General features: G+C 61.6%; 48 protein-coding genes, 1 pseudogene and 1 riboswitch (1 of these 50 running past the window's edge). Of the genes and pseudogenes, 20 read left to right on the forward strand and 29 right to left on the reverse strand.

Going from position 1 to position 57,671, the window contains the following annotated elements:
• The 4 genes from RWK44_RS02650 to RWK44_RS02665 form a co-directional block, all read left to right on the forward strand.
• A partial coding sequence (locus RWK44_RS02650; RefSeq protein WP_316028427.1) for a hypothetical protein occupies nucleotides 1-207 on the forward strand: 207 nt, incomplete at its 5' end.
• 221 nt (nucleotides 208-428) lie between these two features.
• On the forward strand, nucleotides 429-686 hold the full coding sequence (locus RWK44_RS02655) for a YMGG-like glycine zipper-containing protein (RefSeq protein WP_065281468.1): 258 nt from the start codon (nucleotides 429-431) through the stop codon (nucleotides 684-686).
• Between the two features lie 169 nt (nucleotides 687-855).
• Nucleotides 856-2,784 (forward strand): autotransporter assembly complex protein TamA, encoded by a 1,929-nt coding sequence (locus RWK44_RS02660; protein ID WP_183594563.1) that lies wholly within the window; start codon nucleotides 856-858, stop codon nucleotides 2,782-2,784.
• Nucleotides 2,785-2,851: 67 nt separating this feature from the next.
• The gene (locus RWK44_RS02665) at nucleotides 2,852-9,274 is read left to right on the forward strand and encodes a translocation/assembly module TamB domain-containing protein (RefSeq protein WP_316028333.1); all 6,423 of its coding nucleotides are present in this window, start codon (nucleotides 2,852-2,854) and stop codon (nucleotides 9,272-9,274) included.
• A 60-nt stretch (nucleotides 9,275-9,334) separates the two neighbouring features.
• On the opposite strand, the gene RWK44_RS02670 is transcribed toward RWK44_RS02665, so the two are convergent.
• The gene (locus RWK44_RS02670) at nucleotides 9,335-9,772 is read right to left on the reverse strand and encodes an Lrp/AsnC family transcriptional regulator (RefSeq protein WP_011653765.1); all 438 of its coding nucleotides are present in this window, start codon (nucleotides 9,770-9,772) and stop codon (nucleotides 9,335-9,337) included.
• 124 nt (nucleotides 9,773-9,896) lie between these two features.
• On the opposite strand from RWK44_RS02670, the gene rocF reads away from it, so the two are divergent.
• The 3 genes from rocF to RWK44_RS02685 all read left to right on the forward strand — a co-directional run bounded on the left by rocF (nucleotide 9,897) and on the right by RWK44_RS02685 (nucleotide 12,845).
• Nucleotides 9,897-10,832 carry an arginase gene (gene rocF, locus RWK44_RS02675; protein ID WP_316028334.1) on the forward strand — a complete coding sequence of 312 codons (936 nt, stop codon included), beginning with the start codon at nucleotides 9,897-9,899 and terminating at the stop codon, nucleotides 10,830-10,832.
• 40 nt (nucleotides 10,833-10,872) lie between these two features.
• Nucleotides 10,873-12,072 (forward strand): ornithine--oxo-acid transaminase, encoded by a 1,200-nt coding sequence (gene rocD, locus RWK44_RS02680; protein ID WP_316028335.1) that lies wholly within the window; start codon nucleotides 10,873-10,875, stop codon nucleotides 12,070-12,072.
• A gap of 296 nt (nucleotides 12,073-12,368) precedes the next feature.
• On the forward strand, nucleotides 12,369-12,845 hold the full coding sequence (locus RWK44_RS02685) for a chemotaxis protein CheW (RefSeq protein WP_003543427.1): 477 nt from the start codon (nucleotides 12,369-12,371) through the stop codon (nucleotides 12,843-12,845).
• A gap of 150 nt (nucleotides 12,846-12,995) precedes the next feature.
• On the opposite strand, the gene RWK44_RS02690 is transcribed toward RWK44_RS02685, so the two are convergent.
• From RWK44_RS02690 to soxR, 10 genes and pseudogenes are all read right to left on the reverse strand, one after another.
• Nucleotides 12,996-14,654 carry an OFA family MFS transporter gene (locus RWK44_RS02690; protein ID WP_168283391.1) on the reverse strand — a complete coding sequence of 553 codons (1,659 nt, stop codon included), beginning with the start codon at nucleotides 14,652-14,654 and terminating at the stop codon, nucleotides 12,996-12,998.
• 105 nt (nucleotides 14,655-14,759) lie between these two features.
• On the reverse strand, nucleotides 14,760-15,005 hold the full coding sequence (locus RWK44_RS02695) for a formate dehydrogenase subunit delta (RefSeq protein WP_012759231.1): 246 nt from the start codon (nucleotides 15,003-15,005) through the stop codon (nucleotides 14,760-14,762).
• Nucleotides 14,995-15,822, reverse strand: coding sequence for a formate dehydrogenase accessory sulfurtransferase FdhD (gene fdhD / locus RWK44_RS02700; protein ID WP_168258482.1), 828 nt, complete (start codon nucleotides 15,820-15,822; stop codon nucleotides 14,995-14,997). The genes RWK44_RS02695 and fdhD overlap by 11 nt, the downstream gene beginning before the upstream one ends.
• A 271-nt stretch (nucleotides 15,823-16,093) precedes the next feature.
• On the reverse strand, nucleotides 16,094-18,973 hold the full coding sequence (gene fdhF, locus RWK44_RS02705; RefSeq protein WP_132611270.1) for a formate dehydrogenase subunit alpha: 2,880 nt from the start codon (nucleotides 18,971-18,973) through the stop codon (nucleotides 16,094-16,096).
• Between the two features lie 57 nt (nucleotides 18,974-19,030).
• Nucleotides 19,031-20,587 (reverse strand): formate dehydrogenase beta subunit, encoded by a 1,557-nt coding sequence (locus tag RWK44_RS02710; RefSeq protein WP_168283390.1) that lies wholly within the window; start codon nucleotides 20,585-20,587, stop codon nucleotides 19,031-19,033.
• Nucleotides 20,584-21,063 (reverse strand): formate dehydrogenase subunit gamma, encoded by a 480-nt coding sequence (locus tag RWK44_RS02715; protein WP_168283389.1) that lies wholly within the window; start codon nucleotides 21,061-21,063, stop codon nucleotides 20,584-20,586. Before RWK44_RS02715 ends, RWK44_RS02710 begins: the two co-directional genes overlap by 4 nt.
• 135 nt (nucleotides 21,064-21,198) lie before the next feature.
• Nucleotides 21,199-22,092 carry a LysR family transcriptional regulator gene (locus tag RWK44_RS02720; RefSeq protein WP_020051954.1) on the reverse strand — a complete coding sequence of 298 codons (894 nt, stop codon included), beginning with the start codon at nucleotides 22,090-22,092 and terminating at the stop codon, nucleotides 21,199-21,201.
• A 191-nt stretch (nucleotides 22,093-22,283) separates the two neighbouring features.
• A pseudogene (locus RWK44_RS02725) lies at nucleotides 22,284-22,448 on the reverse strand (ArsR/SmtB family transcription factor); the annotation flags it as partial.
• Nucleotides 22,449-22,474: 26 nt separating this feature from the next.
• Nucleotides 22,475-23,245 carry an SDR family NAD(P)-dependent oxidoreductase gene (locus RWK44_RS02730; protein WP_168283388.1) on the reverse strand — a complete coding sequence of 257 codons (771 nt, stop codon included), beginning with the start codon at nucleotides 23,243-23,245 and terminating at the stop codon, nucleotides 22,475-22,477.
• A gap of 111 nt (nucleotides 23,246-23,356) precedes the next feature.
• Nucleotides 23,357-23,821 (reverse strand): redox-sensitive transcriptional activator SoxR, encoded by a 465-nt coding sequence (gene soxR / locus RWK44_RS02735; RefSeq protein WP_168283387.1) that lies wholly within the window; start codon nucleotides 23,819-23,821, stop codon nucleotides 23,357-23,359.
• An 82-nt stretch (nucleotides 23,822-23,903) separates the two neighbouring features.
• Between soxR and RWK44_RS02740 the strand changes: the two genes are divergently transcribed.
• The 7 genes from RWK44_RS02740 (at nucleotide 23,904) to RWK44_RS02770 (ending at nucleotide 30,330) form a co-directional block, all read left to right on the forward strand.
• Nucleotides 23,904-24,503 (forward strand): NADPH-dependent FMN reductase, encoded by a 600-nt coding sequence (locus tag RWK44_RS02740; RefSeq protein ID WP_077977810.1) that lies wholly within the window; start codon nucleotides 23,904-23,906, stop codon nucleotides 24,501-24,503.
• Nucleotides 24,504-24,665: 162 nt separating this feature from the next.
• A riboswitch (TPP riboswitch) is annotated at nucleotides 24,666-24,779 on the forward strand.
• On the forward strand, nucleotides 24,770-25,378 hold the full coding sequence (locus RWK44_RS02745; RefSeq protein WP_221946035.1) for a YkoF family thiamine/hydroxymethylpyrimidine-binding protein: 609 nt from the start codon (nucleotides 24,770-24,772) through the stop codon (nucleotides 25,376-25,378). It overlaps the preceding riboswitch by 10 nt.
• Nucleotides 25,379-25,389: 11 nt before the next feature.
• Entirely contained in the window at nucleotides 25,390-26,196 is an 807-nt protein-coding gene (locus RWK44_RS02750; protein WP_168283385.1) for an ABC transporter permease, read from the forward strand.
• Nucleotides 26,193-26,996: an ABC transporter ATP-binding protein gene (locus RWK44_RS02755; RefSeq protein ID WP_168283384.1), complete on the forward strand. Its 804-nt coding sequence runs from the start codon at nucleotides 26,193-26,195 to the stop codon at nucleotides 26,994-26,996. Before RWK44_RS02750 ends, RWK44_RS02755 begins: the two co-directional genes overlap by 4 nt.
• A gap of 76 nt (nucleotides 26,997-27,072) precedes the next feature.
• A complete protein-coding gene (locus RWK44_RS02760; RefSeq protein ID WP_168283383.1) occupies nucleotides 27,073-28,083 on the forward strand; it encodes an ABC transporter substrate-binding protein in 1,011 nt (336 codons plus the stop codon).
• A gap of 121 nt (nucleotides 28,084-28,204) precedes the next feature.
• Nucleotides 28,205-29,425: an acyltransferase family protein gene (locus RWK44_RS02765; protein ID WP_168283382.1), complete on the forward strand. Its 1,221-nt coding sequence runs from the start codon at nucleotides 28,205-28,207 to the stop codon at nucleotides 29,423-29,425.
• Nucleotides 29,426-29,592: 167 nt separating this feature from the next.
• The gene (locus RWK44_RS02770) at nucleotides 29,593-30,330 is read left to right on the forward strand and encodes a sugar transferase (protein WP_131663231.1); all 738 of its coding nucleotides are present in this window, start codon (nucleotides 29,593-29,595) and stop codon (nucleotides 30,328-30,330) included.
• A 154-nt stretch (nucleotides 30,331-30,484) separates the two neighbouring features.
• Here the strand turns inward: RWK44_RS02770 and RWK44_RS02775 are convergent, their stop codons facing one another.
• The 13 genes from RWK44_RS02775 to RWK44_RS02835 all read right to left on the reverse strand — a co-directional run bounded on the left by RWK44_RS02775 (nucleotide 30,485) and on the right by RWK44_RS02835 (nucleotide 44,411).
• Entirely contained in the window at nucleotides 30,485-30,892 is a 408-nt protein-coding gene (locus RWK44_RS02775) for a F0F1 ATP synthase subunit epsilon (protein WP_131663230.1), read from the reverse strand.
• The gene (locus RWK44_RS02780; protein WP_003543462.1) at nucleotides 30,892-31,131 is read right to left on the reverse strand and encodes a hypothetical protein; all 240 of its coding nucleotides are present in this window, start codon (nucleotides 31,129-31,131) and stop codon (nucleotides 30,892-30,894) included. Before RWK44_RS02780 ends, RWK44_RS02775 begins: the two co-directional genes overlap by 1 nt.
• Complete coding sequence (gene atpD, locus RWK44_RS02785) at nucleotides 31,131-32,567, reverse strand: F0F1 ATP synthase subunit beta (RefSeq protein WP_003543464.1); 1,437 nt, start codon at nucleotides 32,565-32,567, stop codon at nucleotides 31,131-31,133. The genes RWK44_RS02780 and atpD overlap by 1 nt, the downstream gene beginning before the upstream one ends.
• Nucleotides 32,568-32,590: 23 nt before the next feature.
• Nucleotides 32,591-33,475: a F0F1 ATP synthase subunit gamma gene (locus RWK44_RS02790; protein WP_131663229.1), complete on the reverse strand. Its 885-nt coding sequence runs from the start codon at nucleotides 33,473-33,475 to the stop codon at nucleotides 32,591-32,593.
• Between the two features lie 28 nt (nucleotides 33,476-33,503).
• Complete coding sequence (atpA, locus tag RWK44_RS02795) at nucleotides 33,504-35,033, reverse strand: F0F1 ATP synthase subunit alpha (protein WP_168265461.1); 1,530 nt, start codon at nucleotides 35,031-35,033, stop codon at nucleotides 33,504-33,506.
• Nucleotides 35,033-35,599, reverse strand: coding sequence for a F0F1 ATP synthase subunit delta (locus RWK44_RS02800; RefSeq protein ID WP_222061779.1), 567 nt, complete (start codon nucleotides 35,597-35,599; stop codon nucleotides 35,033-35,035). Before RWK44_RS02800 ends, atpA begins: the two co-directional genes overlap by 1 nt.
• A 255-nt stretch (nucleotides 35,600-35,854) precedes the next feature.
• Complete coding sequence (locus RWK44_RS02805; protein WP_168283381.1) at nucleotides 35,855-36,244, reverse strand: AGROH133_08824 family phage infection protein; 390 nt, start codon at nucleotides 36,242-36,244, stop codon at nucleotides 35,855-35,857.
• A gap of 80 nt (nucleotides 36,245-36,324) precedes the next feature.
• Nucleotides 36,325-38,541, reverse strand: a complete 2,217-nt coding sequence (locus tag RWK44_RS02810) for a primosomal protein N' (protein ID WP_168283380.1) — start codon at nucleotides 38,539-38,541, stop codon at nucleotides 36,325-36,327.
• A gap of 106 nt (nucleotides 38,542-38,647) precedes the next feature.
• Entirely contained in the window at nucleotides 38,648-39,538 is an 891-nt protein-coding gene (locus tag RWK44_RS02815) for an ABC transporter ATP-binding protein (RefSeq protein WP_221946039.1), read from the reverse strand.
• Nucleotides 39,535-40,557 carry an ABC transporter ATP-binding protein gene (locus tag RWK44_RS02820; protein WP_410056125.1) on the reverse strand — a complete coding sequence of 341 codons (1,023 nt, stop codon included), beginning with the start codon at nucleotides 40,555-40,557 and terminating at the stop codon, nucleotides 39,535-39,537. The genes RWK44_RS02815 and RWK44_RS02820 overlap by 4 nt, the downstream gene beginning before the upstream one ends.
• A 16-nt stretch (nucleotides 40,558-40,573) precedes the next feature.
• On the reverse strand, nucleotides 40,574-41,431 hold the full coding sequence (locus RWK44_RS02825) for an ABC transporter permease (protein ID WP_168268754.1): 858 nt from the start codon (nucleotides 41,429-41,431) through the stop codon (nucleotides 40,574-40,576).
• 6 nt (nucleotides 41,432-41,437) lie between these two features.
• The gene (locus RWK44_RS02830) at nucleotides 41,438-42,442 is read right to left on the reverse strand and encodes an ABC transporter permease (protein WP_003543481.1); all 1,005 of its coding nucleotides are present in this window, start codon (nucleotides 42,440-42,442) and stop codon (nucleotides 41,438-41,440) included.
• A 67-nt stretch (nucleotides 42,443-42,509) separates the two neighbouring features.
• Nucleotides 42,510-44,411, reverse strand: coding sequence for an ABC transporter substrate-binding protein (locus RWK44_RS02835; RefSeq protein ID WP_168283377.1), 1,902 nt, complete (start codon nucleotides 44,409-44,411; stop codon nucleotides 42,510-42,512).
• Nucleotides 44,412-44,760: 349 nt separating this feature from the next.
• Here RWK44_RS02835 and RWK44_RS02840 point away from each other — a divergent pair, with 349 nt between their 5' ends.
• Nucleotides 44,761-46,389 carry a GH39 family glycosyl hydrolase gene (locus tag RWK44_RS02840; protein ID WP_168283376.1) on the forward strand — a complete coding sequence of 543 codons (1,629 nt, stop codon included), beginning with the start codon at nucleotides 44,761-44,763 and terminating at the stop codon, nucleotides 46,387-46,389.
• 56 nt (nucleotides 46,390-46,445) lie between these two features.
• On the opposite strand, the gene RWK44_RS02845 is transcribed toward RWK44_RS02840, so the two are convergent.
• Together RWK44_RS02845 and RWK44_RS02850 are read right to left on the reverse strand one after the other, a co-directional pair.
• Nucleotides 46,446-47,117, reverse strand: coding sequence for a GntR family transcriptional regulator (locus RWK44_RS02845; RefSeq protein WP_168310283.1), 672 nt, complete (start codon nucleotides 47,115-47,117; stop codon nucleotides 46,446-46,448).
• A 132-nt stretch (nucleotides 47,118-47,249) separates the two neighbouring features.
• Complete coding sequence (locus RWK44_RS02850) at nucleotides 47,250-48,275, reverse strand: Gfo/Idh/MocA family protein (RefSeq protein ID WP_316028336.1); 1,026 nt, start codon at nucleotides 48,273-48,275, stop codon at nucleotides 47,250-47,252.
• A 239-nt stretch (nucleotides 48,276-48,514) separates the two neighbouring features.
• Between RWK44_RS02850 and RWK44_RS02855 the strand changes: the two genes are divergently transcribed.
• The 3 genes from RWK44_RS02855 to RWK44_RS02865 are packed head-to-tail and all read left to right on the forward strand — an operon-like array spanning nucleotide 48,515 to nucleotide 52,043.
• The gene (locus RWK44_RS02855; RefSeq protein ID WP_316028337.1) at nucleotides 48,515-50,227 is read left to right on the forward strand and encodes an IlvD/Edd family dehydratase; all 1,713 of its coding nucleotides are present in this window, start codon (nucleotides 48,515-48,517) and stop codon (nucleotides 50,225-50,227) included.
• The gene (locus RWK44_RS02860; RefSeq protein ID WP_316028338.1) at nucleotides 50,224-51,096 is read left to right on the forward strand and encodes an amidohydrolase family protein; all 873 of its coding nucleotides are present in this window, start codon (nucleotides 50,224-50,226) and stop codon (nucleotides 51,094-51,096) included. Before RWK44_RS02855 ends, RWK44_RS02860 begins: the two co-directional genes overlap by 4 nt.
• A gap of 14 nt (nucleotides 51,097-51,110) precedes the next feature.
• Complete coding sequence (locus RWK44_RS02865) at nucleotides 51,111-52,043, forward strand: dihydrodipicolinate synthase family protein (RefSeq protein ID WP_316028339.1); 933 nt, start codon at nucleotides 51,111-51,113, stop codon at nucleotides 52,041-52,043.
• A 69-nt stretch (nucleotides 52,044-52,112) separates the two neighbouring features.
• Here the strand turns inward: RWK44_RS02865 and RWK44_RS02870 are convergent, their stop codons facing one another.
• Nucleotides 52,113-53,063 carry a GNAT family N-acetyltransferase gene (locus tag RWK44_RS02870; protein ID WP_316028340.1) on the reverse strand — a complete coding sequence of 317 codons (951 nt, stop codon included), beginning with the start codon at nucleotides 53,061-53,063 and terminating at the stop codon, nucleotides 52,113-52,115.
• A 138-nt stretch (nucleotides 53,064-53,201) separates the two neighbouring features.
• Between RWK44_RS02870 and RWK44_RS02875 the strand changes: the two genes are divergently transcribed.
• Nucleotides 53,202-54,137 carry a tyrosine recombinase XerC gene (locus RWK44_RS02875; protein WP_131663216.1) on the forward strand — a complete coding sequence of 312 codons (936 nt, stop codon included), beginning with the start codon at nucleotides 53,202-53,204 and terminating at the stop codon, nucleotides 54,135-54,137.
• Between the two features lie 184 nt (nucleotides 54,138-54,321).
• Nucleotides 54,322-55,398: a TraB/GumN family protein gene (locus tag RWK44_RS02880; RefSeq protein ID WP_222061659.1), complete on the forward strand. Its 1,077-nt coding sequence runs from the start codon at nucleotides 54,322-54,324 to the stop codon at nucleotides 55,396-55,398.
• 129 nt (nucleotides 55,399-55,527) lie between these two features.
• Here RWK44_RS02880 and lpdA read toward each other — a convergent pair whose 3' ends face one another.
• Both lpdA and RWK44_RS02890 read right to left on the reverse strand, forming a co-directional pair.
• Entirely contained in the window at nucleotides 55,528-56,934 is a 1,407-nt protein-coding gene (gene lpdA, locus RWK44_RS02885) for a dihydrolipoyl dehydrogenase (protein WP_168283369.1), read from the reverse strand.
• A gap of 96 nt (nucleotides 56,935-57,030) precedes the next feature.
• Nucleotides 57,031-57,671: the 3' portion of an SDR family oxidoreductase gene (locus tag RWK44_RS02890; protein WP_168329272.1), read on the reverse strand. Its footprint extends 112 nt past the window's final position; 641 of the gene's 753 nt are visible here — the last part of the coding sequence; its start codon lies beyond the right edge, outside the window; the stop codon is at nucleotides 57,031-57,033.

Genomic DNA, 57,671 nt, shown 5'->3' on the forward strand with positions numbered 1-57,671 from the left:
GGGAAAATTGCCGCGGTGACGCTCGAGATCGGCAAAAACGCGGTAACGGCCCTCGGTATGAAGCCCGTCCAGCTCGTTTTTGAAAAACGCTTCGAAATCCATCATATGCTCCAGTATCGCGCGGATGTTCTTGATGACCGGACGTCCGCGCGTCAACCCTTGCACTTTGCTTTAACATCAACTGCGGCAAAATGCGCAGAGTTTTGAATGATTCCAGATAAAGAATATGCGAGCCGCGATCAACGAAATTGATGTGGCAAGCATAATGGAAATTCGCGAAACCGCGAAGCTGGCGACAACATCCTGTATCGAAAAAAATCAGCGCAGCGGTGGACAACCCTTTCTTCCGACATAGTTTTCGGTCTAGCCTGACAAAAAACAAAAAGGGACGGCCTTTGCCCGTTGGGCAACAACCTCGGAGAGAAAAAATGAAGAAAGTTGTCATACTCGCATTGATCGGCCTGTCGATCGCAAGCTGCACACCGACGCAGCAGGGCGCCGGCATCGGCGCTGCATCAGGTGCCGTCATCGGCGGCGCAGTCACCGGCAACGTCCGTGGCGCGGCAGTCGGCGCCGCTATCGGCGGCGTGTCCGGCGCCCTCATCGGCAGCGTCGCCGAACAGCCCGGCCAGTGCTACTATCGCGATCGTTACGGCCGCCGCTACATCGATACCTGCCCGCGCTGAGAACGTTCAGGAACCGGCAGATTCAGGAAATCCCGGACACAGTTCCGGGATTTTTTGTGCTAAATTAGTGCGTTGGCAATTTAAAATGGTACACCCCGCGCGATTTTGTCGCTAAGCTGTTCACGGCTGGGCAACGAAGCTTCATAGTAGGCGTAACCAAAAGCGGCGGATGCGGATTAGAGGGACAGGTCCGAAAACAGGTACTGCGTATCGGCGAACAGGCACCATGATGGTGGTCGCAGCGGCAGCTGCGTTCTCACCGGTCCTGATCGGCGACGCTTACGCCTTCAAGCTTTTCGGCATCACCATTTTCGGCAAAGAGGAAGACGAAGGCGAACAGGTGCCCGATCCGGTGCGCTATCAGGTCGACCTCAAAGCCGATACCGCCGATCCCGACCTCAAAGAAGCGCTGGAAAACAGTTCCCGTCTCGTCAGCGACCAGAAGCTGCCGGTTTCCGGCGATCTCGGCATCGTCGTCAAGGCGCGCGACGACCGTGAGCGGCTGATCGCCACTCTGTATGAAAAGGCCCGTTATGGCGGCCTGGTGACGATCACCATCGACGGCAAGAATATCGACGACCTGCCACCCAATCCGACATTCGACCGGTCAGGGCCGATCCCCGTCACCGTCGACATTGCTCCCGGCCCTGTTTTCAAGGTCAGGGAGGTCCAGTTCGGCGGCGATGCCGCAAACCATAATCCCGCCGATTACGATCTCGCCCCGGGCGCTGAGGCCGGCTCGCTCGCCATCATCAAGGCCGGCGACAGAATAGTCGAACAATTGAAGAGCGAGGGCCGGCCCTTCGCGAAGTTGACCGAACGCAAGGTCGTTGCCGATCACAACAGCGATACCGTCGATATCGTCCTTGCTGCCGAGGGCGGTCCCGTCGCCCCGATCGGCGATGTCGGCGTCACCGGCGAAAAGACCGTCAAGCCGGCTTTCATCCAGCGTTATTCCCGGCTGAACAAGGGCGAGGCCTATTCCCCGGAAACGCTGAAGAAGGCCGGCGAGCGCCTTCGCGCCCTCGGCGTCTTTTCGAGTGTCACCATCCACGAAGGCGATGCGCTGGCATCCGATGGCACGCTGCCGATGACGATCGAGGTTTCCGAAGGCAAGAGGCGCTACTTCGGCGTCGGCGCGCAATATTCCACCACCGACGGCTTCGGTGTCCAGGGCTATTGGGGCCACCGCAATCTTTTTGGCGAAGCCGAAACGCTGAGGATCGAGGGAGCGGTCTCCAGGCTTGGCGAAACGACGGATGTCGGCAGCCTCGACTATTCCGCCGGCATTCTCTTCACCAAGCCCGGCGCCTTCTTCCCCGCCGCCACCCTGAAGGCCGGCATCGTCGCCAAGACCGAAAATCCGGATGCCTATAACGCGACGCTCGTCACCGCCTCGCTCGGCCTTTCCTACGAACTGACCGATCAGGACACCGTCTCAGCGAGCGGCGAGGTCAGCTGGGAGCGCGATGACGACGCCTTCGGCACGAACGACTATCTGACTTTCACGTTGCCGATCCAATATGATCGCGACGCACGCGACGACAAGTTCAATCCGACGGAGGGCTACCGCGCGACGCTCTCGGCAAAGCCTGGCTACGAAATTTTCAACGCCACGCCCTATGCGGCATTCGAGGGCTCGATCTCCGGCTACCTGCCGTTCGGCCAGGAAGACGGTGTGGTGCTTGCCGGCAAGGTTGCAGCCGGCGTCCTGATCGGCGGCGATAGCATTGGGGATATCCCCGCCACCCAGCGCTTCTTTGCCGGCGGCGGCGGCTCCGTGCGCGGATATAGCTATCAGGAAATCTCGCCCTATAACGACAACGGAGACCCCACCGGCGGCCGCTCCTATGTGACCGGTTCGCTGGAGGCCCGCATCAAGATCACCGATACGATCGGCATCGTGCCCTTCATCGATGTCGGCACCGTATCGGACAGCACCTTTCCGGGTTTTTCCGATATCCGCGCCGGCGCCGGCGCCGGAATACGATATGCAACGCCTTTCGGCCCGCTGCGGCTTGATTTTGCCATGCCGCTGAACAAGTACGAAGATGGCACAGATTATGGAATCTACGCCGGCATCGGCCAATCCTTCTAGGATTGCCGATTCTGCTCGTGTTTTCCGATCTGTGAGCCGTCATGAAAACGGGGTAGTGTCCGCGCCGATGCAAACGCTGACAAAAATCGTCAACTGGATCGTACGGCTCACCGGCTATGTCGTCGGCGCCACGTTGATTCTCGCGGTCGTAGCACTGGCGATCTTCGGCTTCACCAGTTTTGGCGCCCGCATCGTCACCGAAAGGATAGCCTCCACGCTGTCCAATCGCGACATGACGATCGAGGTTCGCGAACCGCAAGGCCTTTTGACCGGCGGGCTTCGCGCCGCCCAGATCTCCATCTCCGACACCAGGGGCGTCTTTGCGGAAATTCATGGCGTCGCGATCGACTGGAATCCGCTTGCGCTGCTGACCGGAACCTTCCATGCCAAACGCTTCGAGATCGAAGCGATCAACGTGCTGCGCAAGCCGGTACGCACCCTGCCCTCGCGGCCCCAAGCTGAAAATTCCGGCGGATTCAGCCTTCCGATCAAAGTCGATGTAGACCGCATCGCGCTGCCCGATATCAAACTTGCCGCACCGCTTGCCGGTCGCGCCTTTGCGCTCGCCGCCGAAGGCAGCCTTTCGGCGAACGGCGATGGCGGCGAGGCCGTCGTCAATGTCAGCCGTCACGCGGTTCCGGATGCGCGGCTTGCCGCCGACATCGCTTTTGCGCCAGCCGAAAACCGGCTGCGGCTGAAGGCACAGCTTTCCGAGCCGAAGGGCGGACTGCTGGCGGGCTTTCTCGGCCTCCCGGACAGCCCGGCCGTCAACATCGATCTCGATGGCCAGGGGCCGATATCCGATTGGAAAGGCAAATTGCAGGCTGCCCTCGACGGGCAGCCGCGCGCCGCAATCGAAGCCCGGCATCAGATTACGGAAGACGGGCTGCACCACCTCGATCTCAAAGGCGGCGGTGACCTGAGCTCGCTGCTTCCATCGGCATTCCGGCCGCTTTTTGCCGGCCAGACCAATATCGATCTTGCCACCACCTTCGACAATCACGGCAAGATCGATATCCAGACCGGCAATATCGCCACCGGCAGCGTGGTGATCGCCGCCTCGGGCACCCTCGATCCGGCCGGCAACAACAGCCTGAACGCCAATCTGCTCGGCACGTCGGGGCCTGTCGATTTCCGCTGGCCACTCGCCGAAGGCGAAGCGCGCTTCCTTATATCAGGCCTCAACCTGGCGCTCACAGGCGATGCGCAAGCCGCCCGACTGAACGTCAGCGGCTCGCTCGACACCGCAACCCTGCCGCAGACCAATATCGGCAATATCAAGCTGACCGCAAAGAGCGACGCCTTCAATCTCGCCGCCCGTTCCGGCAGCGTCCAGCTGCGCCTCGTTGCCGGCGACGCGACCTTCTCCGACCCGAACCTCAATCGCGCAGTCCAAGGCCCGGTCACGATCGCTTCGCCCTTGCAGATCTCGCCCTCCGGCATCGGCTTCAACGGCACCACCGTCGAAAGCGCCAATATCAACGGCGGCCTCAACGGCTCCTATCGGCTGACAGACCAAGCGCTGACCGGCAACCTCAAGCTCACCATCAACCCGGCAGCCCTGCCGGCTGCGGCAACAGACAGGTTCGACGCGCCGATCTCGCTCGAGAGCCAGGTGGTCGGCACCATCCCGTCGAAATTCGCGCTGTCCAACCTCGTCCTGAAGTCCGGCACGCTCGAAGCCGCCGGCAACGTCGCACTCGACGGCGGGATCTTGAACGCAGATCTCTCCGGCCGGTTGCCTGACATCGGCAAGCTCATCCCCGGGGCCAGCGGCGGGGCGGGTTATGCGTTGAGAGTGGGAGGTGAGCTCCCGGCAATCTCCGTCACGGCCAATCTCAAGGCGCCCAGCCTTGAAATGGCCGATCGCGTGCTCGGCAACCTCAATATCGACCTGTCGGGTCTCGCCGATCCCAAGGCCCCGCAGGGCAGGATCGCCGCCACCGGCACGATCGACGGCCAGCCGATCGGCATCAACGGCGACATCCGCTCGCAGGACGGCAAGACGAGCATTCCGGCGCTGACCGCCGACATCGGTGGCAACCGGCTGACCGGCAATGTGGAATTCTCGTCCTCCCTTGAGCCGACAGGCGCGCTGACCTTCGATTTCCCCAATATCGGCCTGCTCGCCGCACTCGGCGGACAGAAGGCCGAAGGCGATCTCAAAGGGTCGCTCGGCGTCAGCAGCGATGGCGGCAGGATTGCGCTCAAGCTGCTTGCGACCGGCGCCTCGATCCGCCGTGATACGCTTGTTATCGTTAAGCCGGATATCGATGTCACGGTCAGCGATCTCAAAGCCCTTGCGGCAAACGGCACGGTCAAGGCCGAGGAGGTGAGTGCCGGAACGAACAGGCTCGCTGGCCTTTCGCTCGATTTTACCAAGCAGCAAGACCATACCGATTTCGATCTCGATGCTGCCTATGACGGCAATCCCGTGCTGGCCGCCGGCAATATCGAAGCGGCCGGCGGCACGATGCACCTGAACCTTGATCGCTTCTCGGCAAGCCCCCGCAATATCCCGATCGAGCTTGCCGCACCGACGCAGGTCGCCATCGGCGGCGGTGCCGCCAGCATGAACGGACTGACGCTGAAGACCGGCACCGGTTCGGTGACCGTCACCGGTTCCGCCGGCGAAACGCTGAAGATCGATGCAGACATCCGCGAGCTGCCGGCAGCGCTTGCCAACGGTTTCGTGCCGAACCTGTCAGCCGGCGGCACGATCTCCGGAACCATTGCCGTGACCGGAACGCCGGCAGCACCCGTCGCCGACTTCAAGCTCGACTGGAAAGATGCGACGACGGGCCAGACGAAGGGGGCGGGTCTGGCACCGCTCGGCATCACCGCCGGCGGCAAATTCGCCGACAACAAGCTCGATTTCGACACGACGGTCGGCAGCAATGACGGTCTGTCGCTGAAAGCCGCCGGCAATGTCGCGCTCGCCGACCCGAAGGCGCCGGTGCTTGATGTCCACGCCGATATCCTCAATCTGCCTGCCCGCATCGCCAACGGTTTCGTTCCCGATCTTGCCGCCGAAGGCACGATTACGGGAAAACTGGCGGCCTCCGGCTCCCTCGCCAATCCCACCGCAAATTTCGATCTCGACTGGAAAAGTGCGGCGACGAGCCAGACGAAGCGTGCCGGCCTTGCGGATCTTGGCCTCAAGGCATCCGGCAAATTCGCCGACAACAAGCTCGATTTCGACACGGTGATCGGCGGCGCCAACAACCTCTCGCTGATAGCAAACGGCAATGTCGCCATCACGGGCACGACGCTCGGCAACGTCACGGTCGACGCCGCACTGGCGAATGTTCCGGCAAATATCGCAAACAGCTTCGTCGCCGATCTCGCCGCCGAAGGCGCGATCTCCGGAAAGATCTCGGCCGCCGGGTCGCTTTCCGCACCCACTGCCGATTTCGATCTCAATTGGAAAGATGCTGCGACGAGCCACACGAAACGTGCCGGCCTTGCCGCGCTCGGCGTGACTGCATCAGGAAAACTTGCGGATAACAAGCTCGATTTCGACACGGGGATCGTCGGCGCCAACAGCCTCTCGCTGACAGCAAACGGCAATGTCGCCATCACGGGCACGACAATCGGCAACGTCAAGGTCGATGCGACGCTGGCAAACATCCCGGCAAACATTGCAAACAGCTTCGTCGCCGATCTCGCCGCCGAAGGCGCGATCTCCGGAAAGATCTCGGCCGCCGGGTCGCTTTCCGCCCCCGCCGCCGATTTCGATCTCAATTGGAAAGATGCTGCGACGAGCCACACGAAACGTGCCGGCCTTACCGCGCTCGGCGTGACCGCGTCGGGTAAATTTGCCGAAAACAAGCTTGATTTCAACGCGGTAGTCAACGGCGACAAAGACCTCTCGCTGAAGGCCATTGGCAATGTCGCATTGGCCGGTACGGCAATCGATAGCATCAAGGTCGATGCCGAGATCGCCAAGCTTCCAGCAAGTCTCGCAAATGCCTTCGTTCCCGATCTGGCCGCCGGCGGCACGATATCCGGCACTGTGTCCGCCGCCGGAACACCCGCCGCACCGAAAGCCGACTTCAAGCTCGACTGGACGGATGCTGCGACCAGCCAGACCAGAAGCGCTCATCTCTCGGGCCTGGCGCTTGCCGCATCCGGACGCTTTGCCGACAACCGGCTCGATTTCGATGCCAATCTCGGCGGCCAGGGCGGTCTCTCGCTGAAGGCCGCCGGCAACGTTGCGATTTCAGGCACGTCGGTTCGAAACCTTGACGTCAAGGCCGATCTTGCCAACCTGCCTGCAGGCCTCGCCAACAGCTTCGTCCCGGGTCTTGCCGCCGAAGGCACCGTCTCGGGAACGGCATCCGCTTCTGGCTCGCTTCCGAAGCCGGCGGTCGATTTCAAGCTCGACTGGAAGAACGCCGCGACCGCCCAGACCAAGAGCAGCGGCCTTTCTGGCCTGAGTGCTGCGGCTTCCGGCAAGTTTGTCAATGACAGGGTCGATTTCGACGCCAATCTCGCCGGCAAGGACGGCGTGTTGGCCAAGGCGACGGGTGGCGTGACGATCGCGAGAACGACCATCCGGGACCTTTCGATCAATGCCGATATTCCGGCGCTGCCGGCAAATATCGCAAATGCTTTCGTTCCTGGTCTCGGCGCCGAAGGCACGCTTTCGGCAAACGCCGTGACGTCGGGAACCCCGGCAAATCCGATCGTCGATTTCAAGCTCGACTGGAAGGATGCCGCGACCAGCCACACCAAGGCTGCCGGCCTGGCCCGCCTCACGCTGGCGGCGACCGGGAAATACGCCGGTGACAGGCTGGATTTCGATGCCGACCTCAGCGGCAGCGGCGGCATTTCGCTGAAAGCCGCCGGTAATCTTTCCATCGCAGGCACAACGATCCGATCGATCGACGTCACGGCGAACGCCGCCAATGTTCCGGCTGCCATCGCCAACGGCTTTGTTCCGGGTATCGGAGCCGACGGCACGATCTCCGCGACGGCCAAAGCGACTGGCGCGCTGTCCTCACCCGTCGTCGACTTCAAGGTCGACTGGAGGAACGCCGCGACGAGCCAGACGAAAGGCGCCGGTCTTTCGCCACTCAGCATCGGAGCATCGGGCAAGCTTGCCGGCAACAGGCTGACGGTCGACACCAGCCTTGCCGGTGACGCCGGCATGTCGCTGAAGGGCGGCGGTAGCGTGGTGATATCAGGTAACCGCGCCATCGACATGCGCTTCAATGGCAATGTTCCCTTCGCCGTGCTTGGCGCCCCGCTCGCACAGCAAGGCTTCGTCGCCGATGGCGTCGCCAACGTCAATCTTGAGATTGGCGGAACGGCCGCGGCACCCGTCATCAATGGCACTGTCTCGACCAATGGCGCAAAGCTGGTCGATGTCCGGCGCAATCTGGCCGTCAATAATCTGACGGCGACCGTGACCTTCAATGGCAACCAGGCCGTGATATCGCGCCTCAGCGGCAGCCTTGGCGGCGGCGGTACGATTTCCGTGAGCGGCACCATCGGCATTCAGCCGGCCGGAGGCTTTCCCGCCGACATTTCGATCAAACTCGACAGGGCGGTCTATGTCGATGGAACCCTTGTCGTCTCCACCGTCAACGGCACACTCGGCCTGCGCGGTCCGATCACCAATGCAACGCTGAGCGGCAAGCTGCGGCTGGACAAGACCTCGATCACAGTCCCGGAAAAACTGCCGACCTCGCTGAGAGAAATCGACATCCGCCATAAGAATGCGCCGCGCGCTGTGCTTGCGCAGTTGCGCGATGACGGCGAGCGTAAACCCGGCGAGAAATCCTCGGTGATCACGCTGGATCTCGAAATCGACGCGCCCTCGCATATCTTCGTGCGCGGCCGTGGCATCGATGCCGAGCTTGGCGGCCTTGTAACGATCCGCGGTACGGCGGCAGCGCCCATCGTCACCGGCGGGTTCACCATGCGCCGCGGCCGCCTGACCATTCTGAACCGCCGCCTCGATTTCTCCGACAAGAGCAGGATAACCTTTGTCGGCGATTTGACGCCAGCGCTTGATATGGAAGCGACCTCGTCCTCCGGCACGACGACGCTGACCGTCGACGTCGCGGGCCTCGCCACCGATCCCGCGATTACTTTCTCTTCCTCGCCCGAACTGCCTCAAGACGAGGTGCTGGCGCAGCTGATCTTCGGCCAGTCGATGTCGAAGCTCTCGCCGGTGCAGATCGCCCAGCTCGCCGACGCCGTCAGTCAGCTGGCCGGCAACCGCTCGACATCGCTTTTCGAAGGCCTGCGCAACCAGCTTGGCGTCGACGATTTCGACGTCAGCACCGATTCCAAGGGCCAGACGAGCGTCAGCGTCGGCCGCTATCTCAACGACCGCACCTATTTCGAATTGCAGCAGGGTGGTTCGGCCGGCGCCAAGGCGGTGATCAACCTCGATGTCGGCCGCGGCGTCAAGCTGCGCGGAGGGGCCGGTGGCAACGGTGAGGGCGAAGCCGGCATTGTCTACGAACGGGAATACTGACGCATTTCGCCCGAAGCTGTGCAGCAGTTTGCGGACAACATGCACATGCTTTAAGCCGGTTTAGAAACCGGTTTTGCTGGTCTTGAGAAGGATGTTGGTCTCGGTCGAATTGATGCCGTTGATCAGCCGGATGCGGCGTAGCGTCTCATCGAAGGCGGCAAGGTCGCGGTCCTCGAGTTCGGCGACGAAATCCCATTTGCCGTTGGTGCTGTGAAGCGCGCGGACCTGCGGCAGGCCCCTCAACTGATCGGCCACCCTGTCTGCGAGCTTGCCGAGCACCTCGATCATCACGATGGCGCGCACGCCGGCGGAGCGCGTCTCATGGCCGGTGCGGATAGTGAAGCCGACGATGGTGCCGCTGGCCACCAGCCGGTCGATACGGGTGGCAACTGTTGCCCGCGATGCGCCGGTCATCGCTGCAAGCGAGGAGACGGAAATCCGGGCGTTATGGCGAAGTGCACTCAAAAGTTCGGTGTCGAGATCGTCCACGCTGATCACTTTGTCAAAAGTGGTTTATCAATCTGCGCAATCATAGTCTATTTCTGACACTTTTCCATCTTTTTGCCGCCAGCCCTTTATCCCACTATCGGTCGAAACAGGCCTCAACACGGAGCCCTCCAAAATGAATGCGCAATCGCGATCTGTCACCCTCATCGGCGCGCCGCTGGAAGAAGGCTCCGGCCGCAGGGGGGCTGCCATGGGCCCTGCGGCCCTGCGCATTGCCGGCGTCGACCAGACGCTGATCGAGCTTGGCCATGACGTCGCCGATATCGGCGATCTCAGGATCGTGCCGGCGATGGACCTGCCGAACCACCCGAAGGCCCACAATCTGAGGATCGTCGGCGCCTTCACGCGCGCCCTCGAAAGCAGCGTCCACGACGTCGCCGCCTCCGGCCGTTTCCCGCTGATTCTCGGCGGTGACCACAGCCTTTCCATGGGCAGCGTCTCCGGCATGGCGCGGTATGCCGCCAGCAAAGATCGCCCGCTCTTCGTGCTCTGGCTCGATGCCCATGCCGATTTCAACTCTCCGGGCACGTCGCCCTCCGGCAACATCCACGGCATGCCGGTCGCCTTCTTCTGCGGCGAGGCTGAGTTCGCCGAGATCCTGCCGAAGGACCGTCCGTTCGTCGATCCGAAGAATGTCTTCCAGGTCGGCATCCGTTCTGTCGATGCGCGCGAGCGTGAGGAAATCCACGAACACGGCGTCAACGTCTTCGACATGCGCGCGATCGACGAGCAGGGCATCGGCGCCATCATGCGTGAGATCCTCGATGTCGTCACCAAGGCGAACGGCCTGCTGCATGTCAGCCTCGACCTCGATTTCCTCGATCCCGAGATTGCCCCCGGCGTCGGCACGACGGTGCCTGGCGGTGCGACCTTTCGCGAGGCGCATCTGGTCATGGAAATGCTTTCGGACAGCGGCCTCGTCTCGTCGCTCGATCTCGTCGAGCTCAATCCGTTTCTAGACGATCGCGGCAAGAGCGCCCGCATCCTGGTGGAGCTGACGGCAAGCCTGTTCGGTCGCCGCATCTTCGATCGTCCAACACGCGCCGCATAGAGGGCACGCGCCGCATAAAACGCACAGAGGGAGAACGACCATGAACACTTCGGAAAAACTGATCGCCACGGAACAACGGCTCGGCGCCCATAACTACAAGCCGCTCGACGTGGTGCTGACGCGCGGCGAAGGTGTTTATGTCTGGGATACCGACGGCAACCGATATCTCGATTGCCTCTCGGCCTATTCCGCCGTCAACCAGGGCCACTGCCATCCGAAAATCCTCGCCGCCATGGTCGAACAGGCAGGCAGGCTGACGCTCACCTCCCGCGCCTTCCGCAACGATCAGCTCGCCTATCTCTACGAAGAGCTCGCGGCTCTCACCGGCTCGCATAAGATCCTGCCGATGAATTCCGGCGCCGAAGCGGTGGAGACCGCCATCAAGGCGGTGCGCAAATGGGGTTACGAGGTCAAGGGCGTGCCGGAGGGCAAGGCGGAGATCATCGTCTGCGCCGATAATTTCCATGGCCGGACGCTGAGCATCATCAGCTTCTCGACAGATCCCGATGCCCGCAGCGGCTTCGGCCCCTACACGTCAGGTTTCCGTATCATTCCCTTCGGCGATGCCGAGGCTTTCGCCGCTGCAATCAATGCCAATACCGTGGCCGCCCTGATCGAACCGATCCAGGGGGAAGCCGGTGTCGTCATCCCGCCGGCAGGTTATTTCACCCGCATCCGCGAGCTTTGCACGGCAAACAACGTCACCCTCATCCTCGACGAAATCCAGACCGGCCTCGGCCGTACCGGCAAACTGCTGGCCGAGGAGCATGAAGGCATCGAGGCCGACGTGACGCTGATCGGCAAGGCGCTGTCCGGCGGCTTCTATCCCGTGTCGGCCGTGCTTTCGAATTCCGAAGTTCTGGGCGTGCTGAAGCCCGGCCAGCACGGCTCGACCTTCGGCGGCAATCCACTCGCCTGCGCGGTGGCGCGCGCAGCGCTCAAGGTGCTGACGGAAGAGGGCATGATCGAGAACGCCGCTGTTATGGGCGACTACTTCATCGAAGGCCTCAAGTCGATCCGCTCGAACATCGTCAGGGACGTGCGCGGCCGTGGCCTGATGATGGCCATCGAGCTGGAACCCGAAGCCGGCGGCGCACGGCAATATTGCCATGCGCTGAAGGAGCGCGGCCTTCTCGCCAAGGACACCCACGAGCACACGATTCGCCTTGCTCCACCACTGGTCATCACCAAGGAGCAGGTGGATTGGGCGGTTTCGCAGATTGAAAAGACGATAGGCTGAGTAAATCGGCGCAATTCTTCTTCACGATCTCGAAGAAGCCTGGAAGATCCTGAATGCCAGCGATCGGCTGAAAGAGCTCGACAGCAAAACCGCCTGGTTTTCATCAGAGATTAAAAACCTTGGCGATCTCGTCGCCCAATTTAGATTTGGGCAACACTCTTTCGCTAAAGTCATCGATAACCGTAACGATGCTTCGCCGAGCGCAAAGCCATCGCGTGGTATGAAGGCAAAGCTTGTCCGCGCCAATGGTGGCGCATCCGCTTCTGCCCTGGCTTCGACAGTTGGGAAGAATTCTAATGGCCACGATCAATTCGACTAACTTCAGCGGCGATACGCTCGAAATTATTGCCTTCCGCCTGCATGATCAGGAATTCTGCGTCAAGACCACGACCATCCGCGAAATCCGCGGCTGGGCGCCGTCGACGCCGATCCCGCATGCACCGGCCGATGTCATCGGTGTCATGAACCTGCGCGGCTCGGTGATCCCGATCATCGATCTTGCTTTCAAGCTCGGCATGAAGAGCACGGTCGCCAACGAGCGCAGCGCCATTGTCGTCGCCGAAGTTCACAGCATGGTCATTGGCATGCTGGTCGACCGTGTCTCGGATATCCTCACCATCTCCTCCAGCCAGGTCCAGCCGGTGCCTGAAGTGACCGCCTCCTTCGACCGCGCCTATTGCGAAGGCATCATCGCCTCGGAAAATGGCATGATCTGCTTCCTGAACCTCGCCAAGATGTTCAAGGAAAACGAAACGGACGAACTGGCCGCCTGATCCGGCCAATATGATCTGGACACTTGCACAATTCGGATATTCGAAAACCGCCCAGCAACGGGCGGTTTTTTATTGCGGAACAAGCAGCAGGCTGCAGGGAAACGGCAACCTCACTGGATTGGTTGTGCCGCCGCAAGGCGGCACTTTTGCTTATCCGAACAGCGCGAAGGTCGCCCTCAGCGTCACCCAGACACCCCACAGCAGCGGAATGCCGACGACGGCCCAGGCAAGCATCGCCTTGGCGTCCAGCCCGCCTGTACCGATGCCGAAGGAACCGGTCGGCCCGGCATTGACAGCGGCCGACTTCGCCTGCAGCGCAGCGACCTCGTCATCCGACATGAACCATTTGTCCGAAAGCGGCCTGATCAGCGCATTGGCGATGAGCCCCAGCGCCAGCATGCCGGCGAGGATATACATGGTGCCGGTATAGAGGGTTGGCCCGGGCGCAACGCCGGCGGCGATCTGCGCTTCGCGGATATAGTTGACGACGACGGGACCGACGATGCCCGCCGTTGCCCAGGCCGTCAGCAGCCGGCCGTGGATGGCGCCGACGAACTGCGTACCGAAAATATCGGCAAGATAGGCCGGGATCGTCGCGAAGCCGCCGCCGTACATCGACAGGATGATGCCGAAGGAGAGAACGAACAGCGCCTTGTTGCCCATGCCTGCGAAAGTGGGCGCCAGCGCATAGAGCACGATGCCGAGGACGAAGAAGCAATAATAGGTATTCTTGCGGCCGATCTTGTCGGACAGCGACGCCCAGAAGAACCGTCCACCGATGTTGAAGAGCGACAGCAAGCCGGCGAAACCGGCGGCGATCGTGGCGATCGATGCCTTCTGCCCGGCGTCGAGCTGGGCGAAGCCGACATCCGGCAGGCCGATCAGCGAGCCGGCGAAGATCTCCTGCAGCATCGGCGAGGCCATGCCGAGAACGCCGATACCGGCCGACACGTTGAGGCAAAGCACCGCCCAGATCAGCCAGAACTGTTTTGTCCTGTGGGCATTGCGCAGGTGCACATGTTTGGTGGTGATCATCGTGCTCTTGGCTGCAGGCGGCGTCCAACCCTCGGGACGCCAGCCGGCCGGCGGAATGCGATAGCCGAAGGCGCCGCCCATCATGAAGACGAAATAGATCACCGCCATGACGATGAAGGTCTGCCAGACGCCGACCGAACTGTCGGTCTTGAAGGTATTCATCAACAGGTTGGCCAATGGGGCGCCGATCATCGCACCGCCGCCGAAGCCCATGATCGCCATCCCGGTCGCCATGCCGCGCCGGTCGGGGAACCATTTGATCAGTGTCGAGACCGGCGAGATGTAACCGAGGCCGAGACCGATGCCGCCGATGACGCCGGCGCCGAGCCACATCATCCAGAGCTGATGCGTGATGACGCCGATCGCGGCAAGAATGATGCCGCCGCACCAGCAGCAGGCGGAAACGACGCCCGCCTTGCGCGGACCGGCCCGCTCGAGCCAGCCGCCCCAGATGGCGGCGGACGAACCAAGCAGAACGAAGAACAGCGTATAGATCCAGCCGAGGTCGGCAACGCGCCAGTCGCAAGTCGTGGTGAACAGCGCCGAGGCGAGTGTCAGGTCGGGGCAAGCCGTCGAGGCCGTGATCCCGAGCGACTTGGAAAGCGGTAGCCAGAAGACGCTGAAACCATAGGCCATGCCGATGCAGAGATGAATGGCGAGCGCTGCCGGCGGCACCAGCCACCGATTGAACCCCGGCCTTGCGACGATCCTTTCACGATCGAGCAGGCCGCCCCCCGCCAACGCCCCGTCTGTACGTGTTCCCGCTGCTGTCATGAACAACTCCTCCCTGATTCAGACCTGGCTTAATTCAGACTTAGTGTGACCGGCATACGCAGGCAGCTTGCTCCTGCCTCCCCTCCCGCATGGGCCCAATGCTGGCTATGGGACCTGGTGTGTCACCGGCTCCGGTTTTCGGATCAGAGGAACGGCCTGAAGCACGAGTGCATCCAGGCCATTCTCCTCATTCTCCAGAATTTCGAACAATTGCCGCCGCATGCGCGGGTCCCAGAATTTATTGATATGGGTGGCGACCCCCTGCGCGGCCTCGCTTTGCGGCTGGCTCTTGAAGAAGGTGGCGATCTGGTTTGCCATATAGACGAGCTTGGTCTTGGTATCATGCGACATCGGCTATGCTTCCGGGCGAGATGCGGTGCGGGTGGGTGAAAATCTCGAAATCCTCGCCACGCACCAGCGCGACGAGCGTCATGCCGGCTTCTTCGGCCGTGCGGATGGCGAGAGCCGTCGGCGCCGATATGGCGATGAGCACAGGGCTGCCGAGGATCGCCGCCTTCTGCACCATCTCGACGGAGAGCCTACTGGTGACGACGACGGCGCCGTCCCCGCCTCTTTCACTGGCGCCGATGACGGCGCCACAGAGCTTGTCCAGCGCATTGTGCCGGCCGACATCTTCGCGCACGGCAATCAGCCCCCTGCCGGGAAGATAGAACCCGGCGCCATGCACCGCCCGCGTCTCACGATGCAGCGGCTGTGCCTCGTTCAGAAGCGAAATGGCCCGCACGATATCCGCATGCGACAGCGCCAACGGCGATGTCGAAACGTCAGGCACCGGCCGTACCGCCTGTTCGATCGATTCGATGCCGCAGAGCCCGCAACCGACCGGTCCCGCCATGCTGCGGCGTCGTGCCCGCAGCCGATCGGCGACGTCGTCGACCAGGCTCACCTGCACATCGATCCCTTGCTCGCCCTCAACCACCTCGATGCCTGATATCTCCGCCGGCCCGGCAATGATCCCTTCGGTCAGGCTGAAGCCGACGGCAAAATCCTCGAGATCCGCAGGCGTGGCCATCATCACCGCATGCGAACTGCCGCCATAGGAAAAGGCGATCGGCACCTCTTCCGGCACGATGCGCGAACCGGTCTGGAGGATGCCGTTGCGGCGGGTGGTCTCGGGAGCGTGCGCGGTGATCGTGAATTTTACCATGCGGCAATAGGATGAGAGGCATCCTCCTCCGCAGCTCGGCCTATCGGGAAGAGAACGTCAGCCGCTTGCGCCCTCTTCTCCCCAGCGGGGAGAAGTGCCGAGCAAAGCGAGGCGATGAGGGGGGCGAGCGACGGCAGGAGCGAGCGCACCGAGCGCAAACGAGGGGCAGCACCATATGCCGAACCGCCCTCCTCATCCGCCCTACGGGCACCTTCTCCCCGCTGGGGAGAAGAGGGAGCCTCGCCGACAATGCCAGACTGCCTCTCCACCATCACTCCGCAGCCTCGAGCTTGCCGGCGATGCGGCGCGATTGCCGCGCCTGCTCGTCATATTCCAGCTGCCATTCGCTCGGCCCGTTGGAGGGCGAGATCTGCACCGCCGTCACCTTGTATTCCGGGCAGTTCGTCGCCCAGTCGGAGAAATCGGTGGTAATGACGTTCGCCTGCGTCGTGGGATGATGGAAGGTCGTATAGACGACACCCGGCGCGACGCGATCGGTGATCAGCGCCCTGAGCGTGGTGTCGCCGGAACGGCTGCCGAGCTTCACCCAGTCGCCGTCGCGAACGCCGCGCTGCTCGGCATCATGCGGATGGATTTCCAGCCGATCTTCCGCATGCCAGACGACATTCTCGGTCCGCCGCGTCTGCGCCCCGACATTGTACTGGCTGAGGATGCGGCCGGTGGTTAGAAGCAGCGGGAAGCGCGGGCCGGTGCGCTCGTCGGTCGCCACATATTCGGTGCGGATGAACTTGCCCTTGCCGCGCACGAAGCCGTTGACATGCATGATCGGCGAGCCGAGCGGGTTCTTCTCGTTGCAGGGCCACTGCACCGAGCCCATTTTGTCGAGATAGTCGTAGGAGACCATCGCGAAACTCGGCGTCGTTGCGGCGATCTCGTCCATGATCTCCGACGGATGGGTGTAATTCCAGTCGAGCCCCATCGCCTGGGCAAGCTTCTGCGTCACTTCCCAGTCGCCATAGCCGTTGCGCGGCGACATCACCTTGCGCACGCGATTGATGCGGCGCTCCGCATTGGTGAAGGTGCCGTCCTTCTCGAGGAAGGTCGAGCCCGGCAGGAAGACATGAGCGTAATTGGCAGTCTCGTTGAGGAACAGGTCCTGCACGACGACGCATTCCATCGCCGCAAGCCCGGCCGCGACATGTTTGGTATCGGGATCGGACTGCAGGATGTCTTCACCCTGGATGTAAATGCCTTTGAAGGAGCCGTCGACTGCTGCATCCAGCATGTTCGGAATACGCAGGCCCGGCTCGTTGTTGAGCTTCACGCCCCAGAGCTTTTCGAAGATATCGCGCGTCGCATCGTCGGAAATGTGCCGGTAGCCCGGCAATTCGTGCGGGAACGAGCCCATGTCGCAGGAGCCCTGCACATTGTTCTGGCCGCGCAACGGGTTCACGCCGACGCCGGGACGGCCGATATTGCCGGTCGCCATCGCCAAATTGGCGATCGCGATGACCGTGGTCGAGCCCTGGCTGTGTTCGGTGACGCCGAGGCCATAATAGATCGCGCCATTGCCGCCCTTGGCATAGAGCCTTGCCGCGCCGCGCAGATCCGCCGCCGGCACGCCGGTGAAGATCTCGGTCTCTTCGGGACTGTGCTGCGGTTCGGCGACGAAGGCCGCCCAGTCCTCGAACTCCGACCAGTCGCAGCGCTCGCGGATGAACGCCTCGTCAAAGAGCCCTTCGGTGACGATCACATGCGCCAGCGCCGTCATGACCGCGACATTGGTACCGGGCTTCAACGGCAGGTGATAGGAGGCCTCGATATGCGGCGAGCGGACGATATCGGTGCGGCGCGGGTCGATGACGATGAGCTTGGCGCCCTGGCGCAGCCGCTTCTTCAGCCGCGAGCCGAACACCGGATGCCCATCGGTCGGATTGGCGCCGATGACGATGACGACGTCGGAATGCTCGACGCTGTCGAAATCCTGCGTGCCCGCCGACGTGCCGAAGGTCTGGCCGAGGCCGTAACCCGTCGGCGAATGGCAGACGCGGGCGCAGGTGTCGACATTGTTGTTGCCGAAGCCGGCGCGGATCAGCTTCTGCACCAGATACGTTTCCTCATTGGTGCAGCGCGACGAAGTGATGCCGCCAATCGCCTCGCGGCCGTATTGATACTGGATGCGGCGGAACTCCAGCGCCACATGCGCGAAAGCCTCGTCCCAGCTCACTTCCCGCCAGGGATCGCTGACCTTTTCGCGGATCATCGGATTGAGGATGCGGTCCTTGTGGGTGGAATAGCCATAGGCGAAACGGCCCTTGACGCAGGAATGGCCGCGATTGGCCTGACCGTCCTTCCACGGCACCATGCGCACCAGTTCCTCGCCCCGCATCTCCGCCTTGAAGGAACAGCCGACGCCGCAATAGGCGCAGGTGGTGACAGCCGAATGCTCGGGCTGGCCGATCTGGATCACCGACTTCTCCGTCAGCGTCGCGGTCGGGCAGGCCTGGACGCAGGCACCGCAGGAGACGCATTCGGAATCGATGAAATGCTCGTGCATGCCGGGCGAAACGCGCGAGCCGAAACCACGGCCCTCGATCGTCAGCGCGAAGGTTCCCTGCACTTCCTCGCAGGCGCGCACGCAGCGCGAACAGACGATACATTTCGAGGGATCATAGGTGAAATAGGGATTGGACTCGTCCTTCGGCATCCATTTCAGATTGATGTCGCCATTGCTGCGCGCCTTGACGTGGTTGTCGCCCTCATAGCCGTAACGTACATCGCGCAGGCCGACGGCGCCCGCCATGTCCTGCAATTCGCAATCGCCGTTGGCCGCGCAGGTGAGACAGTCGAGCGGATGGTCGGAGATATAGAGTTCCATCACGCCGCGGCGGATATCCTTCAATCGCCCCGTCTGCGTGTGCACCACCATGTTTGCCGCCACCGGCGTCGTGCAGGAGGAGGGCGTGCCGTTGCGGCCTTCGATCTCGACGAGGCAAAGCCGGCAGGAGCCGAAAGCGTCGACCATATCTGTGGCACAGAGCTTCGGCACCTTGATGCCGGCCTCCATCGAGGCGCGCATGATCGAGGTGCCCTCCGGCACGCTGATCTGCTGACCGTCGATGGTAAGCGTCACCATGGCCTCTGACTTCGAAGCGGGGGTGCCGTAGTCGATTTCATGGATGAGAGACATGATTGGTCTCCTTGCTTGAGATGGTGAGGTCAGCGCAGGCGTTCCATGAAAAACGCGTCATTCCGCCGCCTCCACCAGAGGTGCCGGCGAAAAATCCTCCGGGAAATGCGTCATGGCGCTCATCACAGGATAGGGCGTGAAACCACCCAGCGCACAGAGCGAGCCGAACTTCATCGTGTTGCAGAGATCGGCAAGCAGCGCCCGGTTCTTCTCCGGCTCGATGCCCTGAGCGATCTTGTCGGCCGTCTCCACGCCGCGCGTCGAGCCGATGCGGCAGGGCGTGCACTTGCCGCAGCTTTCGACGGCGCAGAATTCCATGGCGAAACGCGCCTGCTTCAGCATATCGGCCGTGTCGTCGAAGACAACGATGCCGGCATGACCGATCAGCCCGTCCCTGGCGGCGAAGGATTCGTAATCGAACGGCGTGTCGAACAGCGCCCGCGGGAAATAGGCGCCGAGCGGTCCGCCGACCTGCACGGCCTTGACCGGCCGTCCCGTCGCCGTCCCCCCACCGATCCTGTCGACGATATCTCCGAGCGAAAGACCGAAGGCCGTCTCAAAGAGGCCGCCATATCTGACATTGCCGGCAATCTGCAGCGGGATGGTGCCGCGTGAGCGGCCCATGCCGAAATCGCGATAGAAGGCCGCGCCCTTTTCCATGATGACGGGTACCGACGCCAGCGAGATCACATTGTTGATGACGGTCGGACAGTTAAACAGCCCTTTATGCGCCGGCAGCGGCGGCTTGGCACGCACGATGCCGCGCTTGCCTTCGAGGCTGTTGAGCAGCGCCGTCTCCTCGCCGCAGACATAGGCGCCAGCGCCGGTGCGCACTTCGATATCGAAGGCGCGGCCAGAGCCGAGCACCGATGGTCCGAGAATGCCGGCCTGGCGCGCGATGCCGACGGCCTCGGTCATGACAGAGATCGCATGCGGATATTCCGAACGCGTATAGACGAAACCCTTGGTCGCGCCGGTCGCGAGCCCTGATATCGCCATGCCCTCGATCAACACGAAGGGATCGCCCTCCATGATCATCCGGTCGGCAAAGGTGCCGCTGTCGCCCTCATCGGCATTGCAGACGATATATTTACGTTCACCAGCGGCATCGAGAACGGTCTTCCACTTGATGCCGGTGGGAAAGCCGGCGCCGCCGCGTCCGCGCAAGCCGGAATCGGTGATTTCCTTGACGATATCGACTGGTGTCATCAAGATGGCGCGGCGAAGGCCGGCAAGACCGCCATGCGCCTCGTAATCGCCAAGCGAAAGCGGATCGATGACGCCGCAGCGGGCGAAGCTCAGGCGGGTCTGTTCCTTGAGGAACGGGAGGTCTTCAACCTCCCCGAGACAGAGCCGATGCTCGCCTCCATCAATCATCCCGGCATCGAACAGACCAGGCACATCCTTCGCCTTCACCGACCCGTAGCCGATGCGTTTGCCGGCAACCTCGACCTCGACCAACGGCTCCAGCCAGAACATTCCGCGCGAGCCGTTGCGCACGATCTCGGCATCGAAGCCGCGGGCGGCGATCTCCTGGGCAATCGCCTTTGCCACCTTTTCGGCCCCGAGCGCCAGCGCTGCGGCATCGCGCGGAACATATACCCTGACCGTCATCGGCGTGCCTCCGCGACGAGTTCCGCCGCCGTCTGATCGTCGACCCGGCCATAGACCTCGCCGTCGAGCATCGCCGCCGGCGCACAGGCGCAGAGCCCGAGACAGTAGACCGGCTTCAGCGTCACGCCGCCATCGAGCGTCGTCTGATGAAAATCGATGCCGAGCAGCGCCTTGACGCGTTCGGCCAGCGCATCGCCGCCCATCGACTGACAGGCTTCGGCGCGACAGAGCTTCAGCACATGCCGGCCGGCGGGATGGTCGCGATAATCGTGATAGAAGGTCACCACGCCATGCACCTCGGCGCGGGAGAGGTTCAATTCCTCCGCGATAACGGGCATGGCTTCCTGCGGCACATAGCCGAATTCCTGCTGAACCTCGTGTAGAATGGGAAGCAGCGGGCCTTCGAGAAAGCGAAGATCGGCGACGATGGCTCGGGTGCGCACTGCAATATCGCCTTCGGCGATATGAATGGTCATAAGGCAGCCCTCCCAGCGGCTTGCTCGTTGCGAAATAGCGGGCCTCCCCCAGCCGAGTGCTATTCCGTAACCACCATTTCAGGGAAGCAGCCGGCGATCAATAAAGCTATCTCGTTGCTTGATAGGTTTTCTCTATCAAAGTTCTTCATCTTGTACGAGCACTCTCGCTTCATGCAGCAAGGCCGAGACAAGCGGCGTGAAGGGCTCGCGGTAAGGCGCAACAAGGCCGACCAGATGATGCGCCTCCGGCTCAACGATTGGGATCATGCGGATTTCCACCGGAAATCCGAAGGACTTGGCGACGTTGCGCGGCATGATGCTCGCCCAGCGTCCGGTCCTGACATGCGAGAACAGCACGATCATCGAGTTGGATTCGAGTGTCGGATGCGCTGTGGCGCCTGCTTCCGTCAAGTGGCGGTTGATGATCCGGCGGTTCTGCATGTCGGCAGTCAATAGACAAAGCCGAAGGTCGCCGATCTCCCGCCAGGTCACGTTGTCGCGATCGGATAGCGGGCTGCCGGCAGCCGTGATCAGATTATAGCGCTCGGCATAGAGGGGAACGGTCGTAACGCGGCCGAGCGGCTCGTTTTCGAGGTAGGTGACGCCTGCATCGATTTCGAGGTTTTCGAGCATGCTCAGCACCTGCAGCGAATTCCGCGAGACGATCGAGAAGGTCACGCCGGGATGCCGCTCCTGAAAGGGCGTGGTGATGCGCGACAGCATGGCAAGCGCGGTCGGAATGGCGGCGAGGCGGATGTGGCCGGAAAGGCCGCGGCGCGCGGCGCGCATCTCCTCGCGCATGGTGCGGGCATCGCCGACGATGCGCCGGGCCCATTCGAGCACGCGCTGCCCCTCCGGCGTCAGTCCCTGGAACCGCGAACCGCGCTGCACCAGCATGACGCCGAGCTGATCCTCGAGCTGCCGGATGGCCGCCGAAAGCGTCGGCTGCGAGATCCCGCACTCCTCCGCAGCGCGGCCAAAATGCTTTTCGTTGGCAAGGGCGATGAAGAATTCCAGCTTGTCGATCATCCGGTCTCCCGATCCGGCATGATATCATCCGGGTCAGTTCATCTTTGACGCAGCAGCCGTGCTCCGCAAGGGCGATCTCTAGATCAGGATGATTTTAGGCCCGATCGGCCTAAAATCTGAATCCTGATCTAAATCAAAGAAATAGAGCATGATGTCGTCCGAAAACCGCGCACACTTTTCGGCATCATGCTCTAACTGTTTTCTGCAGCCGGAAAAAGATCGAACAGCGATTCGAGAAAGGCAAGCACGCTGACATTGCCGATGCTGTAATAGACCAGCCTGCCCTGGCGGCGCGTATGGACCAGGCTTTCGAGCCTTAACCGCGCCAGTTGCTGCGAGACCATTGCCTGCTGGATGAAATGTCAAAAAACGTCCAAACAAATCAGCAGATAAGCTGACCTCCATTAATCTCGACCACCTGTCCGGTGATGTAGCCCGAGAGCGAGGGAGCCGCCAAGAACAGATAGGCGGGAGCACAGTCCTCCGCCGTGCCGAGCCGCTGCAGGGGGATGGATTTTCTCGTCTGCTCCAGCTTTTCGCGAGAGGAATAGCGCTCATGGAAATCCGTCTCGATCGTTCCCGGCGACACGCAATTGACGCGGACGCCGTCCGGTGCAAGCTCACGGGCAAGCGCCTTGGAATAGGTCGCAACGAAGGCTTTCGAGGCCGAATAGATCGAGGAACCGGGGCTGCCGCCGGTCAGCGCCGAAATCGAAACGGTGTTGACGATGGCAGCACCACCAGCCGCCTTCAATGCCGGCAGCAGCGCCCGCGTCAGCGCCACCACCGATGTCTGGTTGAGCCGCACGACCGCCTCATATTCTGCATCGGTGAGTGTGGCAGCGGGAAAACGACCAAGCATGGTGCCGGCGTTGTTGACCAGCACATCGACCTTATCGAAAAAGGCGAGAACATCCTCGGCAAATTGCGCTGCCCCACCGACTGCAGAGAAATCGGCATTAAGCAGCAGCGCCCGTCTTTCGGATTCAGCCGTCAGCAGGAAATCCGGCAGGTCGCGTCCCGGCTTGCGCCCGGTATGGACGATCACCTTCGCGCCGCAGTCCAGGAACTGCCGGGCCACTTCAAGGCCGATGCCGCGGCCGGCGCCGGTCACCACGACATTGCGATTTTCGAACAGTCTGGGATGGAACACGAAGCCGTCCTCCTCGCGGACAGTGCCGCCGGTTGTGTCATTCGCCCTTAACATATGAGCGCGCCGACTGAAAGAAAGGCGCGCATCGATCTTTCCCGGCGAAAACAGGGGTTAGTTTTCGGTCTCCAGAAGCCGCGCGCCCGGCCCCTCCTTGCCGAGTCGGTCGCAGGGATTGCGCAACGGACAGCTTTCGATCGACAGGCAGCCGCAGCCGATGCAGCCGGTCAGACGGTCGCGCAGCAGGCTAAGCCGCCTGATTCGCGCGTCGAGATCATCCTTCCACAGCGCCGACAGCGTCTGCCAGTCGGCGACGGTCGGCGTGCGTCCTTGCGGCAGGGACTCGAACGCTGCCTGGATTTCCGAAAGCGGAATGCCGACACGCTGCGCCACCTTGATGATGCCGAGCCGGCGAAGCACATCGCGCCCATAGCGCCGCTGATTGCCGCGGGAGCGGATGCTCGAGATCAGCCCCTTGGTCTCGTAAAAATGCAGCGCCGAGACGGCGAGGCCGCTGCGCTCCGCCACTTCGCCGACCGTCAGGAGCTTGCCGAGCGGCACTGCCGGAATTGTATCCATGCCTCTTGACCTCAAGATTAGTTGAGGTTTTATAACCCTTGCTCCTGCAATCGTAAAGTCCAATCGCAATAAGGAGCGACGCATGCAAACACCCACCAGGCTGGCTGTCATCTACGGAAGCACGAGAGAGGGCCGCATCTGCGACCGGGTGGTCAAATGGCTGACGCAGGAGCTCATCCGCTTCCCACAATTTGATATCGACATCATCGACCCATTGGATTTCGCACTGCCGGCCAACCGTGACATGGCGCATCCCGAAGTCGACAGGCTCGCAGGACGGCTTGGCATGGCCGACGCCTTCATCATCGTCACGCCGGAATACAATCACAGCTTCACTGCCTCGTTGAAGTCGATCATCGATTTCTTCTTCGAGCCCTGGCAGGGCAAGCCGGTCGCCTTCGTTTCCTATGGCGGCATATCCGGCGGCCTGCGCGCCGTCGAACAGCTGCGGCTGGTCTTTGCCGAACTCCACGCCGTCACCATCCGCGATTCGGTGAGCTTTGCCGCACCTTGGAACCGCTTCGACCCAGACGGACAACTCGATAATCCCGCCGATACAATGCGTTTGCTCGATCGGATGATGGCGAGGCTGGAATGGTGGACGCAAGCGCTCGTCACCGCCCGCAGCGATCGTCCCTATGCCGACATGGAGCGCCGCGCGTCTTTTCAGACGTACGCATAAGCCAGAAAGCTCCGGTTCCGTTCCCGGCAGGTACGGAACCATTGGGAACACCCGGGCAGATCCTCCGCCCGGGTGTTTTCCCTCACATCCGGTTCATTCCGACCGCACGGACGGGTTCGCAATTTTGCTGTTGCGGGGAGAAAACCCCGGTGGTAGTTTCCGCGCAAATAACAGGGGAGCTCCGTATTGCCGGGGCTGAGATGTGAGGCGCAAGCCTCTGGACCCTTCAAAGCTGATCTGGGTAATGCCAGCGGAGCGAGGTTCAGATGTTCTCAGGCGCACAAGTGTCACTCTATCCGATGTCCGACAATTTCGTCGGCATCATTCTCGATGCCGTCACGGCGCTCGACCCCTATCGCGACCGGCTGCGCATCGAGACCGATGACATCTCCACTTTGCTGGTCGGCCCGCCTGACATTCTCTTCGCCGCCATGCACGATCTTTTCGTCGCCGCCACAAAGACCGGCGAGCATTGCGTGCTGTCCGCTGCCGTTTCACGCGGCTGCCCCGGCGAGCCCGACGACGCCATCTGCGGCGTCAACCCCTCCCTCGGCCAGGCGGAGCCGCTTGCCGAGCGTATAACAGCCGCACTTGCCGCCGTTGAAATCACCGCCGAAACTGGACAGCCGACCGCTGCGCAATTCTCGCTCTATGTCATGGGAACCGGTACCCATATGGACGAGATCTATGGCTGCATCGACTTTCTGAAGCGCTCCGGCACCTTCGACCGCGCCAAGAATTTCTGCACCAGGCTCTCTGGCGACGCTGGCGCCGTCTTCGCCACCATTCGTGAGGCCTTCTTTCGCTTCGGCGACCCCGCGGGGCATGTGACCCTCGACATCACGGTTTCCGCGAATAGCCCGACGAAAGCCTGAATCGAACGCTGATGACACCGCCATCACCATCGGGATCGCGCCTTGCCGCGCTCCGCACCGCTCTCTACCGGGGCATACCCGCCTTGCTCGCCGGCTGCGCCTTTTTGGCGGCATGGGAACTCTACGTCGATCTCTCCGGCATAAAAGCTTCCATCCTCCCGGCGCCGTCGCGCATCGTCCTCCAGGGTTGGCTGAACCGCGAGGCGCTGATATCAAACACCTGGCCGACGCTCGGCGCGACGCTCGGTGGTTTCGCCCTGTCGCTTGCCTTCGCCTTCGCCGCCTCGATCCTCATGGATTTCGTGCCCTTCATGCGCCGGGCATTGCTGCCGATCTTCATTGCTAGCCAGACCCTGCCGCTGGTGGCGATTGCCCCCCTCGTCGTCCTCTGGTTCGGCTTCGGCCTGTTGCCGAAGATCCTGCTGGTGGCGCTCGTCACCTTCTTCCCGCTGCTGGTCGCCTTGCTGCAGGGCTATGAATCGACCGACCGCGACATCGCCGAATTGCTGAATTCGATGAAGGCGAGCCGCTGGCGCATTTTCCGTCTGGCACGGCTTCCCTCCTCGCTGCCCTATTTCTTTGCCGGCCTGCGGATCTCGATCACCTATGCCGTTGTCGGCGCGATCTTTGCCGAATATGCCGGCGCCGCCCGCGGCCTCGGCATCTATATCCTCAACGCCAAGAACAACTTCCGCCCCGATCTCGTGCTCGCCGCCGTCGTCGTCAGCGCCGTGCTGACGCTCTGCCTCTTCGGGTTGACGCTGATGATCCAGCGCCTCGTCATGCCCTGGCAACCATCCGGGGAGCCGCGCCGATGAGCGATGCAATGGTTGACCTCACCAACATCTCGAAGTCCTTCGACGGCATGAAGGTGCTGGGCGATATTTCGCTCGCCGTCGCAGACGGCGAGTTCGTCTCGATCGTCGGCCCGTCCGGCTCCGGAAAATCGACGGTACTGAGATTGCTGACACAGGCGCTTCGGCCCGATTCCGGCACCATGCTCTTCAAGGGCGCGCCGCTGGAACAGGCGCCGCATTCCTTCGCCTTCATGCCGCAACGCGATGCGCTGATGCCCTGGCGCCGGATCATCGACAATGCCGCACTCGGCCTTGAGGTGCGCGGCATGAGCCGCCGCTCGGCCCGTGCCGCCGTCGCGCCTCTGTTCGAGCGCTTCGGCCTCGCAGGCTTCGAGCATCACTATCCCTCCGAACTGTCAGGCGGCATGCGCCAGCGCGCCGCGCTGCTGCGCACCGTCGTTCAGACCCAGGACATGCTGCTGCTCGACGAGCCTTTCGGCGCGCTGGACGCGCTCACGCGCACGCAGATCCAGGAATGGCTGCAGGGCATGTGGACCGAACACCGCTGGACGGCGCTGTTGATTACCCATGATGTTCGCGAGGCCGTGTTTCTCTCCGACCGTATCTACGTGCTCTCGGCTCGTCCGGCGCGTATCATCCGCGAATTCCGCGTTCCTCTGCCCCGTCCGAGAAGCATTGCCGATCTCGGCTCGCCGGCGGCCCAGGCGATCGAAACCGAAATCCTGCAAACCCTGCTTCATCCGCTAGAACAGGATGATTTTAGGCCGGTCGGCCTAAAATCTGAATCCTGTTCAATTTAAAGAGTTAGAGCATGATGTCGTCCGAAAACAGCTCACACTTTTCGGCATCATGCCCTAGAGACCTGAGGAGGTCACCATGCTGCTTCTCACCCGTCGCCAGACGATCTTCGCCGCCATCGCGGCAAGCCTCGCCGGCCGCACCGCCTTCGCCCAATCGGCGCCCGCAAAGGTCCGCATCGCGCTCGACTGGACGCCCAACACCAACCATATCGGCATCTATGTCGCTAAGGAGAAAGGCTTCTATGCCGATGCCGGCCTCGATGTCGAAATTCTTCCCTTTGCCGATACCAGCGCCGGAACGCTGGTGTCCAACGGCGTTGCCGATTTCGGCATCAGCAGCGAGATCGAGACCCTCACGCAGCGCGCTGGCGGCGGTGACGTGAAGATGGTCTACGGCGTCGTCCAGACGGAAACCGCACGCCTGATCTTCAAGGGCGGACGTGACGACATCAAGAGCCCGAAAGACCTCGACGGCAAGACCTATGGCGGCTTTGGCGGCACCTGGGAGAGCGCGCTGATCTCCGCAATGATCCGCAATGATGGCGGCAAAGGCGACGTCAAGACCGTCACCCTCGGCACCTCCGCTTACGAGGCGCTGGACAATGGCTCGATCGACTTCACGCTGGAGATCTACACCTGGGAAGGCATCGCCGCCGAACTGGAAAACCGGAAAATCGGCCGCTTCCACTATTCCGATTATGGCATTCCCGACGAGCAGACGACGGTCATCGTCTCCAGCGACGCCTATCTCTCCGCAAGTCGGGAACACGCCCGCGCCTTCATCCAGGCGACACGAAAGGGTTATGCCTACTCCGTCGACCATCCCGACGAAGCCTGCGACCTGCTGATCTCCGGAAGCAACGGCGCACTGATGAATACGGAACTGGTGAAGGCCTCCCAGAAGGCATTGATCGAGGGGCACTTTCTGAAATCCGAGGCCGGCGTGATCGGTAGGCTCGACCCGGCAAAGGCCGAGGCCCTTGGTGGCTTCCTGATGGAGAATGGCATTCTGGTCGATGCCAATGGCGCCGCACTCAAGGAGAAGCCGGATTTTTCCACCTATTATACCAACGAACTTCTCGACTGAGCCCAACGCCTGCCTTGCCCGTCGCGGCTTTCCGTTGCAAAATCCGAGACCGGAGCATGATGTCGTCCGAAAACCGCTCACACTTTTCGGCATCATGCTCTGGGCAAGGTGGGGAGGCAGGATGCGACAACAGGAGAGACTGGCCGGAGCGGACTTTCTGCGCGCGACGGCCTGTCTGCTGGTGCTCGCCCACCACTTTGCACTGCGGCTGGACATGCGTCGAATCCCCGACGAACTCGGACCGACCGCAAACATCCTCCGCTTCGGCAATTTCGGCGTCGCCATCTTCTTCGTCCTCAGCGGCTTTCTTCTTGCCCATCCCTTCTGGCGCGCGCTCGACGCGGGCAGCGACATGCCCAGCCTGCGGCATTACGCGATCCGCAGGATGGCGCGCATCGCTCCGGGCTTCTGGTTCGCCGCCACCGTCGGCTTCGCGCTCAGCCTGGCGCTGCTTGCCTTGCCGCTAACGCCTGAGCTTGTGCTCCGCTACGTCTCCGGGCTGCTGTTCATGAGCCAGTGGCATTGGCGCACCTTTTTTCCTGTCGAAGCCGACGGGCCGCTCTGGTCCATTCCCTTCGAGGTCACCAGCTATGTGCTCCTGCCGGTCTGCTTTCTCCTGCTGTTTCGTATGCCATTCCTGAGGCAGCGCCCGTTGCTTGCCCGTTTCGCCTGGCTTTGCGTCATCACGAGCGTACTCCTCGCCCATGTGCTGATCCTGACCGTCTTTCCGCTCGACGACATCGAACGCGGCTGGCAGTACGGCCTGCAGGGCGGGGCGAAGGAGTGGATGCCGAGATATAATCCGATCGGCTTCTTCGCCGTCTTCGCGCTCGGCGCGCTTGCCGCCGGCGTCGAGGTCATGCTACCAAGAAGGCGCTCCTCCTGGTTCGATGCCGCAGCGCTCCTCGGCCTCGCCATTGCCGCCTACCGCCTCGTCATATCACTTGGCGGCTCCGCGGAAGCTTACGGCTGGCTCGAAATCCCCTACGGCTTTCCAATCTTTCCGCTGGCAGTCGCAACGGCACTCGTTTCGCTCAGCCATTCGCAACACCTGGGCAGGCTGCTCGACAATGCTCCGGTACGCTATATCGCGAAGATCTCCTTTGGCATCTACATCTGGCAGGAGATCATCCTGTTATTGATCCAGAGGCTCGATCGGGGCTCGTTCGGCTTTTCCTCTGAAAATGTCGTCACCGGCTGGCTGCAATCTTGCGGACTGGCGGCAGCGCTCATCCTACTCATCGCAAGCCTCAGCTACCACCTCTTGGAAAGACCGGCGATCCTTTTCGGAAACCGGCTGACATCTCGTCAACCCAATCGGGCTACTCCTTTCAAAGTATAAATTTCCGGTAATCGCAACTACAGGCATTAAGGTTAACGCCGAATACTCCCATTTTTGGCGTCTTTAGGGTTATCAAATTCTTATTTATACCGATGACAAACGATACGTGACCATGTATTTGTCTCCATGTTGTTCAGTATCGCATATAAACTTGTGGACCTTGCGTAATGAATGCTTTTACTTCGAAGACGAATCCACGCTTCGATCCGTCTCAGCGTCACGACAAAATCAAGACCCTGGTTATAGCGAACTCCAACATTCGCCAGCCGGATAGCTTTTCCATTATCGAAAGAAAGATGGCTGTGCGGCTGGGCGTGAAGCGGTTGATCGACATCGTCGCCTCAGTCAGCGCTCTCATCGTTCTGGCGCCGCTTTTTCTGGCAATCGCTCTTTTCATCAAACTCGACGATGGTGGTCCGGTGTTTTTCCGCCAGATCCGCTGGGGGCTGAACGGCCGGAAGATCACGGTCTTCAAGTTCCGGTCGATGCGCGCGGAAGCTTGCGACCCGAGCGGCATTCAACAGACCGTCAAGGGCGACAGCCGGGTGACGGGCATCGGCGCGCTGCTCCGCAAGACCAATATCGACGAACTGCCGCAGCTTTTCAACGTTCTCAGGGGTGAGATGTCGTTGGTCGGGCCGCGCTGCCACGCCATCAATATGCGGGCAGCCGGTCGGCTCTACGAGGAACTGGTGCCGGACTACCACTACCGCCACATCATGCGCCCCGGCATCACCGGCCTTGCGCAGACGCGCGGCTGGCGCGGACCGACGGCGCGGCCGCTGGCAGCCCGCGCTCGCATCGCCTGCGATATCTATTATGTCAGGAATTTCAGCCTGCTGCTCGACCTGAAGATATTGTTCAAGACGGTCGTCATCGAGCTGCGCGGCGGCACCGGCTTCTGAGACGATCCCGGCAAAGCGGCCTATCGGCCGCTTCTTCATTTCAAGCTACCCGCTTCTCTTCGCTCGCTATGACCAGCTTACGATGGGACTTCCACCCACCATGAAAAAAGGCGGCTGTCGCAGCCGCCTTTCATCTCGTCGCAACCGGTTGCGATCAATCCTGTTGAACGACGCCGCGCAGATGCGTCATTTCCATGATGAAGTGCTCAAGCTTCGACTTGTGCTCATGCAATTCGGCATGTTCGAGTTCCTGGCGGGCAGCATCGATGCGGCGTGTCAGCTCGTCCTTCTGGAGTTCCTCGACCGGAACCGCGGATTCGGCAAGCAATGTGCAGCCGGTCGGCAGGATATCGGCAAAACCGCCGAACACGACGTAGTCTTGCTTCTTGCCGGAGGCCGAACGCACGCTCACGACGCCCGGCTTGATCGTCGTCATCGTCGGTGCATGGTTTGCCATGACCGTCATCTCGCCTTCAGTCGCAGGGATGACGACCTCGGTCACCATCTCCGACAGCAGCAGACGCTCCGGCGAAACGAGCTCAAAGTTGAAATTGTCAGCCATCAGTGACTTACCTTCTCGGCTATGGCTTTCGCATCTTGCAATTTAGTCCCGCAAAACGGGCAGTGCATTATCGCTTGGTCGAGATAACCGAGGCCTTCCTCGCTCTGGACCAGACCCACCACCATCATCAGCACGCCATTATCGGCGCGATAGACGGTCGGCGCTGCTGGTTCCGGAAGATCCGCCACGACCCCTTTCAAGGAGTCGCAGCAGAATATCTCGTCTAGCGCATCGCTCATTAAGCAGCTGCGAGCTTCTTGGCCTTTTCGACCGCTTCTTCCATCGAGCCGACCATGTAGAAGGCAGCTTCCGGCAGGTGATCGTATTCGCCGTTGACGAGGCCCTTGAAGCCCTTGATCGTGTCTTCCAGAGCAACCAGTTTGCCCGGCGAACCTGTGAAGACTTCGGCGACGAAGAACGGCTGCGACAGGAAACGCTCGATCTTGCGGGCGCGGGCGACAGCAATCTTGTCGTCTTCGGACAGTTCGTCCATGCCAAGGATGGCGATGATGTCCTGCAGTGCCTTGTAGCGCTGCAGCGTCGACTGCACCTTACGGGCGACGTCGTAATGTTCTTCGCCGACGACCATCGGGTCGAGCATGCGCGACGTGGAGTCGAGCGGATCGACCGCCGGGTAGATGCCCTTTTCAGCGATGGAGCGCGACAGAACCGTCGTTGCGTCAAGGTGAGCAAACGAGGTCGCCGGCGCCGGGTCGGTCAAGTCGTCGGCCGGAACGTAGATGGCCTGGACCGAGGTGATCGAGCCGGTCGTCGTCGTCGTGATGCGCTCCTGCATCTGGCCCATGTCGGTTGCGAGCGTCGGCTGATAACCGACGGCCGACGGGATGCGGCCGAGCAGAGCCGACACTTCGGAACCTGCCTGCGTGAAGCGGAAGATGTTATCGACGAAGAACAGAACGTCCTGGCCCTGGTCGCGGAAGTGCTCGGCGACCGTCAGGCCGGTCAGGGCGACGCGGGCGCGGGCGCCCGGCGGTTCGTTCATCTGACCGTAAACAAGTGCCGCCTTCGAGCCTTCGCCGCCGCCATGCTTGTTGACGTTCGATTCAATCATTTCGTGGTAGAGGTCGTTGCCTTCGCGGGTGCGTTCACCGACGCCTGCGAAAACCGAGTAACCACCATGCGCCTTGGCGACGTTGTTGATCAGCTCCATGATCAGAACGGTCTTGCCGACGCCGGCGCCGCCGAAGAGGCCGATCTTGCCGCCGCGTGCATAGGGAGCCAGAAGATCGACGACCTTGATGCCGGTGACGAGGATCTGCGATTCCGTCGACTGCTCGACATAGGACGGTGCATCCTGGTGGATGGCGCGCTTGTGAGCGGTGACCAGCGGACCGGCTTCGTCAACCGGCTCACCGATGACGTTCATGATGCGGCCGAGCGTCTCGTTACCGACCGGAACCATGATCGGAGCGCCGGTATCGGCGACTTCCTGGCCGCGGACGAGACCTTCGCTCGAATCCATCGCGATCGTACGGACGACATTTTCGCCAAGGTGCTGCGCAACTTCGAGAACCAGGCGGTTGCCGTTGTTACTGGTTTCCAGCGCGTTCAGGATCTTCGGCAGTTCGCCTTCGAACGCAACGTCGACGACGGCGCCGATAACCTGGGTGACTCTGCCGACAGAGCCGATCTTGGGGGTAGCTGCCTCAGCCATTTTCTGACCCTCTTTTCCTAGCCTCAGAGCGCTTCCGCGCCCGAAATGATTTCAATGAGTTCCTTGGTGATCTGCGCCTGACGCTGGCGGTTATAGCTCAGCGTCAGCTTGTTGATCATCTCACCGGCATTACGCGTCGCATTGTCCATAGCGCTCATCTTGGCGCCCATCTCGCCTGCGACGTTCTCAAGGAGCGCGCGGAAGATCTGGACGGAGATGTTGCGCGGGATCAGATCTTCGAGGATCGATGCCGGATCCGGCTCGTATTCGTAGACGGCGCCTGCATGTGCGGCATCTTCGGTCTGCACAGCTCCCGTTGAAGCCGGGATGAGCTGCTGCGCCGTCGGAATCTGACTGATCACCGACTTGAACTCGGAATAGAACAGCGTGCAGACGTCGAACTCGCCAGCAGCATACATCTCGATGATGCGCTTGCCGATCTGGTCCGCATTCTCGAAGCCGACGCGCTTGACGTCGCGCAATTCCTTGCGCTCGATGATGAGCGAGGCGAATTCGCGGCGAAGGATGTCGTGACCCTTCTTGCCGACGGTGAAGATCTTCACCGTCTTGCCTTCGGCAAGCAGCTTGCGGACATGTTCGCGTGCAAAGCGTGCGATCTGCGAGTTGAAACCGCCGCAAAGACCACGCTCGGCCGTGCAGACCACCAGCAGATGGACCTTGTCCTGGCCGGTGCCGGTCATCAGCGTCGGTGCGCCGTCGGCATCGGTGACGGCCTTGGCGATGTTCGCCAGAACCACACCCATGCGCTGCGAATAAGGCCGGGCGGCCTCGGCCGCCTCCTGCGCACGCCGAAGCTTCGCCGCGGCGACCATTTTCATCGCCTTGGTGATCTTCTGCGTCGCCTTGACGGAGGCGATCCGGTTTTTCAGATCCTTAAGTGAAGGCATCCGTGATCCGTCCTAACTTAGGGCCTGATTACGAGAAAGACTTTGCGAAGCTATCGAGAGCAGCGGTGAGCTTGCCCCTGGTATCGTCGCTGATTGCCTTTTCCGTGCGGATCGCGTCGAGGATGGCAGAGCCTTCCGAACGCAGATATGAGAGGAAGCCCTGCTCGAACTTGCCGACCGAAGCGACCGGCAGCTTGTCGAGATAGCCGTTGACGCCAGCAAAGATCACGGCGACCTGCTCTTCCGTCTTCAGCGGCGAAAACTGCGGCTGCTTCAGGAGTTCGGTCAGGCGTGCACCACGGTTCAGCAGGCGCTGTGTCGCAGCGTCAAGGTCCGAACCGAACTGGGCGAAGGCGGCCATTTCGCGATACTGGGCGAGTTCGCCCTTGATCGAGCCGGCAACCTGCTTCATCGCCTTGATCTGTGCCGACGAACCGACGCGGGAAACCGACAGACCGACGTTCACGGCCGGGCGGATACCCTGATAGAACAGGTCGGTTTCAAGGAAGATCTGGCCGTCGGTGATCGAGATCACGTTGGTCGGAATGAAGGCCGAAACGTCATTGCCCTGCGTTTCGATGACCGGCAGAGCCGTCAGCGAACCGGCGCCCATGTCATCGTTCATCTTCGCAGCGCGCTCAAGCAGGCGCGAGTGCAGGTAGAAAACGTCACCCGGATAAGCTTCGCGACCCGGCGGGCGGCGCAGCAGCAGCGACATCTGGCGGTAGGAAACGGCCTGCTTGGACAGGTCGTCGTAACCGATCAGCGCATGCATGCCATTGTCACGGAAGTATTCGCCCATGGCGCAGCCGGCAAACGGGGCCAGGTACTGCATCGGCGCCGGATCGGAAGCAGTGGCGGCGACGATGATCGAATATTTCAGCGCGCCGCGCTCTTCGAGCACCTTGACGAACTGTGCGACGGTCGAACGCTTCTGGCCGATGGCGACGTAGACGCAGTAAAGCTTTTCGCCTTCCGGACCGTTGTCGTGAATAGCCTTCTGGTTGAGGAAGGCATCGAGAAGGATCGCAGTCTTACCGGTCTGGCGGTCGCCGATGACCAGCTCGCGCTGGCCGCGGCCGACCGGGATCAGCGCGTCGATGGCCTTGAGGCCGGTCGACATCGGCTCATGAACCGATTTGCGCGGAATGATGCCGGGAGCCTTGATGTCGACGCGCGAACGGCGCGTCGCATTGATCGGGCCCTTGCCGTCGATCGGATTGCCGAGCGCGTCGACGACGCGGCCGAGCAGTTCCGGACCAACCGGAACGTCAACGATGGCGCCGGTCCGCTTAACGGTGTCGCCTTCCTTGATGTCGCGGTCGGAGCCGAAGATGACGACGCCGACATTGTCGGATTCGAGGTTCAGCGCCATGCCGCGGATGCCGCCCGGGAACTCGACCATTTCGCCGGCCTGGACATTGTCCAGACCATAGACACGAGCGATACCGTCACCGACGGAGAGAACCTGGCCGACTTCCGAGACTTCTGCCTCTTTGCCGAAATTTTTAATCTGGTCTTTGAGAATTGCGGAAATTTCCGCGGCGCGGATATCCATCAGCCAACCTCTTTCAATGCGAGCTTAAGGGTAGAGAGTTTGGTACGAAGAGACGTATCAATCTGACGGGACCCGACCTTCACGATCAGACCACCAAGAATTGACGGATCAACCGTGACGGCAATCGTCACGTCTTTGCCGGTAACGCTCTTGAGTGCCACCTTCAATTCGGTTTCCTGCGCTTGCGAAAGCGCATGCGCCGAGGTGACCTCGGCGGAGATTTCACCGCGATGGTTCGCGGCGATGATGCGGAAGGCCTTGATCATGCCCGGCAGGGCGAACAGGCGGCGGTTACGCGCCACGACCTTCAGGAAATTGGCGAAGAAACCGCTGATGCCGGCATTCTCGCTGATGGCGACGATCGCCTTCAGCTGGTCTTCAGCGGAAAAAACCGGGCTTGCGACGAAGCGCTTCAGATCGGCGCTCTCATCCAGCATCGCCTGGAAACGGTCAAGATCGGCGGTGACGCTATCGACGGCGCCCTGCTCGAGCGCCAATTCGAAAAGCGACGAGGCATAGCGCTCTGCAACACCAGAAGTAAGCTGGGACGTGTCTGCCACTGGCACAAATTTCCCTGATTTCAACCCAAAATCCGGCTCTCGGCGGGCGCCGAACCTATGATCTTGAATTCGTTTTGATTTCCCCCAGAAATCACAAGAGAAGCCTCTTGCTTCTTCCGAAATTCGGGGTCCGTCTAACATAGGATGTTCGGACTCGCAACACGCGTAATGCCCGAATACGCCTTTCACATGAATTTCTGTCTGCAAAATCGCGCAATGGCCTGAAAGCAGGCCGAAGACGCCGTCTGCCGGCAGCGAGAGTCACGTCTGGATGAAGCCGAAAACGTAGAGCAGCGGTAGCGCCGCCAAAGCGATCTGCACAACCAGGAGTAAATAGTTGACGAGATTACTTCCCTTATCGGACAGGATCGAGATGACGCGGGCAAAGGCAGCCATCGCGAAGGAGGCGCCGAGCGCCATATAGATCCAGTCCTGGGCGAGCATGATCGCCGACAGCCCGAAGCCGAGATAGAAACCGCCCATCGAGCGCCCCTCGCCGAAGCCTTCCGGCCGCCCCTCCTGCGCCTGCAGACCGAGAAGACGGAAAGTTTGGCCCGGCGCGAACATCATGATGAAGCCGGCGAGCGCCGTGAAAGCGGCGGAGCAAAAGGCAAGCTGCTCGCCAAACTCGGTCGGAAAGTAAAACTCCATGCGTCAGCCCCAAATCACCCGGATGAATCAGTGTTTTATGGCATGCGCCGAAAAAGGAGGGAATGGCGGCCTTATTTGATTTAGAGAAAACTCTGCGGATCGATATCCAGCTGCACCTGCACCGATCCGCGCTCTTTGGGCGATTGCGACAGCATCGCCCGCAGGAACCCTTGCATGTCAGAGTTCCGCCGGCCGTGCACCAACAGACGGAAGCGGTGGCGGCCGCGCACCAGCGCGAGCGGCGCTTCGGCCGGGCCGAGCACCGAGATGCCCGACACCTGCGGCGCGGCGTTGCGCATGCCGCGCGCGTGGTTTTCGGCGTCGTGGCGGGTTTCGGCCGAAACGATGATCGAGGCGAGCCTGCCGAAGGGCGGCAACAGGGCGCGTTCGCGTTCGGTGATCTCGCGCTCGTAGAAAGCGTCGGAATCGCCGGAAACGATCGCCTGCATGACAGGATGCTGCGGCTGGTAGGTCTGCAGCAACCCATGACTCTTGAGGCCGGTGCGCCCGGCCCGGCCCGTCACCTGCGATAAAAGCTGGAAGGTGCGCTCGGCCGCGCGCGGGTCGCCATTGGCAAGGCCGAGATCGGCATCGACGATGCCGACCAGCGTCATCAGCGGAAAATTGTGGCCCTTGGCGACGAGCTGGGTGCCGATGACGATATCGGCCTCGCCCTTGGCGATCGCTTCCAGCTCCAGCCGCAGCCGCTTCACCCCGCCCATGATATCGGACGAGAGAACGATCGTTCGCGCCTCCGGGAAATGCCGTTCCACCTCCTCGGCGATGCGCTCGACGCCTGGCCCGCAGGCGACGAGATGGTCGAGCGTGCCGCATTCCGGGCAGGCCTCCGGCGTGCGCTCGGCATGGCCGCATTGATGGCATTGCAGCTGCTTGCGGAAACGATGCTCCACCAGCCAGCTCGAACATTGCGGGCATTGGAACCGGTGGCCGCAGACCCGGCAGAGCGTCAGCGGCGCATAACCGCGCCGGTTGAGAAACAGCAGCGCCTGTTCGCGCTTTTCCACCGTCTTGCCGATCGCCCGGATCAGCACCGGCGACAGGAAGCCGCCCCGCTCCGGCGCGTGCCTGCGCATATCGACCAGATGCAGGTCCGGCATCGCCGCATCGCCGAAACGCGTCGGCAGGTGGACGGTGCTGTAGCGGCCGCTCTGGCCGTTGACCTGACTTTCGACCGACGGCGTCGCCGACACCAGGATGACGGGGAAATCGCCGATGCGGCCGCGCACGACGGCCATGTCGCGAGCATTGTAGAAGACGCGATCCTCCTGCTTGTAGGCGGGATCGTGTTCCTCGTCGACGATGATCAGGCCGAGATCCTCGAAGGGCAGGAAGAGCGCCGAGCGGGCGCCCGCCACGACGCGCACTTCGCCGGTCACCGCCTGGCGCCAGACCTTTTCGCGCATACGCGGCGCAAGATCGGAATGCCATTCGGCCGGCTTTGCCCCGAAGCGGTCCTGAAAGCGCTCCATGAAACTGGCCGTCAGCGCGATCTCCGGCAGCAGGATCAGCACCTGCTTGCCGCGTTTCAGCGTCTCGGCAATCGCCTCGAAATAGACTTCTGTCTTGCCGGAACCGGTCACCCCGTCGATCAGCGACACCGAAAATTCGCATCTGCGGACATCGGAAACGATCTCTTCGGCCGCCTGCTTCTGCGGCCCTTCGAGACGTGCTGCGGCAAAATCCGGATCCGGCATCGCTACGACCGGCGGCGGCGGCAGGAATACAGTCTCGAAGATGCCCAGCGTGATCAGCCCGTCGACGACACTCGTCGAGACACCTGCCGCATGGGCAAGACCGCTGCGTGTCCAGGAAAAACCGTCGGAGGCGGTAGCGAGGACCCGGGCGCGCGCCGGCGTCATCCGCTCCGGTTCGCCGCCAACCAGCTTCAACCCTTCCACCATCGGTTCCGGCTCGAAGGCGTTCGGCGCCCGCAGCGCCATGCGGGCGACTAGGCCGGGCGGCGAGAGCGTATAGGTCGCCACCCAATCGATGAAATCCCGCATCTCCCTGGCAAGCGGCGGGCAGTCGAAGACATGGCTGATCGGCCGAAGCTTCTTCGGATCGACGCCGTCCTCGCCGCCGTCCCAGACGACGCCGATCACCTGCCGCGGGCCGAGCGGCACCTGCACGACCGAGCCGGGCTCGACCGCCATGCCATCCGGCACCGAATAGGAATAGGGTTTCGGCGCCGGCATCGGCACCAGCACCGGAACCGTTCGGTTCGCGGGCGGTGCCTCGAAAAGCGCGCCAAAGAGATCGGACGAATCTGTGCTCATTGCGCGAGACCATGCCCGCAAATCGATGGAATTGGAACCGCAAAGACGGAGCGACGCGTTCCAGGTCGCCGCGACGATTTAAACAGTGAAGCTCAAAAATTGCGCTTCATCTGGCAAGGCGGTCGCCACTGCCGGAAGTGGCTTCACTTGTCTCGGCATTGCGTTGCCGCAGGCGCAGGATCGCCGATGCCTCGCGCGGGTTGGGCGGCAGAACGGCGTTCTTCAACGCGATCGAATAGGCATGTTTCGGATGTTCCAGCACGTCCCTGGCATCGCCGCTCTCCACCACCACGCCCTTGCGCATGATCACCACGCGGTCGGAAATGTAATAGGCGGTCGCAAGGTCATGGGTGATGTAGACGATCGAGACGTTGAGTGCATCGCGCAGATCGCGGAAGAGATTGACGATCGACATGCGCAGCGATGCGTCGACCATCGAGACCGGCTCGTCCGCCACGATCAGCTTCGGCTCGGGTATCAGCGCACGGGCGACGGCGATGCGCTGCAATTGGCCGCCTGAAAGCTCGTGTGAGAAGCGACCCTTTATCTCCGCCATCGACAGGCCGACGCGTTGGAGGGCAACGTCGGCAAGCGCCTCTTTCTCGGCGCGGCTCTTTGCTCCCTTGAAGCGATGGGCGGTGGCCAGCAGATACTCGTCGATCCGCGTCAGCGGATTGAAAGCTTCGAACGGATTTTGAAAGACCGGCTGGACCTTGGCCATGAAGGCTTCGCGATCCCTGCGGGACCGTACCGCCTTCACATCCGTACCGTCGAAATGAATGCTGCCCCGATCGGCCTTTTCGCTGCCGAGGATCATCTTCGCCAGCGTCGATTTTCCGGAGCCGGATTCGCCGACGATCGTGAATATCTCGGGCTTGTCGGCGGCAAGGGCAAAGCTGACATCATCGACCGCCTTCATCTTTTCGCGCGAGAAGAAACCGCCGATCGGAAAGAGCTTGGTGACATGGTCGAGTTCGAGAAGGAAATTACTGCTCATTGGATCTGATACTCCCCGGCACGGAAGCATGCGACCCTTCCTCCCGTGGCGCTCGGCAGCATGGCCGGCACTTCACGTGCGCATTTGTCGATCGCGATCGGACAGCGTGGATGGAAGCGGCATCCCGAAGGCGGATCCGAAAGTGCCGGCGGCTTGCCCCTGAGGCTCTTCCGCGTCGAGACGTCGCCAATGCGCGGCAAGCTGCCGATCAGATGGACGGTGTAGGGATGCTGGGGATTGTCGAAGATCGCCTGCGTCGGCCCCTCCTCCGCCAGCCGTCCTGCATACATGATGGCCAGCCGATCGGTGATGGCGGCATGCACCGACATGTCGTGGGTCACGAAAATGACCGAGGATTGCATGCGGGCCTGCACTTCCTTGATCAGCGCCAGAACGTCTTGCTGCACGAGCACGTCGAGCGCCGTCGTCGGCTCGTCGGCGATGATGAATTCCGGCTCGCAGACGGTGGCGAGAGCAATCGTCAGACGCTGGCGCATGCCGCCGGAAAGCTGGTGCGGAAAAGCCTCGAGCACATGCGGATCGAGATGCAGCCTGGCAAGGTGCGCCTCGACGCGCGCCCGGAAGCCGGCGGGATCGAGGTTGATATGGCGGGAGGCGAAATCGGTGAAGGCGTGTTTGACCCTTCTGACCGGGTTCAGCACGTTCATCGAACCCTGCATGATGTAGGAAAGGTGACGCCAGCGTGCCGCCTTCATCTTATTCGGTTCGCCATAGACATCGATCGGACCGTCGGCAAAATTGAATTTCACCGTTCCGCCGACGACGCGCATCGGCGGACGGATGGCGCCGGCAAGCGTCTTGATCAGCGATGTCTTGCCGCTCGAAGATTCACCAGCAATGCCGTAGATCTCGTTTCTGCGGATGGTCAGGCTGATATCGTCGACTGCACGGATCTCCCGCCGCACGCCGAAATAATCATTGACGTAATAGCATTTCAGCCTGTCGATCGTCAGCGCGTCCGTGGCGTTTTCGGCAAGGGTCAAAGGCTGCGTCCTCATCAGGTTCTGCATCTCCTCAAGCTCCCATGCGGGCGAGCCGCGAGCGCGGGTCGATATATTCGTTCACCGACATGGCGAGCATGAATAGGCCGAGGAACAGGATGACGACGAAGAGCATCGGAAAAGCGACCCACCACCATATGCCCGATACCATCGCGGAATGCGCATTGGCCCAGTAGATCATGCCGCCGATCGTCGGCCGGTTGATGTCGGAAAATCCGAGCACCGAGAGCGTTACCTCGAGACCGATCGCCCAGATCATGTTGTTCATCGTCGTGAAGAAGACGATCGGCATGACATAGGGCAGGTGTTCGCGGATGAGGATCTGCCGTGTGCGCATGCCCGAGAAGACCGCGTGCCGCGTGAATTCCCGCTGACGGAGAGACAGGGCGACGGACCGGATCAGGCGGCTGTCGTGCGTCCATCCGAGCAGCGCTGCGGTGATCGCCAGCATGAACCACGTCATCTGGTCGCGGAGCACGAAGACCAGAAGCAGCAGGATCGGAATGTTCGGCAGTGCGCCGAGCGTATCGTTGACCGCCATGATGATCTGGTCGGTCCGGCCGCCGATATAGCCGGAGATCAGCCCGACGGCGATGGCGATGATGCGGCTGACGAAGGCGACGATGATACCGAAGAACAGCGTATTGCGCATCGAGGCGGCGATCTGCCAGAAAACCTCCTGGCCGCGCGAGGTGGTGCCGAGCCAGAATTCGGCCGAAGGCGGCATGTCGGGCGCGACGACATAGATAGCATTCTCGTCATAGGGCGAGAAGAACGACGCCACGATCAGCGCCAGGATGATAGAGATCAGGATGGTTCCGAGCAGGAACTCCTTGTTGTAGCGCAGCAGGTCTCTGAGGACTTTGAACATCACGGATTACCCCAGTTTCACGCGTGGATCGATCAGCGGATAGATGATGTCGATCACGAAGACCGCGGCGGCAACCGCGATGATGGCGATTGTGGTGACACCGAGCACGAGGCTGTAATCGCCGGAATAGATGCCGGAGATCAGAAGCTTGCCGATCCCTGGATAATTGAAGACGAACTCGACGATGACGGCGCCGCCGAAGACGTTGCCGAGACTGAGTGCCAGGCCGGTGACCTGCGGCAGCATGGCGTTGCGCGCCACATATTGCGAAAAGATGCTGCGCGAGCGCACGCCGCCAAGCTCGGCATAGACGACGTGATCGTCGGTGACGATGTTGGAAACCAGCGAGCGCATCGAGATGAACCAGCCGCCGATGCCGACGAGCACGAGGGTCAGGGCCGGCAGGATGCCGTGTTCGATCACCGAGCTGATGAAGGCCCAGTTGAAGGCCGGCGCGAGATTGACCTGCGCGCCGTCGCTGATCGGCAGGATCGGCCAGATGAAACCGAAGAGGATCACCAGGCTGAGACCGATGATGTAGGTCGGGATCGGCTGCAGCGCCATGATGACGATGCCGGCGACCTTCAGCAGCTTGCTGCTGCGGAAATAGCCGGCAAGCGCACCGAGAAAATTACCGATGATCCAGGAAATGATCGTTGCGAGCGTCAGAAGCCCGACCGTCCAGGGCAGCGCCCGGCCGATCACGGTCATGACGGGGGTCGGAAAAGAGGAAAGCGACGGGCCGAAATCGCCGGTCAGCACACGGCCCCAGAAGGTGAAATACTGCTCCAGCAGCGGGCCGCCGGTGCCGTAGAGCTCGCGCAGCGATTCGCGGAGGATTTCGACGGCCTGCGGATCGGTGGAGCCGAAGCTCGTCAACAGCGATACGGTCTGCTCGATCGGATCGACCGGCGAAAAATGCGCGATCAGGAAGGCCAGCGTGATGCCGGTGAAGACCACAAAGAGAAATTGCAGAAAGCGTTTTGCCGCATAGATCAGAAAGCCGTTCATGACATCGACCTTTCAATAGCAGAACCGAAACAGCCGGCGGCCGGCTGTTTCCTTTGTTGTGCCTCGATCAAGGCTTCGGCGCATCCGGATTGGCCTTCAGCCCGACCACCATGTAGCGAATGTTCGACCAGTTCGGACCCGAGGCCGAATAGGGATTGTCGGCGCTCGGATAGTTGGTCCAGTAGGTCGTATCGAGGGGTGCGAACTTGTTGTAGGCCATCAGCGGGATCATCGGCATTTCCTCGACGGCAAGCTTCAGGAAGTCCTGGCCGAGCTTGGCGACATCGGGCGAATCGAAGGCGATCGACCGATTGCGCTCGATGATCTGGTCGAGACGCGGATCCTGCCAGCGCTGCAGATTGCGCGGCGGCTGGATCTGCCCGACCGGCTTGATGAACTCCGAATGATAGCTGTCGAGGAAGAAGGAGAGGTCGGGATGACCGCCCCAGGTCTCGATGCTCCAGTAGATCGCCGCCTCGAAATCGCCGGTGCTGAGACGCTGGCCATTGGTCGGGCCGGCGACATCGACCTTGGTGGCGATGCCGGCTTGCGTCCATTGCTGGGCAATCACCGTGCCGGCGCGGGCAAGCGTCGGGATGGCATCGCCTTCCACCTGCAGGCGGATCGTAAAGGGCGTGCCGTCTGGCTTCACCCACTGGCGGCCGCTTTTCTTGAAGCCTGCCTTCTGCAGCAGCTCGGTTGCAGCCTCAGCGTCCTTCTTCCACCAGCCGAAGCCGAATGTGCGCTGCAGCTTGGCCGGATCGGTCGGGATCTGATCGGCCCATTGGCCGCGCACCATATTGGCGATCTGCGCCGAGATGTTCGGATCGTAAGGCTTGATCTTCCGGGATCCGGTGTCGAGCTCGAAATTCGTCAGCCAGTCCTGCATCGGTGCATAATAATCGTCCGGGGCAGAACCCGTCGGCGGCGTGGCAAGGGCGGCGATATTGGCCGCGCCGCGGTAGGAGCCGAGGGCCACTTCGCGGATATCGATCAGCAGAGCGAGAGCCCAGCGCACGTCCTTGCTGTCGAAGGGCGCCTTCTTCGTATTGAAGAGAACGGAAGGCAGCGTCGGGTCCGGATGCGCGAAAGGGAAGCCCTTCAGCCAGGAGGCCGTGCTCTTGCTGTCGCGCATGATCGAGAACATGCCCTCGGGCGCCATGTCGTTGATGACGTCGAGATTGTGGTTGCGCTGTTCGATGACGCGAGCTTCCGGATTGCCGGCCGCACGATAGACGACGTATTTGACCTCAGGCGGTTGTGCCGCAGCCAGGCCGATCGACGTGCGCTGCCAGTCGTCGCGCAGCTTCCAGATCGTCCAGTTGCCGCCCTTGTCATAGCTCTGCAGCTGGTAGGGCCCGAGCGAAACCGGCGGATTGTTGTTGAAGGACAGCGGATCTGCGGCCTTCTCGAAGACGTGCTTCGGCATGATCCAGGCAGCATTCCAGCGCACGGTGAACAGCGTGTGGAAGCGCGAGTTCGGCTTTTTCAGATGGAAGACGACCGTCTGCGGATCCGGATTTTCGATGCTCGCGACATTGACGGTGAAGGGCGCGCTCCAGGCCATGCCGGGATGATCGATCTGCGTCTGCACGGTATAGACCACGTCGTCGCTGGTGAATTCGACACCGTCGCTCCAGAAGATGCCTTTGCGCAATTTCACCGTCATCTCGGTGAAATCGGCATTGTAGCTCGGCGGTTCGCTGGCCAGCGCATTCTGCCAGGCATCCTTGCCGCCCTCTGGATTGATGAACCACAGCGTATCGGTGGTCAGCTGCTGCAGGCCGTTGATGTTTGCCGCCGCCCCGCCGCCCGGAGCCCAGAGGTTGAACCAGTCGGCGTTCTGCTGCGGCGTGCCCTGGATGATCAGCGTTTCGTTGCGCGGTATGCCGGCAATGAAATCCTGAGCAAATGCCGGAAGGGCCACGAGCGACAATAAGGCAATGGCTGCATATTTACGGAACTTCATCGGATGTTCCTCCTCCTTAACTCGCCACGGCGAGCGCTTCCCGTAATCAATTGACGATAGCGTCCAGCGAACCCCACCTGCACGTGCCCGGGGCACATGCACTCCTCGGCGGCGAGCGAACTCACGCCGCAGTTATCGACAATTTTTTGAGAAACGGCAACTGATAATTTTGCCAGCCATAAATAATTGCGCATTTTCAAGCGTTTTTGACGCATAGCGATGTTCTGCTTTTTTATATTATTGACAAAGAGAGCATTTCGCTTAGCTTTTGCGGCGAGCGCGGCGCCCCTCCCAAGAGGCCGCACTTCATCATCAGACAGGTCAGCTGCTTTCGGGAGGAGGCTTTGGTATGACCGTTCAAGAGGACACTAGGATGAGCAGCCCCTATGACGTGACAATCTCCGTTCACGCCAACCGGCCGACCGGCAAGTACGAGCCCTTGTGGAACTGGTTCGGCTACGACGAGCCGAACTACACTTACTCCCCGCACGGCAGGAAGCTGCTCAAGGAACTCACAGAACTCAGCCCCGAGCCGCCCCGCATCCGCGCGCACAATCTTCTGACCAGCGGCGATGGCCTGCCTGCCCTCAAATGGGGTTCGACCAATGCGTATGCCGAGGATGCGTACGGCAATCCGGTCTACGACTGGACGATCATCGACAAGATCTTCGACACCTATGTCGAAGCCGGCAATATTCCGCTGATTCAGATCGGCTTCACGCCCGAAGCGCTCTCCGATTTCGACGGTCCCTATCGCCACCAATGGGAGCCGGCCGACAAATACGCAACGATCACCACCGGCTGGACGGCCCCGCCGACGGACCTGAAGAAATGGGGCGACCTGATCGAAGCATGGGCGCGCCATCTGGCCGAAAGATATGGCGAGGACGTCGTTTCAAGCTGGCCATGGGAAGTGTGGAACGAGCCGGACGGCCACTACTGGACCGGCACCATCCCGCAATTTTGCGAAATGTATGACGTCAGCGCCAAGGCCTTGAAGCGCGCGCTTCCGAAGGCCCGCGTCGGCGGGCCGCATACCTGCGGCGCCTTTGCCAATGAAAAGGCCCAGACCTTCCTGCGCGCCTTCCTCAAGCATGTGGTCGACAACAAGTCGCCGATCGATTTCCTCGCCTTCCACGCCAAGGGCAATCCGGTGATCTACGAGGGTCACGTGCGGATGGGCCTGCACAAGCAGCTCCGCGACATCGAGACGAACCTTGCCATCATCAATGAGTTTCCGGAACTCCGCCACCTGCCCGTGGTGATCGGCGAATCCGATCCGGAAGGCTGTGCTGCCTGCTCTGCACGCGTCCATCCCCAGAACGGTTATCGCAACGGCCCGCTCTACGGCGTCTATGTCGTCGAAAGCATGATCCGCACCTATGAGCTCGCAAGACGCGCCAACATCCACATCGAAGGCGCGGTCACCTGGGCCTTCCTCTTCGACGACCAGCCCTATTTCGACGGCTTCCGCGATCTTGCCACCAACGGCGTCGACAAGGCTGTTCTCAACGGCTTCCGCATGCTCGGCAAACTCGGCGGCGAATGGCTGGAATCGGAAAGCGATTATCGCCGTGATATCGAAGATATCATGAGCCATGGCGTTCGCGGCAAGCCCGATGTCAATGTCGTGGCGACCCGCGACGACAAGGGTGTTTCCATTCTGCTCTGGCACTACCACGACGATGATGAAGCCGGGCCGTCCGCAGACATCACGGTCAATCTCGACGGCTGGGGCGACATGTCCGCCTCGCTCAAGCATTTCAGGATGGACGAGGAGCATTCCAACGCCTTCGGCGTCTGGAAGACAATGGGCAAGCCGCAGAATCCGGCCGGCGAAGACTATGCCAGGCTGGAAGCCTCGGGAAAGCTCGCCGAAATCGACGGTGAGGCGTCGGTCAAGGTCGATGACGGCAAGATCGCCCTCAAGGTCTCCCTACCGCGTCAGGGCGTGTCTCTCCTGCGCCTCGATTGGTGAGCCGGTAGGCGAAGGGAGCGCAATCGAAATTTTGCGCTCCCTTTCACACGACCCGGTCAATTCTCGCTGACATAGGCGAGATAACGTTTCTTGCTCGGCTGCAGATGGTCGACGCAGAGCTGGGCGAGAACCCAGTTATCCCCACCGCGCAGCATCTCGATCATCAGCCGGTGGTGCTCATGCGAGATGCGCAGCGATTCCTTGCTCGACATCGAATTGGCGCGCACCGGCAGGCTGAGCCGCATATAGAGCTCGATCGATTGCACCAGATGCGCATTGCCGCAGGCGCCGAAGAGCGTCAGGTGGAATTTGTCATTGGCCTCGTGCACACCCCTGAGATAGCCGGATTCGATGTGGCGGCCATGCTCCTCGTGCAGAGCCAGCAGTTCCTCGATCAATGCCTCGGGTGCCGGCAGCTTTATCCACAGAGCCGCCTGCCGTTGCAGCAATTCACGCACATCGTAGATTTCCTGGACCTGGCGGGCCGTCAGCGAACGCACGGTCGCCCCCTTGTTGCGCTCCCGAACGACGATGCCCATTGTCTCGAGCTGCACGATCGCCTGCCGGGCGAAATGGCGCGTGACGTGAAAGCGGGCAAGAAGCGCGTCTTCAGTCAGGCGGGTTCCGGGCGCTAGCCGCCCGAAAATGATGTCCTCCTCCAGCGCGCGGGCAATGCTTAGATCATCATGCTCGATGCCGTCTTCGCGGCTTTCGTTGAGCGTCTGCAAATGTCATCTCCTCTGAAGCATAACCCCGAAAATCGAAGTCGATTTTCGGAAAAGGATTATGCGCCAATTTAATGTGGTAGAGCGTCCTTAGCGCGTCCTGTCGGACGCGCGGCGCTCTAACGGCAGGCCATGTTACAGTGGATTGCGTTCCGGGTCGAACCGGCTCAGGCGATAGATATCCTCGACAAGAGCAAGCGTCTTGATGTTATCGCCCGGCGATGTCTCCATCGCCACCTTTCCATCGAGGCTGTCGAGGAAATGCGCGATGGTCGCGTCATAGGCGCCCTGGTAGGTCTCGTCAGGATCGAAGCTTTCCCGGCGCTGCTGCGCACCCTCAGCCGAGAGCAGATTGCCATCAAGTTCGAGCGTGCCGCGCGCCCCGAAGATGCGTAAGTGATCGCGCGGCGACGGCGGCGCGCCATGCACCGCGAGATTGGCATTGATGGTGACGAGAATGCCATCGCTCGTCCGGCGCAGGACGACGCTTGCGACATCCTCCGCGACGATATCGCGATTGCTCCTCTCAAGCCGCGCAGTGACCACCTCCAACTCGCCCAGAAGATATCTCAGCGTATCGAGATGATGGATCATGACTTCCATGACCAGCAATCGCTGCTGCATCCGGAAAAACGGCTGGCGTATCAGCGCCGGCCTCTTTCCCTCCGCATCCGCGATCATGCCGCTGGACAGGAATTCGAACTGCACCTGGCGGATCTCGCCGGCAAGCCCCTCGTCGAGCCATGCCTTCATCCGCCGATAATAGGCGCGGAACCGCCAGTTCTCGTGGATCATCAACCTGCCCATGTTGGGAAGGCTTGCCAGCAGATCGATCGCCTCGCCATAGGAGGGTGCCAGCGGCTTCTGGCAGATGATGTCGAGGCCCTTTGCCGCCGCCAGCCGGACCAACTCGACATGGAATTCCCGCGGCGCGCAGATATCAACGGCATCGAGCTGCTCGGCATCCAGCATCGCCTGCGCACTTGTATAGTGGTGCGCGATATCGAAGGCGGCAAGCCGAGCTTCGATGGCGCTCGGCGACGGATCGGCAATCGCCACGACCTCGGCTCGTTCCGATTGCCGCATCCATGCAGGCAGATGGTAGGCACTGACCCAGCCGGCGCCGATAATGCCGATACGCCGTCGCTCCATTCCCATCACGGCGCTTCCTCTATGTTCAATTCAATTTATCAATAATCTACCCTGTTTCACCGCAAAAGCCAATCACCTGACTGCCGAGCGAAAGCACGAATTTCGGAGATTTTCATTATATTCTATGGCGATCACTGAAGAAATCCAAAAATACGATACAATGGCGCCATCTTATTTATTGACAATCATCGGTATCCCTCTACCCTGACGCCACGGCCATGGATCAATTTGGCGAGGGAGGAACAGCTTTGTCGAACGGTCTTCGCCGCAAGCTGACGAGTTATGGCGATCAGGGATTCTCCCTTTTCCTGCGCAAAGCATTCATCAAGGCCATGGGTTATTCGGACGATGCGCTCGACCGTCCGATCGTCGGCATCGCCAATACCTACAGTGATTTCAATCCCTGTCACGGCAATGTGCCGCAACTCATCGAGGCAACCAAACGCGGCGTGATGCTGGCGGGTGCGATGCCCATGGTGTTTCCGACGATCTCGATCCACGAGAGCTTTGCCTCGCCGACCTCGATGTATCTGCGCAATCTGATGGCGATGGAAACGGAAGAGATGATCCGCGCCCAGCCGATGGATGCCGTCGTCCTGATCGGCGGCTGCGACAAGACCCTGCCGGCCCAGATCATGGCGGCCGCCAGCAGCGAGATACCGGCGATCTTCCTGCCGACCGGCCCGATGGCCGTCGGCCACCACAAGGGTGAACGGCTTGGCGCCTGTACGGATTGTCGCCGTTTCTGGGGGCGCTTCCGCGCCGGAGAGATCGACGAGGCCGAGATCGCCGAGGTCAACAACAAGCTGGCCAGCTCGATCGGCACCTGCACGGTGATGGGCACGGCGAGCACCATGGCGAACCTGACCGAGGTCATGGGGCTCTGCCTTCCCCGCGCCGGTTCGGCACCCGCCGTCGAATCCGAACGGGTCCGCCTTGCCGAGGAGACGGGCCGTGTCGCTGCACGTCTCGCCATGGATGAGGCTTCCCCAACCGTGCGCGATATCCTGACGCCGCAGGCAATCCGCAACGGTCTCGTCGCGCTGCAGGCGATGGGCGGCTCGACCAATGCCGTCGTCCATCTTGCCGCAATCACCGGCCGCCTCGGCCTGCGCCTCGACATGGCCGAACTCGACCGCCTGGGCCGAAGCATTCCCCTGCTCGTCGACCTGCAGCCCTCCGGCCAGCATTATATGGAGCAGTTCCACGAGGCGGGCGGCGTCCCGGCTCTGTTGAAGGCGGTGCGCCATGAAATCGACGGCAGCGCCCCGACGGTCTACGGCAGGACGATCGGCGAGATCATCGACGATGTCATCGACGAACCGGGCCAGACCATCATCCGCACCGTCGAGAAACCGTTGAAGCCGATCGGAACGATCGCCGTCCTGTACGGCAATCTCGCGCCGCGCGGCGCCGTCATCAAACAGTCGGCTGCCTCCAAGGAGCTGCTCCAGCATATCGGACGCGCCGTGGTCTTCGATTCCGTCGAGGATATGACGCTGCGCATCGACAGCGACGATCTCGACGTCCATGCCGATGACATCCTGGTCCTGCGCAATGCCGGACCAAAGGGTGCGCCCGGCATGCCGGAAGCCGGCTATCTACCCATCCCCCGCAAGCTCGCGCGGCAGGGTGTGAAGGACATGGTGCGGATTTCCGATGCCCGCATGAGCGGCACGGCCTTCGGCACGATCATCCTCCATATCGCGCCTGAGGCTGCCGATGGCGGTCCTCTGGCGATCATCCGCACCGGCGATCGTATTCGCCTCGACGTCGAGGGCCGGCGCATCGACCTCGATATCGACCAGGCGGAATTCGATCGCCGCATGCTTGATGTCGTCAATCGGCCTTCCCCTGCGCCGTCGCGCGGCTATGCGAAGCTCTATCAGGAACGCGTGCTCCAGGCCGACGAAGGCGCCGACTTCGACTTCCTGCAAAGCGAGGAGCTCGACGCGCGATGAGCGCCGCTGATATGGACGCACCGCTTTGCCTGCCCCGCCGGCCGCTGACGCGGCTGCCGCGGGCGGCACTGCCGCAAGGCACGGTCGATACGCATTTCCACGTCTTTCGCGTCGGCGCTCCGCTCAACACGCCACGCAGCTACACGCCTGACATCGCGACGATTGCCGACTGGATCGAATTCTCCGGCAGCCTCGGCATCGACAGGGGCGTATTGGTGCAGCCAAGCGTCTATGGCCTCGACAACAGGGTGCTGCTCGAGGCGCTGGCCGCCTATCCAGATCGTCTGCGCGGCATCGTCGTCATCGATCCCGAAACCGCAGAAACCGAGATAGAGCGGCTCGACCGGCTCGGCGTGCGCGGCGTGCGGATCAATACGCGCAACAAGGGCGGCCTCCCACTCGCCGCCGCCAGAACACTGGCGGAAAGCATTGCCCCTCTCGGCTGGTCGCTGCAGTTGCAGATCAATCCCGAACAACTTCCCGATATTGCGGCAACGCTGTCCGGCATCCGCCTGCCCATCGTCATCGACCATCTCGGCTTCATTCCGCTTGCCAGAGAGACGAGATCATTGCATGTCGATGCCCTGAAAAGACTGACGGACAGAGCCGAGGCCTACGTCAAAGTCACCGCGCCCTATCGTCTGACGAAGGACGTGAATTACGACGGTTTTGCCGAGGTCACCTGCGCTCTTGCCGCCAGCCATGCGGAGAGGCTGCTCTGGGGCAGCGATTGGCCGCACACCGAATTGTGGGACGGCATGCCCGATGACGCCGAGCTGGTAGAGACCATGCATGCCGCCATCGACAACCCCGCGATTGCTGAGAAGATTTTTGTTCGAAATGCCGAAGCGCTGTTCTTCGGCCGCTGAATTGGAGAGCACCAATGGCCAGACTGACTGAAGATGCCAAGGGCGTCTATGTGATCGCCGTAACCCCCTTCACCGATGACGGCGCGCTCGATCTCGCCAGCATAGACAGCATGGTCGATTTCTACGAGGGCGCCGGTGTCACCGGCCTGACGGTGCTTGGTCAGCTCGGCGAGGCTCCGAAGCTGACCGCCGAGGAATCGCGGACAGTTGTCGAACGGGTGCTGAAGCGCCTCGACGGGCGCCTTCCTGTTGTCGTCGGCGTTTCGGCGCCAGGGCTTGCGCCGATGAGCGAACTCGCCGAAGCCGTCATGGGTGAGGGTGCCGCCGGCGTCATGGTCGCGCCACCCTGGACCGTCAAGACCGACGATCAGGCCTTCGCCTTCTACCAGTCGGTTGGCGAGGCCCTAGGCGATACGCCCTTCGTGCTGCAGGATTATCCGCTCACCACCAACGTGACGATTGCGCCCAAGGTCATCGAGCGCATCGTCAACGAGGTGCCGAACTGCGTCATGCTCAAACATGAAGATTGGCCGGGTCTGTCGAAGATCTCGGCACTTCGCGCCGCCAGCGACAAGGGCGCCATGCGGCGCATCTCCATCCTTTGCGGCAATGGCGGGCTTTTCCTGCCCGAAGAGATGAGCCGCGGCGCCGATGGCGCCATGACCGGCTTTTGTTATCCGGAGATGATGGTTGGTGTCGTCGAGGCCTATGCCGCCGGAAATCCCGATCGCGCCCATGCGATCTTTGACGCCTATCTGCCGCTCGCCCGCTACGAACAGCAGCAGGGCATCGGTCTTGCCTCGCGCAAATATGTGCTTGCCAAGCGCGGCGTGATCAAGTCCGCCACCTTGCGCAAGCCGGGCGCCAAGCTCTCGGCGCTCGATATTGCCGATGTCGAGCGCTTGCTGGCGCGCCAGGCCATCCGCCTCAAGGAGATCGGGGCGTAACGCACCGGCGTAAATCCGAAGCCGCTGGATCATCGCTGCGGATATCGATCGTCATGGCAATGCCGGTGGTTAGACTGCAGGAACCGGAATCTCGCGGCGCGGCGCCGCAACCGGCAGGCCGACCGGCACGAAACTCGCGTCACCATCTCTCGCCATGTCGTGCACCGTATGTTTCTCCAGCGCCTTCGTCACCTCGTTGAGGTCGCCATCCAGATGTTCGGCCGGAATGAGATTGCCGATGACGAAATCGAAGCGGTCGCCGCGTTTGTTCAGCAGTTCGTGGAACACGGTCATATCGCGAAGCTCCGTCGACCATTTCGCCAGCCAGTAGAACAGGCCGGAGTTGCGTGCCGTCATATGAACGGGAAGGATCGGCAGATTGTATTTGCGCGCCAGCCCGACGGCCGAGGTTTTCCACGGACGCTCATTCAGCCGGCCGTTCGCCCAATAGGCGATGCGGCCTGAAGGAAAGAGCACTGTCGCCTTGCCTTCCTTGACCGCGTGGTTCGTCAGTTGCAGCGTCTCGCGCGCTTTCAGCTTGCTCTTATGCTCCTCCCGCCATTCGACGGGAATGATCATCTCGGCAAAGCGCGGATTGACGCGGATGGCATCGCGATTGGCAAAGAACATCATGTCCGGCCGTCGCGCCTTCAAAAGATCGAACACGGCAACGCCGTCGGCGATGCCGGTCGGATGGTTGCTGACGAGGATGAAGCCGCCGGTATCGGGAATGCGTTCGCCATTGATGAGGCCGATGTCGAGTTTCAGCACGTCGCTCAGATATTCGAACGACTGGAAGCCCGGCATTTTGGCGACCGCATTGGCGAACTCGAGAGCCTTGTTGTAGCGCAGCAGCGTATAGAGGAATGGCCGCATGACCGGCCAGAGCGGATTTTTCACGATCCTCTGGCCGCGTTCGGCAATCAGCGTATCGACGATATGACCGGGCTTTCCCTGTGAAATGAGAGCGATCGCTTCCGCGAGCTGTCCGAAAGCCGTCATGGAATCGCGCCGTGCCATGAAAGATCCTGTCTATGGGTATAAGCTATCGCAGTAGAATATGATCGAAGGATGACAATGGCTTGGCCGGCATTAGCAATTCCATAACTGTTCCTGCTCCAAATTGGCGGACTTGAAGGCAAAATCAAGGCCCGCAACGTGAACGAACTGCTTGTTATCGCCGATCAGCGCCTGATGGCGGAACGGGCAGCGTGGCTCGAAAACCTCGCCCGTGAGCGCCGTCTTTCCGAGCACACGCTCGACGCCTATGAGCGCGATACCCGCCAGTTTCTCACCTTTCTGACCGGCCATCTCGCTGGCCCGGCGACGCTCCGCGATATCAGGGAATTGCGCCCCGCCGATTTCCGCGCCTTCCTGGCGGCCCGGCGCAAGCAGGGCTCCGGCGCCCGCTCGCTCGGCCGCAATCTCGCCGGTCTTCGCTCGCTGCTGCGCCATCTCGAAAAGAAGGGCCTGGTCAATGCCGCCGGTGCTGCCGCGGTGCGCTCGCCGAAACAGCCAAAATCGCTACCCAAGCCGCTGTCGGACACCCAGGCGATCACCGTCGTCAGCGATGAAGCCCAGCTCCATGACGAGCCCTGGATTGCGGCGCGCGACGCGTCGGTCATGACGCTGCTCTACGGCTGCGGCCTGCGCATCTCCGAAGCGCTGGACCTTACTCCCGCCGACCTACAGAAGGGCGCAACGACGCTGCGCATCACCGGCAAGGGCAACAAGACGCGGCTGGTGCCGCTGCTGTCTGTGGTTTTCGACGCCGTCGAGAAATACCGAGCGCTCTGCCCATACCATCTGGAAAGCGCAGAACCGCTGTTTCGCGGCGCCCGCGGCGGCAAGCTGCAGGCAGCGATCATCCAGCGCACCATGCAGAAGATGCGTAGCGCCTTCGGTCTGCCGGAGACGGCGACACCCCATGCACTGCGCCACTCCTTCGCCACCCATCTGCTTGCCGGCGGCGGTGATCTGCGCACCATCCAGGAATTGCTCGGCCATGCCAGCCTTTCCACAACGCAGGTCTATACCGGCGTCGATGCATCGCGGCTGCTCGAGGTGTATGATCGCGCGCATCCGCGAGCGTAATGGATGTCGCCCAAAAGTGCGCAGCGGTTTTGGGGCAACGACATGCATAGGCTTACAGCGCATCGCATGGATGCGATTGAATGTGAGGCGCTTTAAGCTCTCGTTAAGGCATTCTCTTAAAGGAATATGCGCAAGCCGGGCGTAGAGCATGAAGCCTATAGAGCATGTGATCGGAACATCCATCATGACGACATCAATCGGCCGCCGGACGTCTTACCTCGCAGTGCCGGCCAATCTGTTGCTCTGGCTGATCGCGGCCTTTCACATGCTGCTTCTTGCCGCCCTGTTTGCCGCCTTCCTGACGGCAAGGCCGGCGGCGGCCGAAGATGTCGCCTGCACCGGCCGCAACCTGATGGTCGAACTGCAGCAGAACGACCCTGCCCGCTACGCAGAGGCGCTGAAGGAAGCCGACGCCACGCCGAACGGCAAGGGCATCTTCTGGAAGATCGAGAAGCCGGGCCTTGCACCCTCGTGGCTGCTCGGCAGCATGCATGTCACCGATCCGCGCGTGCTGGCCCTGCCGCCACGCGCCCAGGCAGCCCACGACGCCGCCGACACGATCATCATCGAATCCGACGAGATCCTCGATGAGCGGAAGGCGACCGCCGCCCTGCTCGCAAAGCCGGAACTGACGATGTTCACCGACGGCACGACGATCGACAAGCTGCTTTCTCCCGAGGACTACAAGCGTCTCGAAACCGGCCTCAAGCAACGCGGCATCCCGATCAGCGCCGTTTCCCGGATGCGGCCCTGGATGATTTCGAGCGCCGTCGCCCTGCCGGCCTGCGAAATCGCCCGCAAGGCAAAAGGCGCGAAGTTCCTCGACCAGAAGATCGCCACCGATGCCATTGCTCAGGGCAAACAGGTCAAAGGGCTTGAAACCCTTGCCGAGCAGATCCAGGCCATGGCCGATCTGCCGGTCGAGTTCCATCTGAAATCGCTGATCCAGACGCTGGAACTCGGCGACAAGATGAGCGATGTCGTCGAGACGATGACCGACCTCTACCTCTCCGGCGACATCGGCATGACCATGCCGATGCTGAAAACCGTGACACCGGAGGAAGAAGGCGAAAACAGCGATTATGCCGCTTTCGAGCAGCGCGTGATCCTTGACCGCAACAAGGTGATGGCCGAGCGCGCAGCGCCCATCCTCGACAGCGGCAACGTCTTCATGGCCGTCGGCGCCCTGCATCTGCCCGGCAAGAACGGCGTCATCGAACTGCTGCGCCAGCAGGGCTTCACCGTGACTGCGGTGAACTGAGGCCGCCGGCGGCCAGCTGGTCGTCGTTCGACCGGGCACGCTGCTTTCCAAAAGCGCCGATACGCACCCAATAAAACAGCCGCCTGCCTCACGGCAAGCGGCTGCATGCGTTGTTGCGAATATGTAAGATCACATATGGATCGGCTTGAAGAAGGTTGCGAGCGCAGCCTCTTTCACCGCTTCCGACATGGTCGGATGCGCGTGGCAGGTACGGCCGAGATCTTCCGACGAACCGCCGAATTCCATCAGCACTGCGATCTCGTGGATCATCTCGCCGGCGCCGAAGCCGACGATATGGCCGCCGAGCACCCGGTCGGTTTCCTTGTCGGCAAGGATTTTGACGAAGCCGTCGGTCGCCAGCATCGCACGCGCCCGGCCGTTCGCCGTGAAGGGGAACTTGCCGACCTTGTAGGTGACGCCTGCCGCTTTCAGCTCTTCCTCGGTCTTGCCGACGGAAGCGATTTCCGGCTGGGTGTAGACGACGCTCGGAATGACCTCGTAATTCACATGGCCATGCTGTCCGGCGAGGATTTCGGCAAGCGCCACGCCCTCGTCTTCCGCCTTGTGCGCCAGCATCGGCCCCTTGACCACATCGCCGATCGCGTAGATGCCGTCGACATTGGTCTTGTAGTGGCCGTCGATCTCGACACGGCCGCGATTGTCGAGCGTAACACCGGCCTCTTCGAGGCCAAGCCCCGCCGTATAGGGCTTGCGTCCGGTGGCAATCAGCACGACCTCGGCATCGAGTGTCACCTTGTCGCCGCCCTTGACCGGCTCGAAGGTGACCTTGGCGCCCGTGTCCCCCTTCTCGACGCCTGTGACCTTGGCGCTGAGATTGAAATCGATGCCCTGCTTGGCGAGCATGCGCTGGAATTGCTTGGAGACTTCGCCGTCCATGCCGCCAAGGATGGTGTCGAGATATTCGACGACGGTGACTTTGGCGCCGAGGCGCGACCAGACGGAACCGAGTTCGAGCCCGATGACGCCGCCGCCGACGACGATCAGCGTTTCCGGCACTTTTTCCAGCGCGATGCCGCCGGTGGACGAGATGATGGTCTTTTCGTCGATTTCGACCTGCACGCCGGGAATGCCGGCGACGTCGGAGCCGGTGGCGATGACGATGTTTTTGCCTTCGATTTCCTGCACCTTGCCGTCATCGGCGGTGACGGAGACCTTGCCGGCCGAGACGATCTTGCCGGTACCCTGGAAGGCATCGATCTTATTCTTCTTGAAGAGGAAGGCGACGCCGTCGACATTCGACTTCACCGTCGCATCCTTGTGGGCCATCATATTGCCGAGATTGAGCGTCGGCGCCGGGACGTCGATACCGAGGGCGCTCATCCCGTGGCCGGCCTGATGGAACATTTCGGAGGCATGCAGCAGCGCCTTCGACGGAATGCAGCCGACGTTCAGGCAGGTGCCGCCATAGGTCGCCCGCCTTTCGACGACGGCGACCTTAAGGCCAAGCTGGGCCGCCTTGACGGCGCAGACATAGCCGCCCGGACCGGTTCCGATAATGATCACATCGTAGGACATTGCTTCTTTCCCTTTGGATTTTTGTTTAATCGGCCGCGCGCGATATCAGGCCGAGGAATTCGATAATATACTGCATGCTGTTTTTCGCCCGTTGCTCTAGCGGCCGCCGCTCACATTGAGGATCGCGCCGGTGATATAGGAGGCCGAAGGTGACAGAAGATAGAGGACCGCATCGGCCACCTCCTCGGGCGTGCCCGCGCGCTGCATCGGGATCGAGGGCGCCAGCTCCCGTGGCCGATCCGGCAGGCCGCCGGAGGCATGAAGGTCGGTTTCGATGACGCCGGGCCTTATCGCATTCACGCGGATACCCTCGGCTGCGACCTCACGCGCCAGCCCGACGGTGAACGTGTCGATCGCCGCCTTCGAGGCGGCATAGTCGACATACTGCGTCGCCGAACCGAGGATCGCCGCCATCGACGAGATGTTGACGATCGCCCCGCCCTTGCCGCCATGCCGGCTCGACATGCGGCGTATGGCCTCTGCCGCGCAGAGTATCGACCCGGTCACATTGACGCGCAGCATGCGCTCGATCCGCTCTACCGACATCTCGTCGACGCGCTGGGGATAATCGACGATGCCGGCATTGTTGACGAGCCCGTCGAGCCGGCCGAATTGCCGATCGACTGCCGTGAACATCGAGACGATATCCGCAGCCTTACCGACATCGCCCTGGATCGCCACGGCCTCGCCGCCATCCGCGACAATCGCAGCCACGACGGCATCCGCAGCTTGACGGT

Origin of the sequence: Rhizobium sp. 25PS6 (assembly GCF_032464655.1) — a bacterium.
GTDB lineage: Bacteria > Pseudomonadota > Alphaproteobacteria > Rhizobiales > Rhizobiaceae > Rhizobium > Rhizobium laguerreae.

Excerpts from the sequence above, each read along its gene's own strand:
- RWK44_RS02815 (WP_221946039.1), bottom strand. The coding sequence starts at position 39,538 with ATGAGCAGTAATTTCCTTCTCGAACTCGACCATGTCACCAAGCTCTTT.
- RWK44_RS02740 (WP_077977810.1), top strand. The coding sequence starts at position 23,904 with ATGCAAACACCCACCAGGCTGGCTGTCATCTACGGAAGCACGAGAGAG.
- RWK44_RS02770 (WP_131663231.1), top strand. The coding sequence starts at position 29,593 with ATGAATGCTTTTACTTCGAAGACGAATCCACGCTTCGATCCGTCTCAG.
- rocF (WP_316028334.1), top strand. The coding sequence starts at position 9,897 with ATGAATGCGCAATCGCGATCTGTCACCCTCATCGGCGCGCCGCTGGAA.
- RWK44_RS02750 (WP_168283385.1), top strand. The coding sequence starts at position 25,390 with ATGACACCGCCATCACCATCGGGATCGCGCCTTGCCGCGCTCCGCACC.
- RWK44_RS02810 (WP_168283380.1), bottom strand. The coding sequence starts at position 38,541 with ATGAGCACAGATTCGTCCGATCTCTTTGGCGCGCTTTTCGAGGCACCG.
- RWK44_RS02775 (WP_131663230.1), bottom strand. The coding sequence starts at position 30,892 with ATGGCTGACAATTTCAACTTTGAGCTCGTTTCGCCGGAGCGTCTGCTG.
- RWK44_RS02715 (WP_168283389.1), bottom strand. The coding sequence starts at position 21,063 with ATGACCATTCATATCGCCGAAGGCGATATTGCAGTGCGCACCCGAGCC.
- RWK44_RS02865 (WP_316028339.1), top strand. The coding sequence starts at position 51,111 with ATGGCCAGACTGACTGAAGATGCCAAGGGCGTCTATGTGATCGCCGTA.
- RWK44_RS02820 (WP_410056125.1), bottom strand. The coding sequence starts at position 40,557 with ATGAGGACGCAGCCTTTGACCCTTGCCGAAAACGCCACGGACGCGCTG.
- RWK44_RS02805 (WP_168283381.1), bottom strand. The coding sequence starts at position 36,244 with ATGGAGTTTTACTTTCCGACCGAGTTTGGCGAGCAGCTTGCCTTTTGC.
- RWK44_RS02760 (WP_168283383.1), top strand. The coding sequence starts at position 27,073 with ATGCTGCTTCTCACCCGTCGCCAGACGATCTTCGCCGCCATCGCGGCA.
- RWK44_RS02655 (WP_065281468.1), top strand. The coding sequence starts at position 429 with ATGAAGAAAGTTGTCATACTCGCATTGATCGGCCTGTCGATCGCAAGC.
- RWK44_RS02720 (WP_020051954.1), bottom strand. The coding sequence starts at position 22,092 with ATGATCGACAAGCTGGAATTCTTCATCGCCCTTGCCAACGAAAAGCAT.
- fdhF (WP_132611270.1), bottom strand. The coding sequence starts at position 18,973 with ATGTCTCTCATCCATGAAATCGACTACGGCACCCCCGCTTCGAAGTCA.
- RWK44_RS02745 (WP_221946035.1), top strand. The coding sequence starts at position 24,770 with ATGTTCTCAGGCGCACAAGTGTCACTCTATCCGATGTCCGACAATTTC.
- RWK44_RS02765 (WP_168283382.1), top strand. The coding sequence starts at position 28,205 with ATGCGACAACAGGAGAGACTGGCCGGAGCGGACTTTCTGCGCGCGACG.
- RWK44_RS02660 (WP_183594563.1), top strand. The coding sequence starts at position 856 with ATGCGGATTAGAGGGACAGGTCCGAAAACAGGTACTGCGTATCGGCGA.
- RWK44_RS02710 (WP_168283390.1), bottom strand. The coding sequence starts at position 20,587 with ATGACGGTCAGGGTATATGTTCCGCGCGATGCCGCAGCGCTGGCGCTC.
- RWK44_RS02665 (WP_316028333.1), top strand. The coding sequence starts at position 2,852 with ATGCAAACGCTGACAAAAATCGTCAACTGGATCGTACGGCTCACCGGC.
- RWK44_RS02835 (WP_168283377.1), bottom strand. The coding sequence starts at position 44,411 with ATGAAGTTCCGTAAATATGCAGCCATTGCCTTATTGTCGCTCGTGGCC.
- lpdA (WP_168283369.1), bottom strand. The coding sequence starts at position 56,934 with ATGTCCTACGATGTGATCATTATCGGAACCGGTCCGGGCGGCTATGTC.
- atpA (WP_168265461.1), bottom strand. The coding sequence starts at position 35,033 with ATGGATATCCGCGCCGCGGAAATTTCCGCAATTCTCAAAGACCAGATT.
- fdhD (WP_168258482.1), bottom strand. The coding sequence starts at position 15,822 with ATGGTAAAATTCACGATCACCGCGCACGCTCCCGAGACCACCCGCCGC.
- RWK44_RS02755 (WP_168283384.1), top strand. The coding sequence starts at position 26,193 with ATGAGCGATGCAATGGTTGACCTCACCAACATCTCGAAGTCCTTCGAC.
- RWK44_RS02690 (WP_168283391.1), bottom strand. The coding sequence starts at position 14,654 with ATGACAGCAGCGGGAACACGTACAGACGGGGCGTTGGCGGGGGGCGGC.
- RWK44_RS02825 (WP_168268754.1), bottom strand. The coding sequence starts at position 41,431 with ATGTTCAAAGTCCTCAGAGACCTGCTGCGCTACAACAAGGAGTTCCTG.
- RWK44_RS02790 (WP_131663229.1), bottom strand. The coding sequence starts at position 33,475 with ATGCCTTCACTTAAGGATCTGAAAAACCGGATCGCCTCCGTCAAGGCG.
- rocD (WP_316028335.1), top strand. The coding sequence starts at position 10,873 with ATGAACACTTCGGAAAAACTGATCGCCACGGAACAACGGCTCGGCGCC.
- soxR (WP_168283387.1), bottom strand. The coding sequence starts at position 23,821 with ATGGATACAATTCCGGCAGTGCCGCTCGGCAAGCTCCTGACGGTCGGC.
- RWK44_RS02860 (WP_316028338.1), top strand. The coding sequence starts at position 50,224 with ATGAGCGCCGCTGATATGGACGCACCGCTTTGCCTGCCCCGCCGGCCG.
- RWK44_RS02695 (WP_012759231.1), bottom strand. The coding sequence starts at position 15,005 with ATGTCGCATGATACCAAGACCAAGCTCGTCTATATGGCAAACCAGATC.
- RWK44_RS02880 (WP_222061659.1), top strand. The coding sequence starts at position 54,322 with ATGACGACATCAATCGGCCGCCGGACGTCTTACCTCGCAGTGCCGGCC.
- RWK44_RS02830 (WP_003543481.1), bottom strand. The coding sequence starts at position 42,442 with ATGAACGGCTTTCTGATCTATGCGGCAAAACGCTTTCTGCAATTTCTC.
- atpD (WP_003543464.1), bottom strand. The coding sequence starts at position 32,567 with ATGGCTGAGGCAGCTACCCCCAAGATCGGCTCTGTCGGCAGAGTCACC.
- RWK44_RS02685 (WP_003543427.1), top strand. The coding sequence starts at position 12,369 with ATGGCCACGATCAATTCGACTAACTTCAGCGGCGATACGCTCGAAATT.
- RWK44_RS02870 (WP_316028340.1), bottom strand. The coding sequence starts at position 53,063 with ATGGCACGGCGCGATTCCATGACGGCTTTCGGACAGCTCGCGGAAGCG.
- RWK44_RS02780 (WP_003543462.1), bottom strand. The coding sequence starts at position 31,131 with ATGAGCGATGCGCTAGACGAGATATTCTGCTGCGACTCCTTGAAAGGG.
- RWK44_RS02840 (WP_168283376.1), top strand. The coding sequence starts at position 44,761 with ATGACCGTTCAAGAGGACACTAGGATGAGCAGCCCCTATGACGTGACA.